60 protein-coding genes and 2 pseudogenes (2 of these 62 only partly in view) are annotated in these 54,209 nt (G+C 63.1%); 43 read left to right on the top strand and 19 right to left on the bottom strand.

Features of this window, described 5'->3' with window-relative positions:
- The 3 genes in view from EHO51_RS01560 to EHO51_RS01550 are tightly spaced (at most 8 nt apart) and all read left to right on the top strand, a layout consistent with a single transcriptional unit that may run on beyond the window.
- Nucleotides 1-50 carry the end of a methyltransferase gene (locus tag EHO51_RS01560; RefSeq protein WP_124737414.1) on the top strand. Its footprint begins 958 nt before the window's first position, so 50 of the gene's 1,008 nt are visible here — the last part of the coding sequence; its start codon lies off the left edge, out of view; the stop codon is at nucleotides 48-50.
- A gap of 3 nt (nucleotides 51-53) precedes the next feature.
- Nucleotides 54-977 carry an iron-containing redox enzyme family protein gene (locus tag EHO51_RS01555; RefSeq protein ID WP_124737413.1) on the top strand — a complete coding sequence of 308 codons (924 nt, stop codon included), beginning with the start codon at nucleotides 54-56 and terminating at the stop codon, nucleotides 975-977.
- An 8-nt stretch (nucleotides 978-985) separates the two neighbouring features.
- Nucleotides 986-2,344 carry a phosphoribosylglycinamide synthetase C domain-containing protein gene (locus EHO51_RS01550; RefSeq protein WP_124737412.1) on the top strand — a complete coding sequence of 453 codons (1,359 nt, stop codon included), beginning with the start codon at nucleotides 986-988 and terminating at the stop codon, nucleotides 2,342-2,344.
- Here EHO51_RS01550 and pdeM read toward each other — a convergent pair.
- The 4 genes from pdeM to EHO51_RS01530 are packed head-to-tail and all read right to left on the bottom strand — an operon-like array spanning nucleotide 2,326 to nucleotide 8,259.
- Nucleotides 2,326-3,024 carry a ligase-associated DNA damage response endonuclease PdeM gene (gene pdeM, locus EHO51_RS01545; RefSeq protein WP_245434696.1) on the bottom strand — a complete coding sequence of 233 codons (699 nt, stop codon included), beginning with the start codon at nucleotides 3,022-3,024 and terminating at the stop codon, nucleotides 2,326-2,328. The genes EHO51_RS01550 and pdeM overlap by 19 nt on opposite strands.
- An 8-nt stretch (nucleotides 3,025-3,032) precedes the next feature.
- Entirely contained in the window at nucleotides 3,033-5,513 is a 2,481-nt protein-coding gene (locus EHO51_RS01540) for a ligase-associated DNA damage response DEXH box helicase (RefSeq protein ID WP_124737410.1), read from the bottom strand.
- Nucleotides 5,510-7,240 (bottom strand): ATP-dependent DNA ligase, encoded by a 1,731-nt coding sequence (locus EHO51_RS01535; RefSeq protein WP_124737409.1) that lies wholly within the window; start codon nucleotides 7,238-7,240, stop codon nucleotides 5,510-5,512. The genes EHO51_RS01540 and EHO51_RS01535 overlap by 4 nt, the downstream gene beginning before the upstream one ends.
- Complete coding sequence (locus tag EHO51_RS01530) at nucleotides 7,237-8,259, bottom strand: ligase-associated DNA damage response exonuclease (protein ID WP_124737408.1); 1,023 nt, start codon at nucleotides 8,257-8,259, stop codon at nucleotides 7,237-7,239. Before EHO51_RS01530 ends, EHO51_RS01535 begins: the two co-directional genes overlap by 4 nt.
- 250 nt (nucleotides 8,260-8,509) lie before the next feature.
- On the opposite strand from EHO51_RS01530, the gene EHO51_RS01525 reads away from it, so the two are divergent.
- The 8 genes from EHO51_RS01525 to ligD all read left to right on the top strand — a co-directional run bounded on the left by EHO51_RS01525 (nucleotide 8,510) and on the right by ligD (nucleotide 16,930).
- A complete protein-coding gene (locus EHO51_RS01525; RefSeq protein WP_164479324.1) occupies nucleotides 8,510-10,234 on the top strand; it encodes a thiamine pyrophosphate-binding protein in 1,725 nt (574 codons plus the stop codon).
- Between the two features lie 14 nt (nucleotides 10,235-10,248).
- The gene (locus EHO51_RS01520; protein ID WP_124737406.1) at nucleotides 10,249-10,806 is read left to right on the top strand and encodes a carboxymuconolactone decarboxylase family protein; all 558 of its coding nucleotides are present in this window, start codon (nucleotides 10,249-10,251) and stop codon (nucleotides 10,804-10,806) included.
- A gap of 246 nt (nucleotides 10,807-11,052) precedes the next feature.
- Nucleotides 11,053-11,367 (top strand): hypothetical protein, encoded by a 315-nt coding sequence (locus EHO51_RS01515; protein WP_205788986.1) that lies wholly within the window; start codon nucleotides 11,053-11,055, stop codon nucleotides 11,365-11,367.
- Nucleotides 11,368-11,475: 108 nt separating this feature from the next.
- Complete coding sequence (locus EHO51_RS01510) at nucleotides 11,476-12,531, top strand: AI-2E family transporter (protein ID WP_124737405.1); 1,056 nt, start codon at nucleotides 11,476-11,478, stop codon at nucleotides 12,529-12,531.
- 89 nt (nucleotides 12,532-12,620) lie between these two features.
- Nucleotides 12,621-12,941, top strand: a complete 321-nt coding sequence (locus EHO51_RS01505; protein ID WP_124737404.1) for a hypothetical protein — start codon at nucleotides 12,621-12,623, stop codon at nucleotides 12,939-12,941.
- Nucleotides 12,942-12,960: 19 nt separating this feature from the next.
- Nucleotides 12,961-13,458, top strand: a complete 498-nt coding sequence (locus tag EHO51_RS01500; RefSeq protein ID WP_124737403.1) for a hypothetical protein — start codon at nucleotides 12,961-12,963, stop codon at nucleotides 13,456-13,458.
- Nucleotides 13,459-13,504: 46 nt separating this feature from the next.
- On the top strand, nucleotides 13,505-14,365 hold the full coding sequence (locus tag EHO51_RS01495) for a Ku protein (RefSeq protein WP_124737402.1): 861 nt from the start codon (nucleotides 13,505-13,507) through the stop codon (nucleotides 14,363-14,365).
- A 6-nt stretch (nucleotides 14,366-14,371) separates the two neighbouring features.
- Nucleotides 14,372-16,930 (top strand): DNA ligase D, encoded by a 2,559-nt coding sequence (gene ligD / locus EHO51_RS01490; RefSeq protein WP_124737401.1) that lies wholly within the window; start codon nucleotides 14,372-14,374, stop codon nucleotides 16,928-16,930.
- Here ligD and EHO51_RS01485 read toward each other — a convergent pair.
- On the bottom strand, nucleotides 16,927-17,733 hold the full coding sequence (locus tag EHO51_RS01485; RefSeq protein WP_124737400.1) for a Ku protein: 807 nt from the start codon (nucleotides 17,731-17,733) through the stop codon (nucleotides 16,927-16,929). The two genes, ligD and EHO51_RS01485, sit on opposite strands and share 4 nt — an antisense overlap.
- Nucleotides 17,734-17,892: 159 nt before the next feature.
- On the opposite strand from EHO51_RS01485, the gene EHO51_RS01480 reads away from it, so the two are divergent.
- Both EHO51_RS01480 and EHO51_RS20420 read left to right on the top strand, forming a co-directional pair.
- A complete protein-coding gene (locus EHO51_RS01480) occupies nucleotides 17,893-18,165 on the top strand; it encodes a NepR family anti-sigma factor (protein ID WP_124737399.1) in 273 nt (90 codons plus the stop codon).
- A 201-nt stretch (nucleotides 18,166-18,366) separates the two neighbouring features.
- Nucleotides 18,367-18,651, top strand: coding sequence for a hypothetical protein (locus EHO51_RS20420; RefSeq protein WP_164479323.1), 285 nt, complete (start codon nucleotides 18,367-18,369; stop codon nucleotides 18,649-18,651).
- Between the two features lie 19 nt (nucleotides 18,652-18,670).
- Here the strand turns inward: EHO51_RS20420 and EHO51_RS01475 are convergent, their stop codons facing one another.
- The 8 genes from EHO51_RS01475 to EHO51_RS01440 all read right to left on the bottom strand — a co-directional run bounded on the left by EHO51_RS01475 (nucleotide 18,671) and on the right by EHO51_RS01440 (nucleotide 26,637).
- Nucleotides 18,671-18,874: a CsbD family protein gene (locus tag EHO51_RS01475; protein ID WP_124737398.1), complete on the bottom strand. Its 204-nt coding sequence runs from the start codon at nucleotides 18,872-18,874 to the stop codon at nucleotides 18,671-18,673.
- Between the two features lie 107 nt (nucleotides 18,875-18,981).
- On the bottom strand, nucleotides 18,982-19,497 hold the full coding sequence (locus tag EHO51_RS01470) for a YchJ family protein (protein ID WP_124737397.1): 516 nt from the start codon (nucleotides 19,495-19,497) through the stop codon (nucleotides 18,982-18,984).
- 115 nt (nucleotides 19,498-19,612) lie between these two features.
- Complete coding sequence (locus EHO51_RS01465; RefSeq protein ID WP_124737396.1) at nucleotides 19,613-19,885, bottom strand: formate dehydrogenase subunit delta; 273 nt, start codon at nucleotides 19,883-19,885, stop codon at nucleotides 19,613-19,615.
- On the bottom strand, nucleotides 19,875-20,702 hold the full coding sequence (gene fdhD / locus EHO51_RS01460; RefSeq protein ID WP_124737395.1) for a formate dehydrogenase accessory sulfurtransferase FdhD: 828 nt from the start codon (nucleotides 20,700-20,702) through the stop codon (nucleotides 19,875-19,877). The genes EHO51_RS01465 and fdhD overlap by 11 nt, the downstream gene beginning before the upstream one ends.
- Complete coding sequence (fdhF, locus tag EHO51_RS01455; protein ID WP_124737394.1) at nucleotides 20,699-23,578, bottom strand: formate dehydrogenase subunit alpha; 2,880 nt, start codon at nucleotides 23,576-23,578, stop codon at nucleotides 20,699-20,701. Before fdhF ends, fdhD begins: the two co-directional genes overlap by 4 nt.
- A gap of 10 nt (nucleotides 23,579-23,588) precedes the next feature.
- A complete protein-coding gene (locus tag EHO51_RS01450; RefSeq protein ID WP_124737393.1) occupies nucleotides 23,589-25,139 on the bottom strand; it encodes a formate dehydrogenase beta subunit in 1,551 nt (516 codons plus the stop codon).
- A complete protein-coding gene (locus EHO51_RS01445; RefSeq protein ID WP_029648326.1) occupies nucleotides 25,139-25,612 on the bottom strand; it encodes a formate dehydrogenase subunit gamma in 474 nt (157 codons plus the stop codon). The genes EHO51_RS01450 and EHO51_RS01445 overlap by 1 nt, the downstream gene beginning before the upstream one ends.
- 125 nt (nucleotides 25,613-25,737) lie before the next feature.
- Nucleotides 25,738-26,637, bottom strand: coding sequence for a LysR family transcriptional regulator (locus EHO51_RS01440; protein ID WP_029648327.1), 900 nt, complete (start codon nucleotides 26,635-26,637; stop codon nucleotides 25,738-25,740).
- A gap of 239 nt (nucleotides 26,638-26,876) precedes the next feature.
- Here EHO51_RS01440 and EHO51_RS01435 point away from each other — a divergent pair, with 239 nt between their 5' ends.
- From EHO51_RS01435 to EHO51_RS01415, 5 genes are all read left to right on the top strand, one after another.
- Entirely contained in the window at nucleotides 26,877-28,277 is a 1,401-nt protein-coding gene (locus EHO51_RS01435; RefSeq protein WP_124737392.1) for a HAMP domain-containing sensor histidine kinase, read from the top strand.
- On the top strand, nucleotides 28,274-28,957 hold the full coding sequence (locus EHO51_RS01430; protein WP_124737391.1) for a response regulator: 684 nt from the start codon (nucleotides 28,274-28,276) through the stop codon (nucleotides 28,955-28,957). The genes EHO51_RS01435 and EHO51_RS01430 overlap by 4 nt, the downstream gene beginning before the upstream one ends.
- Nucleotides 28,958-29,131: 174 nt before the next feature.
- Complete coding sequence (locus EHO51_RS01425; protein WP_124737390.1) at nucleotides 29,132-29,692, top strand: DUF3280 domain-containing protein; 561 nt, start codon at nucleotides 29,132-29,134, stop codon at nucleotides 29,690-29,692.
- A 156-nt stretch (nucleotides 29,693-29,848) separates the two neighbouring features.
- Nucleotides 29,849-31,264: a D-alanyl-D-alanine carboxypeptidase family protein gene (locus tag EHO51_RS01420; RefSeq protein WP_124737389.1), complete on the top strand. Its 1,416-nt coding sequence runs from the start codon at nucleotides 29,849-29,851 to the stop codon at nucleotides 31,262-31,264.
- 103 nt (nucleotides 31,265-31,367) lie between these two features.
- Entirely contained in the window at nucleotides 31,368-32,570 is a 1,203-nt protein-coding gene (locus tag EHO51_RS01415) for a CobW family GTP-binding protein (protein WP_124737388.1), read from the top strand.
- Between the two features lie 5 nt (nucleotides 32,571-32,575).
- Here EHO51_RS01415 and EHO51_RS01410 read toward each other — a convergent pair whose 3' ends face one another.
- Nucleotides 32,576-33,892: a cation:proton antiporter gene (locus EHO51_RS01410; protein ID WP_124737387.1), complete on the bottom strand. Its 1,317-nt coding sequence runs from the start codon at nucleotides 33,890-33,892 to the stop codon at nucleotides 32,576-32,578.
- 237 nt (nucleotides 33,893-34,129) lie between these two features.
- Here EHO51_RS01410 and EHO51_RS01405 point away from each other — a divergent pair, with 237 nt between their 5' ends.
- The 3 genes from EHO51_RS01405 to EHO51_RS01395 are packed head-to-tail and all read left to right on the top strand — an operon-like array spanning nucleotide 34,130 to nucleotide 35,586.
- Nucleotides 34,130-34,897, top strand: a complete 768-nt coding sequence (locus tag EHO51_RS01405; protein WP_124737386.1) for a ComF family protein — start codon at nucleotides 34,130-34,132, stop codon at nucleotides 34,895-34,897.
- Between the two features lie 21 nt (nucleotides 34,898-34,918).
- On the top strand, nucleotides 34,919-35,191 hold the full coding sequence (gene grxC / locus EHO51_RS01400; RefSeq protein WP_124737385.1) for a glutaredoxin 3: 273 nt from the start codon (nucleotides 34,919-34,921) through the stop codon (nucleotides 35,189-35,191).
- Nucleotides 35,188-35,586, top strand: coding sequence for a DUF1178 family protein (locus tag EHO51_RS01395; RefSeq protein WP_029648334.1), 399 nt, complete (start codon nucleotides 35,188-35,190; stop codon nucleotides 35,584-35,586). Before grxC ends, EHO51_RS01395 begins: the two co-directional genes overlap by 4 nt.
- Before the next feature lie 120 nt (nucleotides 35,587-35,706).
- Here EHO51_RS01395 and EHO51_RS20415 read toward each other — a convergent pair whose 3' ends face one another.
- Nucleotides 35,707-35,862, bottom strand: a complete 156-nt coding sequence (locus EHO51_RS20415) for a hypothetical protein (protein ID WP_164479322.1) — start codon at nucleotides 35,860-35,862, stop codon at nucleotides 35,707-35,709.
- A 55-nt stretch (nucleotides 35,863-35,917) separates the two neighbouring features.
- Between EHO51_RS20415 and EHO51_RS01390 the strand changes: the two genes are divergently transcribed.
- Both EHO51_RS01390 and EHO51_RS01385 read left to right on the top strand, forming a co-directional pair.
- Entirely contained in the window at nucleotides 35,918-36,283 is a 366-nt protein-coding gene (locus EHO51_RS01390; protein ID WP_124737384.1) for an ArsR/SmtB family transcription factor, read from the top strand.
- Nucleotides 36,280-36,813, top strand: a complete 534-nt coding sequence (locus tag EHO51_RS01385) for an SRPBCC family protein (protein ID WP_124737383.1) — start codon at nucleotides 36,280-36,282, stop codon at nucleotides 36,811-36,813. Before EHO51_RS01390 ends, EHO51_RS01385 begins: the two co-directional genes overlap by 4 nt.
- Before the next feature lie 64 nt (nucleotides 36,814-36,877).
- Here the strand turns inward: EHO51_RS01385 and EHO51_RS01380 are convergent, their stop codons facing one another.
- From EHO51_RS01380 to EHO51_RS01370, 3 genes are read right to left on the bottom strand one after another with little or no spacing between them, the layout of a single operon-like run.
- Nucleotides 36,878-37,480 (bottom strand): DUF1254 domain-containing protein, encoded by a 603-nt coding sequence (locus EHO51_RS01380; protein WP_029648341.1) that lies wholly within the window; start codon nucleotides 37,478-37,480, stop codon nucleotides 36,878-36,880.
- Nucleotides 37,471-38,061, bottom strand: a complete 591-nt coding sequence (locus EHO51_RS01375; protein ID WP_124737382.1) for a DUF1214 domain-containing protein — start codon at nucleotides 38,059-38,061, stop codon at nucleotides 37,471-37,473. Before EHO51_RS01375 ends, EHO51_RS01380 begins: the two co-directional genes overlap by 10 nt.
- A gap of 17 nt (nucleotides 38,062-38,078) precedes the next feature.
- Nucleotides 38,079-40,313, bottom strand: coding sequence for a transglycosylase domain-containing protein (locus EHO51_RS01370; RefSeq protein WP_124737381.1), 2,235 nt, complete (start codon nucleotides 40,311-40,313; stop codon nucleotides 38,079-38,081).
- Between the two features lie 141 nt (nucleotides 40,314-40,454).
- On the opposite strand from EHO51_RS01370, the gene EHO51_RS01365 reads away from it, so the two are divergent.
- Nucleotides 40,455-41,072 carry a YcgN family cysteine cluster protein gene (locus tag EHO51_RS01365; RefSeq protein ID WP_124737380.1) on the top strand — a complete coding sequence of 206 codons (618 nt, stop codon included), beginning with the start codon at nucleotides 40,455-40,457 and terminating at the stop codon, nucleotides 41,070-41,072.
- A gap of 108 nt (nucleotides 41,073-41,180) precedes the next feature.
- On the opposite strand, the gene EHO51_RS01360 is transcribed toward EHO51_RS01365, so the two are convergent.
- Entirely contained in the window at nucleotides 41,181-41,570 is a 390-nt protein-coding gene (locus EHO51_RS01360) for a hypothetical protein (protein ID WP_205788985.1), read from the bottom strand.
- Nucleotides 41,571-42,393: 823 nt separating this feature from the next.
- Between EHO51_RS01360 and EHO51_RS01355 the strand changes: the two genes are divergently transcribed.
- The 19 genes and pseudogenes from EHO51_RS01355 to EHO51_RS01270 all read left to right on the top strand — a co-directional run.
- Nucleotides 42,394-42,936 (top strand): hypothetical protein, encoded by a 543-nt coding sequence (locus tag EHO51_RS01355; protein WP_124737379.1) that lies wholly within the window; start codon nucleotides 42,394-42,396, stop codon nucleotides 42,934-42,936.
- Nucleotides 42,890-44,221, top strand: a complete 1,332-nt coding sequence (locus EHO51_RS01350; RefSeq protein WP_124737378.1) for a DNA-packaging protein — start codon at nucleotides 42,890-42,892, stop codon at nucleotides 44,219-44,221. Before EHO51_RS01355 ends, EHO51_RS01350 begins: the two co-directional genes overlap by 47 nt.
- Nucleotides 44,222-44,403: 182 nt before the next feature.
- Nucleotides 44,404-46,515 carry a phage portal protein gene (locus tag EHO51_RS21370; RefSeq protein WP_164479321.1) on the top strand — a complete coding sequence of 704 codons (2,112 nt, stop codon included), beginning with the start codon at nucleotides 44,404-44,406 and terminating at the stop codon, nucleotides 46,513-46,515.
- A complete protein-coding gene (locus EHO51_RS01340; protein WP_124737377.1) occupies nucleotides 46,515-46,826 on the top strand; it encodes a hypothetical protein in 312 nt (103 codons plus the stop codon). The genes EHO51_RS21370 and EHO51_RS01340 overlap by 1 nt, the downstream gene beginning before the upstream one ends.
- 31 nt (nucleotides 46,827-46,857) lie before the next feature.
- Nucleotides 46,858-47,265 carry a hypothetical protein gene (locus EHO51_RS01335; RefSeq protein WP_124737376.1) on the top strand — a complete coding sequence of 136 codons (408 nt, stop codon included), beginning with the start codon at nucleotides 46,858-46,860 and terminating at the stop codon, nucleotides 47,263-47,265.
- A gap of 54 nt (nucleotides 47,266-47,319) precedes the next feature.
- Entirely contained in the window at nucleotides 47,320-47,631 is a 312-nt protein-coding gene (locus EHO51_RS01330) for a hypothetical protein (RefSeq protein ID WP_124737375.1), read from the top strand.
- A gap of 49 nt (nucleotides 47,632-47,680) precedes the next feature.
- Nucleotides 47,681-47,992, top strand: a pseudogene (locus EHO51_RS01325) (phage portal protein); the annotation flags it as partial.
- Nucleotides 47,993-48,064: 72 nt separating this feature from the next.
- Nucleotides 48,065-48,649: an RNase A-like domain-containing protein gene (locus EHO51_RS20785; protein WP_245434921.1), complete on the top strand. Its 585-nt coding sequence runs from the start codon at nucleotides 48,065-48,067 to the stop codon at nucleotides 48,647-48,649.
- A gap of 19 nt (nucleotides 48,650-48,668) precedes the next feature.
- Nucleotides 48,669-48,971 (top strand): hypothetical protein, encoded by a 303-nt coding sequence (locus EHO51_RS01320; RefSeq protein WP_124737374.1) that lies wholly within the window; start codon nucleotides 48,669-48,671, stop codon nucleotides 48,969-48,971.
- A gap of 19 nt (nucleotides 48,972-48,990) precedes the next feature.
- A pseudogene (locus EHO51_RS01315) lies at nucleotides 48,991-49,419 on the top strand (phage portal protein); the annotation flags it as partial.
- A 230-nt stretch (nucleotides 49,420-49,649) separates the two neighbouring features.
- Nucleotides 49,650-49,826, top strand: a complete 177-nt coding sequence (locus tag EHO51_RS01310; RefSeq protein ID WP_124737373.1) for a histidine kinase — start codon at nucleotides 49,650-49,652, stop codon at nucleotides 49,824-49,826.
- Nucleotides 49,826-50,428: an HK97 family phage prohead protease gene (locus tag EHO51_RS01305; protein ID WP_124737372.1), complete on the top strand. Its 603-nt coding sequence runs from the start codon at nucleotides 49,826-49,828 to the stop codon at nucleotides 50,426-50,428. Before EHO51_RS01310 ends, EHO51_RS01305 begins: the two co-directional genes overlap by 1 nt.
- A 153-nt stretch (nucleotides 50,429-50,581) precedes the next feature.
- Nucleotides 50,582-51,808, top strand: coding sequence for a phage major capsid protein (locus tag EHO51_RS01300; protein ID WP_124737371.1), 1,227 nt, complete (start codon nucleotides 50,582-50,584; stop codon nucleotides 51,806-51,808).
- A 70-nt stretch (nucleotides 51,809-51,878) separates the two neighbouring features.
- Complete coding sequence (locus tag EHO51_RS01295; protein WP_124737370.1) at nucleotides 51,879-52,454, top strand: head-tail connector protein; 576 nt, start codon at nucleotides 51,879-51,881, stop codon at nucleotides 52,452-52,454.
- Nucleotides 52,451-52,777: a phage head closure protein gene (locus EHO51_RS01290; RefSeq protein ID WP_124737369.1), complete on the top strand. Its 327-nt coding sequence runs from the start codon at nucleotides 52,451-52,453 to the stop codon at nucleotides 52,775-52,777. Before EHO51_RS01295 ends, EHO51_RS01290 begins: the two co-directional genes overlap by 4 nt.
- Nucleotides 52,778-52,787: 10 nt before the next feature.
- Nucleotides 52,788-53,195, top strand: a complete 408-nt coding sequence (locus tag EHO51_RS01285) for a DUF3168 domain-containing protein (RefSeq protein ID WP_124737368.1) — start codon at nucleotides 52,788-52,790, stop codon at nucleotides 53,193-53,195.
- Nucleotides 53,196-53,207: 12 nt separating this feature from the next.
- The gene (locus EHO51_RS01280) at nucleotides 53,208-53,615 is read left to right on the top strand and encodes a phage major tail protein, TP901-1 family (protein WP_124739990.1); all 408 of its coding nucleotides are present in this window, start codon (nucleotides 53,208-53,210) and stop codon (nucleotides 53,613-53,615) included.
- A gap of 160 nt (nucleotides 53,616-53,775) precedes the next feature.
- On the top strand, nucleotides 53,776-54,132 hold the full coding sequence (locus EHO51_RS01275; RefSeq protein WP_124737367.1) for a gene transfer agent family protein: 357 nt from the start codon (nucleotides 53,776-53,778) through the stop codon (nucleotides 54,130-54,132).
- A protein-coding gene (locus tag EHO51_RS01270; RefSeq protein WP_432431918.1) for a rcc01693 family protein crosses the window boundary here: on the top strand, nucleotides 54,129-54,209 show its start. It continues 159 nt past the right edge of the window; 81 of the gene's 240 nt are visible here — the first part of the coding sequence; it begins with the start codon at nucleotides 54,129-54,131; its stop codon lies beyond the right edge, outside the window. Before EHO51_RS01275 ends, EHO51_RS01270 begins: the two co-directional genes overlap by 4 nt.

Raw genomic sequence — 54,209 nt, 5'->3', positions numbered from 1 at the left:
ATGTTGACCGTATCGCCGCGGTCTTCCTCAACATCAAGAAAGACGGCTGACATATGCGTGACCCCGATTGGATCTCCCTGGCTCCGGCGCTCAACGGCGCGGCCTTTGAGCGCTTCCAGAGAGACCTTTGCCGACGCAACGGCGCACGACTCGAGCCTCTCACGCCCTCGGGCGACTGGCGCGCCGATGTGCATGCGCGCGCCGCGCTCGCCGAAGCGGAAATCGCCTATGTGGAGAGCGTTCGCGAGGCGATCGCCCCGTTCGTCGCCGATATTCCAAGCGACGCCGACGCCTTCCTGGCCTGGTATGAGCGCCTTGCCGAGAGTGGACCAGGCCAGAACGATCCGCTGTTCCCCTGGCTCGAGCGACTGGCGAGCTTCGAGGACATGAAATGGTTTCTTGAGCAGGAAGTGTCCGGCGAAGCCGGGTTCGACGATCTCGTCGCCCTCACGCAAATCAAGATGCCGCCGACGCCCAAGCTCGAAATGGCGCGGAATTATTGGGACGAAATGGGCCGAGGCAACGCGCAGGGGATGCACGGTCCGATGCTGGCGCGGCTCGCCGCCTATTTTTGTGTCGACGCGCGGCCGGAGCGCGTCTGCCCCGAGTCGCTCGCGCTCGGCAATATGATGGTGGCGCTCGCCAGCAATCGTCGCTACGCCTTCCATTCGATCGGCGCGCTTGGCGCGATCGAGATGACGGCGCCCGGACGCGCGATCCATGTCGAACGCGGGCTGCGGCGGCTCAAGATTCCCGGCAAGCAGCGGCAGTATTTTTCGCTCCATGCGATTCTCGACGTCAAACACTCCGAGGCGTGGAATCGCGAGGTTCTGCGCCCTCTCGTTGCGGAAGATCCGCGACGCGCGCAGGCGATCGGCGAGGGCGCGGTTCTTCGGCTTTGGCATGGCGCGCGATGCTTTGAGCGCTACCGTCGTCATTTCCAGCTGCAGATGGAATCGCCGCGGGAAGCGGCGTAGGAGCATCCATGCGGGTTCTGGGGATTGGGAACTACTGCGACCTCGCCGCGCTCTATCTTCGACTTTCGGCGGAAGGACATGAGGTCAAAGTCTTCATCGACGCGCCGCTTTGCCAGAACATTCTGAACGGAATGATCGCCAAGACAAATGATTGGCGTTCGGAACTGCAATGGGTGAAGAGCGCCGGCGGCGAGGGTATCATCCTATTCGAAAACGTCTCGTTGGGCGGCGTGCAGGACGAGTTGCGCAAAGAAGGATTTAATGTCATCGGCGGAAGCGCCTTCGGCGACCGGCTCGAAATCGACCGCGCCTATGCGCAGAGCCTTCTCGCTGAACTCGGCCTCTCAACCGCGGCGACCCGCCATTTTTCGAAGAGGCAGGAGGGGTTGCGCTTCCTTCGCGAGCGCCCCGGACGCTATGTCCTCAAATTCAATGCGCCCGAATTGGCGCATCGCAACTTCGTCGGCGGTCTCGCCGACGGACGCGACATTTCCGCGCTACTGCAAAATCTGCCAGACACTCCAGCTGACGAAGCCGGCTTCGTCCTGATGGATTTCATAGATGGCGTCGAGATGGGCGTCGGCGCTTACTTCGACGGCGAGAAGTTTTTGCGGCCCGCCTGTCTCGACTGGGAGCACAAGCGCTTTTTTCCGGGCGACCTTGGCGAGCTGACAGGAGAGATGGGCACCGTCGCTACATACGAGAACTCGACCCTTTTCTTTGAAAGCACTTTGGCGAGGATCGAGCCATTGCTCAGGCGTCACGGCCACTGCGGCTATGTGAACCTCAACACTATCGTCAATGAGCAAGGTATCTGGCCGCTCGAATTCACCTGCAGATTTGGCTACCCCGGCTTCGCCATTCTGTCCGCGTTACAGCGAACGTCCTGGGCGGAATTGTTTGGGGCGATGGTCCGCCGCGACAGGGATCATCTGGACGTCGATGACGGGTTCTCGGTCGGAGTGGTCCTAACGGTCCCGCCTTTCCCCTATTCGCGACGGCAGGCGGAAGAGCCGATCGGCATGCCGATTCTCTTTGAAGGCGCATTGTCCCGAAAGGACCAAGACAATCTGCACTATTGCGAAGTGGCTCTCGACAACGGCCAGCTGGTCACCGAAGGCGCCTATGGCTGGACGATGGTGGCGACGGGGTGTGGGCGAACGATCCATAGCGCGCGCCGCGACGCTTATCGGCTGATTGAGCGCGTGCATATCCCCAACATGCGTTACCGACGCGACATTGGAGAGCGGCTGATCGCGGCGCATTACGCCAAAGTGAAAGCGCTTGGCTTGCTGGGAGGCGAAATCGAATTACCGCCTCGGCCGCCGCTACCTCGGGCCGCCGTGCTTCATTCTCCCCGCATCTGATTTGTGACCAGCCATCGTTCGTCGACGACCGCGCAGGTTTTGACACCCCGCCCACGCGCCAGCGCGCCGCCCGTGAAGGCGCCGAAGGCGGGCAGCACGATCTGTCGCTCCTGCAGCACAAAGCAGGGAAGACGAACGCTGTCGCGCGCCGCCCCGCTCAGCCGGACACATGGGTGAAGATGCCCCGCAAGAATGGTCGCCCCCTGCCCTTCGCATTCGTCGGACGCAAGCGGGTGGTGACGCGCGACAATCCCTTCCGCATCATAGGGCTCGTCAACAAGCTCGATTCCGAACTGTTCGGACGGATCGCCCGCGCGCCGATCATGATTGCCGCGCACGAGGGTAAGGCGCAACGAAGCGTGACGCCTGCGCCAATCGAGAAATGCGGCCGCCACCCCCGGCGCATGCGCCTGCCGCGCGTGAAAAAGATCGCCGAGAAAGACAAGCCGGGTGGGATTGAATCGATCTATGAGCGCGTCGAGCCGGTCGAGATTGTTGCGCGTCGTTCCCTTGGGCGCCGGCTGGCCGAGCGTACGAAATGTCGCCGCCTTGCCAAGGTGCGCGTCGGCGACAAACAGCGTGCGCGTCTCACCGCGCCAGACGGCGCGCTGCGGCAGCAAGACCAGGCCGCGATGCTCGTGAGAGGAGACGAGGCCGGCGCCTTCGCTCCGCAACGTCATTTCAGGCTCTAACATTTGTCCGCGGCGCGCTCCAGCTGCGAAATCATGCGCTCAATGCGCGCCGCGAGCGTTTCATTGCTGAGGCGCTCGCGCATTCTCTCGACCATCAGCGGAAAGGCGAGCGGCGAGCAGCGCTGTAGCGCGACATGGACGATCTCTCTATTTTGCAGCCGCTCGAAGCTGTCGGCAAGACGCGCGATGTCGAGCGCGTCTTCCAAGACTTCGCGCTCCGCCTGACGCAACAAGCCATTTTCCGGGTCGAATTTGCGAAACACCTCATAGAATAGACTCGACGACGCCTGCAACTGGCGCATGCTCTTATGTTGTCCGGGATAGGTCGTCACGACGAGACCGGCGATCTGCGCGATGTCGCGAAAACGTCGGCGCGCCAGCTCCGCAGCGTTCAAGCTCGCGAGCGTTTCATGCGTCAGATCATGAATTGCGCGCGGCGCAATCAGTTCCGGCAGCGTGACGGCCCAGTCGCGCTCATCGGCGCTCAACAGCTCGAAGCCGTAATCATTCACCGCGATCGAGAACGTGCTCGCGGATTTCTGCGCTGCGCGCCATGCGATGAGGCTCGCCATGCCGATATGCGCGTTACGGCCCGCAAAGGGATAGAGAAACAAATGCCAGCCGTCGCGGCTTTTCAATGTTTCGGCAAGCAGCGTCGTCGGCGTCGGCAGATGCGACCAGCGCGCCTGCAATCTCAGCATTTTCTCGGCCGCCCGCAGCTCCGGCGTGTCATAACGCCCCTCGGCCGCGCGCTGCAATTGCTCCACCATGGCGTCCGCCAAAGTCGTCGAAAGCGGCATTCGCCCGCCGTCCCAGCGCGGAACGGCGCCGCTGCGCGCCTTCGCCGGACGCACATAGGCGACAAGGTCGCGCAAGCGCACGAACTCCAACAGCCGTCCTGAAAACCAGAAGCTGTCGCCGGGCTTGAGCCGCGCGATAAAGCTTTCCTCCACGACGCCGAGCTTTTGACCCGGCGGCGCGGGGCCGTATTGAACGAGCACGCTCGCGTCCGCCGTGATGGTCCCGATGTTGAGTCGATGGCGCAGAGCGATCTGCTTGCTCGCGACCCGCCACACGCCGTCGGCGCCTGGGCCGCATCGTCGATATTCGGGATAGGCCGAAAGGCTCGGTCCGCCGCCGCTCACGAAGTCGAGACACCAGCGCCAATTCTCTTCGGAAAGATGTTCATAGGCCGCCGTCGAACGAATTTCCTCAAGCAATTCGTCAGGCCTGAAGCCGCCGCCCAGTCCGATGGTGACGAGATGTTGCACCAGCACGTCGAGCGGCGCGTTCGGCGTGCGGCGGCTTTCGATGCGGCCCTCCCGCACCGCCTGCTGCACGGCCGACGATTCGACAAGCTCGAGCGCATGGCTCGGCACAAGCGTGATGCGCGACGTGCGCCCGGGAGCATGGCCGCTGCGGCCCGCGCGCTGCAGAAGGCGCGCGACGCCCTTGGGCGAGCCAACCTGTAGAATGCGTTCGACGGGAAGAAAATCGACGCCAAGATCGAGGCTGGACGTGCAGACGACCGCTTTTAGCTTGCCGGCTTTAAGTCCATCCTCAACCCAATCGCGCGACTCGCGCGCCAGCGAGCCGTGATGAACTGCGATGAGTCCCGCCCAGTCCGGCCGGGCGCGCAGTAGATTGTGATACCAGATTTCCGCCTGCGAACGCGTGTTGGTGAAAACGAGCGACGTCGCAGATTGTTCGATCTCCGCGACCACCTGCGGCGCCATTCTGGTGCCAAGATGCCCGGCCCAGGGAAAGCGCGCGGAATCTTTCGGTAACAGCGTGTCAATGACGATATCTTTTCGCAAGCCGCCCGCGACGATCGCGCCGCACGGCGCATCGGTTGGACCGAGCAGGACACGCTTTGCTTCTTCAAGATCGCCAAGCGTCGCCGACATTCCCCAAATCAGCAGATCTTGGCGCCAGCGCTTCAATCGCGCCAGCGCGAGCTGCGTCTGGACGCCGCGTTTATTGCCGAGGAGTTCGTGCCACTCGTCGACGACAACGCATCTGATCGCGCCGAGATAGTCGCGAGCGTCGGCGCGCGAGAGCATGAGCGATAGGCTCTCCGGCGTCGTGATCAACACGCTGGGCGGACGGCGCGCCTGCCGGGCGCGTTCGGCGGAGGCCGTATCCCCGCTGCGAACGCCGACCGTCCAGCGCTGGCCATGCGCGGAGAGACCGTCGAACGCCTCGTTGAGCGCCTTGGCGGTGTCCGCGGCCAGCGCCCGCATCGGCGTGATCCAGAGAACACAGAGTCCTGGCGGCGCTTCCGCGTCATCCGCGAGCGCCTTCCAGGCGCCGAGCGCGACGGCCAAAGTTTTGCCGGCGCCTGTCGTCGCATGCAGCAGGCCGCTGCGTCCCTCCGCCATTTCCCGCCACACGTCCCGCTGGAAGCGAAACGGCTTCCAGCGGCGCTCCGCGAATACGGTCTTTACGGCGGACTGTTTCCCGCGTCGTCCGCTCATGCGCCGCCGCCCGGCAAGAGCGCGCGTAGCGTCTCGATCGTATCGGCGTCCTCCACGGGCTTGTCCTGTCGCCAGCGCAACATGCGGGGAAAACGAACCGCAATGCCGCTTTTGTGGCGGTTGCTGGCGCCGATTCCCTCAAAGCCGAGTTCGAAAACCATGGTTGGGCGCACGCTGCGCACCGGCCCGAAATTCTCGATCGTCGTCCTTCTGATCGCCGCGTCGACCTTGCGCATCTCCTCGTCGGAAAGTCCGGAATAGGCCTTGGCGAAGGGCAGCAGCGTGCGGTCCGTCTGCTCCGGCGGGCCGCTCCACACCCCGAATGTATAGTCGCTGTAAACGCCCGAACGGCGCCCATGGCCCCGCGCGGCGTAGATCAGCACCGCGTCGACGCTCATCGGATCAAGCTTCCATTTCCACCACAGATTGGCGCCGCTCTTCTGGCGGCCGACGCCATAAGGCGCGTTCATCGCCTTCAGCATCATGCCTTCGGCGCCGCGCGCCCGCGCCTCTTCGCGCTGTCGCGCGAAGGCATCCCAATCGGGTTGCGTCAGCGCTGGGCTGAGCCGCAGGGGCAAATCGGCGCCGACCTGCATCGCGCAGGAATGCGCGCGCGACACGACCTCCTCGAGGAGCGCGCGTCGCTCCCGCTGCGGCCTTTCGCGCAGATCGCGGCCATCTTTCTCGAGCAGGTCATAAGCGATCAGCGCCACTGGCCTGTCGCGCAGCATTTTTGGCGTGAGAACCTTGCGTCCGAGACGCTGCTGCAATTCAGAAAAGGGTCGCAGATCGCTAAGATCGTCCACGGCGGAATGCGCGTCCGAACGAGGCGCGACGACGATGAGCTCGCCATCGAGGACAATATCGTCGGGGAGAAAATCGACGAGCGCGGCAAGCTCCGGAAAGCTGTCGCTGACGAGTTCTTCGCCGCGCGACCAGAGCCACCACTCGCCGGCGCGATGAATGAACTGCGCGCGTATGCCGTCGAATTTCCATTCAACGAGCCAGTCGTCGACGGGGCCGAGCAGTTCTGGAAACGCCGTAAGCGGCGCCTGAAGCGGGTGCGCGAGAAAGAACGGATAAGGCTGGCCACGCAGAGGCCGCCCGTCTTCGCCCGCTTCGGCTGGCGCGACGAGCGCGATAAAATCTTGCGCCTGAGGCGCCCGGTTCGCCTGCGTGTAGCCCATCATCCGCTGCGCGACGAGCTTGGCGTCAAGCTCCGTCGCCTGGGCGATCGCTTGGGTCATCTGCAGCTTCGAGACACCGATGCGCATTTCGCCGGTGACCAGCTTAAAGAACGGCAAGCGGTCGTCGGAGGGCATGGCGTCGAGCCAATCGCGAAGCGCCGCGAGCCGCTCATCATCATCACGCTCGCGCAAGGGGAGTAGCCGTTCGTTCATCCAAAGATCGAGCGGCGCGTCTTCCACACGCGTCGGCGGCGGCAGCAAAAGCGCCAGAGTCTCGGCGAGATCGCCGACGCTGTGATAGCACTCGTCAATGAGCCATTCGGGCAGATCCGTCGCCTCCAAGGCGAACTGGCGCAGGAGCTTGGTCGAGATCATCTGGCGCGGCTTGCCGCCGGCGAGAAAATAGACCGTCCAGGCGGCGCTGGCGTATTGCTCCGGATCGCCGACCGCAAGGCGTAGATAGTCGATCAGCGCCTGTCTCTTATGCTGCGTCGACGTCGCGGCGTCGATGCGCCGGTAGAGCGTGGCGAAGGTTTTCATGCGCCGTCGGCGTGGACGCTCGGCTCCGCCTCGCCCTCTTCGTCGCCATATTCGGTCGCCATCGGCCGCGCGTCATATCCTTTTTCGCGCAGATAGCGCGAAAGCGCCTCCCCGCTTCCATGCGTGACAAGGATACGCTCCGCGCCGGTCGCGGCGATCGCCTGCAATAGACCCGGCCAATCGGCATGATCCGAAAGCGCGAAGCCTTGATCGACGCCGCGTCGTCGCCGATTGCCGCGCAGCCGCATCCAACCGCTGGCGAAGGCGTCTGAGTGATCGCCAAAGCGTCGAATCCACCCGCTTTGCACGGCGTGGGGCGGGGCCAGCGCAAAGCAGCGCGAAAGCCCCGCCTTGTCGAGCGCGCCGACGTTGAACGTCGGCGGCAGCGCTATGCCGAGATCGCTATGAATTTGATTGAGCGGTTCGATCGCGCCATGGCAAACGATCGGGCCGATATTCGCGTCGAGATGTTTGAGCAGGCGCTGCGCTTTGCCGAGCCCGTAGGCTTGCATGACGCTGGCGCGTCCCGCGCGCGCATTTTCCGCCCACCATGAATTGATGTCGGCCATCACTTCGGCTTGCGGGCGCCAGCGATAGATCGGCAGACCGAAGGTCGATTCGGTGATGAAGTCGTCGCACCTAACAGGCTCAAAGGGCGCGCTGACGCCGTCCGCTTCGAGCTTGTAGTCGCCGGAGGCGACCCAGACCTCGCCGCGGTGCTCGATGCGCACCTGCGCCGAGCCGATGACATGGCCGGCGGGATGCAGCGAGAGCCGCACCTCGCCGATGTCTCGGCTCTCGCCATAACGCAGCGTCTCGATGCGAACGTCGCCGAGTCGTCTGCGCAGGATCGGCGCGCAATCCTCGTGACAGAGATAGGCGCCGCTGCCCCATCGCGCGTGATCAGAATGGCCGTGCGTAATCACCGCCAGAGCCGCCGGGCGCCAGGGATCAATGTGGAAATTTCCAGGCGGGCAGTAGAGGCCCTCCGCGGCGGGAACGATCAGATCCTTGGTCATTTAGCCGAAGTTGTGAAAAGCGCATCGGCGCGGCCCTTGGAGCAGCGCCGACAGCATAAATAGGAACTCGGTCGCACGGATTCACTTCCGGCGACGGCCGAGTTCGTGATTTACCGCAAGACGGCGCTTGCTCCCGCCGCGCCTGTCGCGGTCAAAATCCTCCATTGATCCTCGAGCTTGCGCTCGACTATATGAAGTGCTGGCGAATGCGCTTTTTTCATGCGCGCCTGACGCGTCAATGGAGCTGGGAATGCACCTAGGGGTCGACTTCATCCTCGAAGCGCTGGCGCGCGAAGGACTCGACCATGTGTTCATGGTCCCGGGCGGCCTCGTTGATCCCTTTCTTCCCGCCTTGGGAAGACAGAAGGCGCTGACGCCGATCGTGGCGGCGCAAGAGGGCGGCGCCGCCTATATGGCGGACGGCTACGCACGCGCGAGCGGAAATTTCGGCGCCGCGCTTTGCATCGGCGGGCCCGGCCTCACCAATACGGTCACCGCGGTGGCGACCGCGCAGTCCGACGGCTCGCCGCTTCTTCTGATGAGCGGCGAAGTGGCGACTGTCCTCGAGGGCTTGGGCGTATTTCAGGACGCAAGCCCCCAGACTCTGGATGACGTCGCGATCATGAAGCCGCTGACGCGCTATTCTTCTTCCGTCGACAATCCGAAGAATATGCCGCATCTGTTTGAGCACGCCCTGCTACATCTTCGTACCCGTCCCGCTGCGCCCGTACATCTGTCATTGCCAGGCGACTGCCTGGCCGCCGAGATTTTCGTCAGCCATACGCCGATTGATCGGGCCTTGGTCGATTACAACGCGCTGTCGATGGCGGCCGCCGAGTCGTCGCTCGAACATTTCTTTGGCGGCTCTGGCCGCAAGCCGCCCGTCAAGATCGCCATATTGGCCGGCGCGGGCGTCGAACACTCGAACGCCGCCCATGCGCTGAAGGAATTCGCCGAGACCTGGCGCATTCCCGTCGCGACGACACTGCGCGGAAAGGGCGTCTTCCCGGAGGACCACCCGCTTTCGCTCGGCGTGTTCGGCTATGCGGGGACGCACCACTCCCGCGCCGCCTTGATGGACCCCTCGCTCGATCTGCTGATCATTCTGGGGTCGGGACTGAATGAGCGCGACACGATGCATTGGGCGCTGCAAGTCAAACCCAACAAAACGATCTGCGTGAATTTGCTGCCCTCCGCAATCGGGACGCATGTCCAGGACGGCGGGATCGTTGGCAGCTGCGGCGCCTATCTTCGCTATCTGCTCGATCAAAGCGATAAGTTACGCGCGGCTCTCGAACCGACGCTCTCCGCACGCGCGGCTTGGATGTCCGAGATCCGCTCCCAACCCCGCCTGCAGGATCCGGAAAACTGCGAGAGCGATGCGGCTCCGATTCATCCGGCGCGCGTCATCCGCGAACTCAGAAAGGCATTCCCGCGCGACGGCGTTCTAGTGGTGGATTCCGGCGCGCATCGCGCTTTCGCCGGCCATTACTGGGAGGCCTACGAACCCAAGACCTACGTATCCGCCACCAATCTCGGCCCGATGGGCTGGGCGATCAGCGCTGCGATCGGCGTCCAATGCGCGCAGCCGCACCGCCGCGTGGCGGTCGTCACGGGCGATGGATGCATGCGCATGGGCGGCATGGAAATCGCGACCGCGGCGCGCTATCAGCTGCCGGTGATCTATGTCGTCATCAACAATGCCGCGCTTGGCAATGTTTGGTTGCGCGCGCATGGACTCGGTCCAACGCCCGACGAATTGACGCGATTGCCGGATCACGATTGGGCAGGTTTTGCGCAGGCCCTGGGCTCTCGCGCCGAAACCGTGCGCTCTCCGGGCGATCTTGCCGGCGCATTCGAGAGAGCGTTGCAGGGAGAAGGCCCCTGCCTCATCGACGTCAAGGCCGACAAGGCCTTCACGACGCCGGTCAAGGACTGGGCCGAGGCCATTGCGGCCTATTCCTACCACGAGTGACCGGGGAGGCGCCGATGGCTCAGTTGCCTTTTGATCCTTCAACGCTGTCGCCGGCCGATCGTGCGCGCTACGACCGCATGGTCGAACGGCGGAAGGCGCAAGGCGCGGGCTTCGGCGGTCCCTACGCCGCCCTGATGAACCATCCGCAGCTTTGCGAAAAGATCGAGGACCTCGGCTATTATTTGAAGTTCCAGGGCCATCTTCCCCGTGAGGTCTATCAATTCGTTGTGCTGTTCGTCGCGCGTCGGACCGGGGCCGACTTCGAATGGGCTGATCATGTTCAGCACGCCGAAGCGGCGGGCGTTCCAGCCTCGCTGATCAGCGCCCTGGAAAGAGACGAAGACTTAAGCGCCGTCGCTTCATCGCCCTATGATCTCGTCACTGCGGTGCTGGCGTCGACCTTGTCCTGGCGAAACATTCCGCAGAGCGTTCAGGACGAAGCCATCAAGGCGTTCGGCGTCGAAGGGTTTGTTGAACTGGTCGCCCTGTCCGGTTTTTATCAGATGTTTTCGGCGATCAATCAGGGGTTCGACGTCGCATTGCCGCCAGGCGTCGAGAAGCCGTTCAAGTAAATTGCGCATCGCCATTTTCGTTACGCCGCTTTTTATTTAGCAGCCGCTCCGAGCCTCAAGCTGCGCAATACGCGACTGCGCGAACCCTCGGAACATAGAACCCTGCAAATCAGTTTTCATCCTGGCGGGCGGCAGGGCCGAACCCAGGAATTGAGATTTAGGAGCATGGGATCGATGGATGCGTTAACTAAAGATGGCGGGGACCCCATTATCTGTGCCGATGAAGAATGCCGTTCTGGCGATGCATTGAATCCAACGGCGAGCGCAGAGGGAAACTCTGTCGATCTTGAGCGCTCAACTCGGGCGCGCTACTCGGTCGCCCAAGTGAAGGGTTCGATGTGGGAGGCGCTCGACAACATTGTGCAGTCGGGCGCAACTGATCAGATGCGCGGCTATGCCAACGAGGCCATGGGCAAGACCAAGTTGACCCTTGGACTCGCCACGCAGTCGACTCATCTCACGCTCACCGGACTCGCGCAGATCGTCGTTGGAGAATTTCAAAAGTCGATCGGCGAAGCGAAACTTGCCGAAGACGGCAAGGACATCTTTCCGGGATTGTAAAAGCGGTTGCCCTCCGGCAGCTGGCGAGTGGGCGCGCGGCGGTGGAACATTGGCTAGCGCCGTTGAGTTACGTCTCCGCCGAATTGTCGCGCTTTCCCGGGGCTCAACTTGTCGACGCAGACGGTCCAAGACCAGACGCTGGAACCCTCGCTCGGTCTCCAGAAAATTTCATCATGGGCGCTCATCGGCATGTTCGTGCTGATGCTCGCCGTGGCGATGAGCCTGGCTCAAACCCTGTTGGTGCCGCTCGTTTCAGCAGGCGTGCTCGCTTTCATGCTCGGGCCGTGGGTGACCACCCTGCGAAAATGGGGCCTGCCGCCCAGCATTTTTGCAGCTGCGGTCGTCTTTGGCGCCTTATTGATTATTCATGCAGCGATTGTTCAGGGCTCGACGATCGCCGTCGACTGGGTTGGTCGCGCGCCCGAACTGTTGACCTCATTCAGCGATAAGCTGCGATCCGCGTTTGGCCCGGCGTTTTCGCTGGAGCGGCTGCAAAGCACATTCGCACGAACCGGGGGCGGCTCCCTTGACGCAGCGGCAATCCTGCAGTCAACGATGAATTTTCTTACCCCGACCATCGGCGAGCTGATTGTATTTCTCGCGGCCTTGTTCTTCTCCTTGGCCGGACGAGAGGAGCTGCGCCGCTACCTTGTCTTCATCTTCGATGACAAGGAAACGCGGTTGCGCACGCTGCGGCTTCTCAACAACATCGAACGAGATCTCAAGAGCTATATGGCTGTGGTGGCCGCCATCAACCTCGTTCTGGCGGTCATCGTCGCCGTGACCGCTTTTGCTGTCGGCCTTCCAAATCCGCTGTTATGGGGCATCGTCGCCTTCGCTCTCGAATTTATCCCTTATGTCGGCCCGATCGCGATCTACGTCGCATTGTTTCTGGTCGGCTTCGCTACGTTCGGATCACTTTCGCAGGCGCTCGTCGCCCCGCTCATTCTTCTCGTCGCAGATACGTTAGAGGCCAATGTCGTATCGCCGAGCGTCATCGGCCGCCGACTGACTTTGAATCCCGGACTAGTCTTCCTGGGACTCGTGTTCTGGACATGGCTCTGGGGCCCAGTCGGCGCAATTCTCGCGACGCCTCTGCTCATCGCCGGAACAGTGACCTTCAGCCACGTGTTCCCTCAGCACGAGATCAATCTTCCAGAGTAGCGTGCGTCAGTGGGACGCGGCGAGGAACAATCAACCGATCTGGAAGTTCAGTCTTCGCCCAGCGGGGCAGTAACAGCGGAGAAGAGGGCATGAGCATAACATCGCAAGTCACGAACAAGGTCCAGGAGGCCCAAGACGCCGTGACCAAGGCGTCGGCGAACGCCGCCGCGAAGGCGTCCTCGATGGCTGACGACGTCAGCGCAAAGGTCGATGAAACCATGGAGAGGGCTGACGCCGCTTTAACGACAGTGGGCGAGCAGTCCCGGGAAATCGCGGAGAAGGCCAGGTCGGCAGGCGAAGGGCTCAAGACAACGGTCGAAGGCGCGGTGCGCGAACAGCCGGTGACGGCGCTGCTGCTTGCCGTCGCGGGAGGATTTCTCATCGGGGCCATGTGGAAGGGCCGCAGCTAATCTCTGGCGGGGCAAGATCATGATGCTGGATCCGCTATTCCATCGGGTTGACGAGAGTATCGCGAACGCGACGCGAGGCGCGTCGCGTCTCGCCATCGTCGCGACCCTCGCGCTGCTCGCGCTCGGCTTCGCAACGGCCGCCGCCCACGCTTACGCCATGAGGACTTGGGGAGAAATTGCCGGCAACCTCGTCATCGCCGGAGCCTTTCTCTTTGCGGCGCTCGTTGTCTATCTCGCGACTAAGGAATCAGCCTCGCTGGAAACTCAAGCTCCAGCACCAGAAGTCGAGCAGAGCATTTTTTCGCAGCTCCCCTTCCTTGATCAGATGCTGAAGCCCGATGGAAATTTGGTGCGCTCGATCGGCTCCTCCATCGGCTCGATGGCGCCTGTCGCGGCGAAAGCCGTGGCCGAACGCGTAGCGCCAAACCTCCATCTGATCATCGGCGCCGCCGTCGGACTGATGCTTGCGTCAAAACTCTCCGAAAAGCTTGACAGTATGAAGTCTCCGGAAGCGTAATCAGCGGGCGAGCGTTCAGCTCGCCCGCGAGCGTAAGAGGTATGCGTTGGCGCCAAGAGCGAACTGGAAGGGCTCTCTGAAGATAGCGGAGCTTACCTGTCCGGTGGCGCTCTACTCCGCGACTTCAACGTCTGACAGGATCGCGTTCCACACGATCAACCGATCCACCGGTCACCGCGTGCGACGGACCTTTGTCGATAGCGACACCGGCGAACCTGTAGAATCCGGCGATCAAGTCAAAGGCTATGAGGTCGGTAAGAACGAATATGTCGTTCTCGAACCGGAGGAAGTCGCTCAGGCGACGCCAAAGAGCGACAAAACTCTGGCCATCGAGACATTCTTGGATTGCGGCGAAATCGACGCCGTCTATTTCGACAAGCCCTACTATCTCTCCCCCTCCCAAAGCGACGCGAACGAACTTTTCGTTCTGATACGCGAGGGTATGCGCAAGAACAAAGTCGCAGCCCTCGCGAAGACAGTGCTCTTCAGGCGCGCGCGCACCGTTCTGATCAGCGCTTATGGCGACGGGCTCCTCGCGACGACTCTGAACTTCGATTATGAGGTGCGCTCGGCGCAACAGGCGTTCGACGAAGTGCCCGAGGTTAAAGTTCAGGGCGAAATGCTTCAGCTGGCCAAGCACATTATCGACACCAAGCGGGGCGCCTTCGACCCATCTACGTTCGAAGACCGGTATGAGGCCGTCCTCGCCGAGTTTGTAAAAGCGAAGCTCGAAGGCACGCCAGTCGCGCCGCCGCGTAAGGCTCGCGAAGCCAAGGTCGTCAATCTGCTCGAGGCGCTGCGCGAGAGCGCGGCTCTTTCCGAGCAGAGCGACAAAGCTGCACCCAAGAAACGCACGGCGCAGCCTCGCAAGACCAGGACAGCCGCGACACGCCGGAAAGCGAGCTGACCTCGCATGTCGCTCGCCGACTACCGCAGGAAGCGCGATTTTGGGGCGACGGGCGAGCCGAAGGGGCGAGGCGCGCGAAAGACCGGCAGCCGCTTCGTCATACAGAAACATGCCGCGAGGCGGCTGCATTACGATCTTCGCCTAGAGATGGACGGCGTTCTGAAAAGCTGGGCCATCACCAGAGGTCCAAGCCTTGTGCCCGGCGAAAAGCGGCTTGCTGTTCACGTCGAGGACCACCCTCTCGACTATCGCGACTTCGAAGGCGTCATTCCGGAAGGCCAATATGGCGCCGGCGAAGTGATCGTATGGGACAAGGGCGTGTGGATTCCCGAAGGCGATCCGCACAAGGGCTATGCCAAGGGCCACCTCGATTTCGAATTGCGCGGCGAAAAGCTCGGCGGCCGTTGGCATCTCGTGCGCATGGCGCGAAAACCGCGCGAGAAGCACGACAACTGGCTTCTCATCAAAAGCGAGGACGAATTTGCGCGTGCGCCTGAAGACGAGGACATACTTGAGGAGATGCCGCGTTCGGTAGACACCGGGCGCACGATCGGTGATGTGGCAGACGGCAAGCCGGCGCGGCGCTCGAAAAAAGCCGCCGCGCCAAAGCAGGCCGCCGCGCCCCGGTCAATCAGGACAAGCGCCGTCGCGCCAACGCAAGCGCCTGCGGTGGACATCGACCCGTCGCGTCTCAAGGGCGCAAAGAAGGCGCCGCTGCCGAATTTCGTTGCGCCGATGCAGGCCAGTTCCGGCGCCGCGCCGGCGAGTAAGGAATGGATTCACGAAATCAAATTCGACGGCTATCGCGTGCAGGCGCGCATCGAGGCGGGACGCGTACGGTTGCTCTCACGCAGCGGTCTCGATTGGACGAAGAAATTCGGCGATGAGGTCGCGTCAGCGCTGCGCGCCCTGCCTCTCGGCGCCGCGCTCATCGACGGCGAAATCGTCGTCGAGACGAGTTCAGGCGCGTCGGATTTCTCTGGGCTGCAGGCCGATCTGAGCGCAGGGCGGACCGATCGCTTCGTCTATTGGGTCTTCGATCTTCTTTGCCTCGACGGATACGATCTGCGCGGCGCGACCTTGCTGGAACGCAAAAGGTTGCTGGAAGCGCTCTTGGGCGCTGAGAACGGCGACAGGGTTCGTCTGAGCCTTCACTTTGAGGACAGTGGCGCGGTCGTGCTGTCGCACGCGTGTCGGCTCGGTCTCGAAGGCGTGGTGTCGAAGCTGCGGGATTCGCCCTATCGCTCTGGCCGCGTGAAGAGCTGGATAAAGGCCAAATGCTTCGCGCGGCAGGAATTCGTCGTCGCAGGCTATACGCCGTCGACGGTGTCGCGTCGGGCGATCGGCGCCCTCGTGCTTGGCGTCTACCAGAATGGCGTGCTTTGCCATGTTGGCCGCGTTGGCACAGGATTTACGGCCGATATGGCGCAGGAGCTTTTCACGAGACTCGATCCCATGCGCACCTCCTCGAGCCCTTTCGGCGCGCGCCTCAGTACGGAGGCCGCGCGCAATGTACGCTACGTGCGGCCCGAACTGGTCGCTGAGGTGGAATTTCGCGGCTGGACGGGCGATCAAAATCTTCGGCACGCCTCCTTTCGCGGTCTGCGCGAAGATAAGGACGCGCGCGACGTCGTTCGCGAAAAGGCGCCGCCCGTTGAGCGGGCGACAGCGGCGAGAGTGGAGCAAAGCGCCGTGAGGCTCACCCATCCCGATCGGCTCTATTGGCCGGATCAAGGCGTCACCAAACAGGGCCTCGCCGATTACTACGCCGAAATCTGGCGCTATATCGCGCCCTTCATCGTCAATCGCCCGCTGGCGCTGCTGCGTTGCCCCAACGGCGTCGAGGGAGAGAAGTTCTTCCAGAAGCATGCCTGGAAGGGCATCGATCCGAACATCGTGCTCATCGACGACCCGAAAGGCGAAGAAGACCCCTTGCTCAGCATCAAGGATCTCAACGGCCTGATCGCGCTCGTTCAATCCGGGACCCTGGAAATTCATCCCTGGGGCTCGACGGCGTCGGACTGGGAGCGTCCTGACGTCATCATCATGGATCTCGATCCCGGCGAAGAGGTTGCGTGGGAGTCCGTCATTGCGGCAGCGGAAGAAACGCGGGACCGACTCCAAGACCTTGGGCTCGCCGCCTTCGTGAAAACATCCGGCGGAAAGGGCCTTCATGTGGTGGCGCCCGTGAAGCCCAAAGCGGAATGGCCAGAGGTGAAGGCTTTCACCAAAGGCATCGCCGATGCGATGACACATGACAGCCCGAGCAAATATGTTGCAACGATCACGAAATCGAAGCGCCGCGGAAAGATACTCGTCGACTATCTGCGCAATCAGCGCGGCGCGACGGCTGTCGCGCCCTACTCCACGCGCGCTCGTCCGGGAGCCGCCGTCTCGGTCCCGCTCTCCTGGGACGAACTTAGTCCGGCGATCGGACCTGACTATTTCACGATCGCGAAAACCCTCGCGCGCCTCGAGTCGCTGCAGAGCGATCCGTGGGAAGGCTTTCGTCAAGCGGCGGCGCCGATCGAAACGCCGAAGACGCGGAAAAAGAGAAAAGTCTAGCGACGCTTGGAGCCGCGTTTTTCCGCATCGATGCTCTTGCGGAGCGCATCCATGATATTGACGACATTGCTCGGAGCCGCCGGCGCTTGTTTTTTGCCCCGAGCGGGTGTGTGCTCCTTCTTCTTTCCGGAAATGATGTCCAGCAACTGCGCTTGCACGGGATCATGGGTCATCGCCGGGTCCCAGTGACTCTTGCGCTCATCGATCAATTTGGAGATCAGGGTGAGAGCTTTCGCGTTCGGCGGTTCGGCGCCGATCTTGTCGAGGTAGTCCTTCGGATCGCGCACCTCGTCGGCGAAGCGCAATGTCCAGAGCACAAGCCCCTTGTCGCGCGGCTCGACCATCACGGCGCGCTCGCGTCGATACATCACGAGCCGCGACAGGCCGACTGTGCCCGTCGCATTCATCGCATCTCGAATCACGGAGAAGGCCTCGACGCCGATGGGATCATCCGGAACGAGATAGTGCGGCTTGTCGAACCAGATCCAGTCGACGCTCGCGGCCGGAGCAAAGGTCTCGATATCGATCGTTCGCGTGCTTTCGAGACTTAAGGCGTCAAGCTCTTCATCTTCGAGCAACACGTAATCGTCTTCGCTGCGCGGATAACCTTTCGCCGCGTCGTCTTCGCCAATCGGCGCGCCGGAGACCGCGTCGACATATTGACTGACGACCCGGTTGCCCGTGTTCCGATTAAGGATGTGGAAGCGAACTTTGTCGCCTTCAGTCGTGGCCGGCGTCATCGCGACCGGACAGGTCACAAGCGAAAGCTTCAGATAGCCCTTCCAGAATGACCGCGGCGCCAATCTAAACCCTCCGAGGGGCGGGAACTCTCCAACTCCCCAATAACGTTCCGTCGAATGCATCGTTCCGCTTGCGCCCTAATCGCCACGAAAAAAGACAGTTAGCGCTCCTAAGGGAACTTTGCCCTTCGAATATTGTTGAATTCAATCATGACTCTTCACATGCCCGTTGTCATTGGAGTCGACGGCTCCGATATCCAGAGCGCCGCCCAAGGGCTCTTCGAAATGAATAAGAAGGCCGAAATGCAAACCTCGAAGGGCCGCCGACGCGCGCCTGGGGGCCCGCGCGACGTGGCGCAGCAGCTCTCCTTCCTTGGGATCGATGGGGAGTTGACCTCCCGGCTACGCGACGTATACGCGAAGAGCCTCTTAGAGCCGATGCCGGATAAGTTTCTCGACTTACTCGTGCGACTTTCAACGTCAGTCGCCAAATAGCCTGTAGCGTTGTTGCTCACGCTCTCTTGGAAGGCGTGACGGGCGCCTTGAGCTGAGACGCGCTAAGTGACGATAGATAAGCAATGAGCAAAAAAATGATTGCCTGTCGTTCAACAGGCAATCATCAAGGGTCTAGGGTCGAGGGAATCATTTTTGACTGCGCAACCACTGCTCGATCTCCGCTTGTCGCGGTTCCCGAACATGGATGAAACGCTTTCGCGGCGCTTCGACTTGCGGCAAAAGCAGCATCTTGCGGACAATTTCCACAGTGCGCCGCCAGTCTACACCCAGTTTTGGCTTCAAACTCATTTCGGCTCTCCTTTCAAGGGAGACGGATATGAAAACAACTCTCCCTTTTTAAGAATGTTCCAAGATGTCGGCAAAGCTCCGTTCTCACCTCTCTTCGCCTGCGAAGAGATCGCCTCGATAAAAAAGCCCGAACCTGAGGTTCGGGCCGAGAAGCGCCAGGTGCGGGCGTCACGCTAAGCCCGCGACGCGCAAAAATTCACGAGTTTAGAGTCTTCAGCCAAGCGTCAACCTCTTCGCGAATGCGGTCCCGCCCTTCGCCGTAGCGTTCTTGAAGAACGCCCTCAAACTGTTCGCGCTTGCCGTCCATGCGCGCGAGATCGTCGTCAGTGAGTTCCGCCCACTTCTCTCTTACCTTGCCCTTGAACTGCTTCCAGTTGCCTTCGACACGATTCCAATCCATCGCCGTTCTCCCAAGGTTAAGGAGTTCCACGCCGACGCAACGCGGGCGGAACCGCTTTGTTCCAGGATTTGGCGGCAGGTGAATCGCAGCGTAGGGCGAATTGCCGCTCAGGCGGCTGCGCCGCAGCACTTCTTGAATTTCTTGCCGGAGCCGCAGGGACATGGATCGTTACGGCCCGCCTGCTTGCCCTTCACGACGGGCGCGCTCTTGCGATTGGCCTCTTCGAGGAAATACCATCGGCCATCCTGCGCGTCATGTCGAAACAGCGATCGCTCCCGATGCGCATAACGTTCGCCTTCGCTGGAGAAATGCGCGACGAATTCGACGTAGCCGGTTTCATCGCCCTGCAGCCCCTGTTCCGTCGACAGGATTTCAAGCCCGAGCCATTGCGAGCTGCGCGACCAATGCGTGATGGCCTTGCGATCAAAATCGTACCGCGACTCCGGCGCTAAGGAGTCGACAAGGTAGTCGATGTCACCCAATGCGAAGGCGGTGTACCGCGAACGCATGAGCGCTTCAGCGCTTGGCGCCGGCAGTTTCTCTTCGATGTAACGGGCGCAGCAGGCCGCATAGGAAAGCTGTTGCGCGTCCATCGCGCGGCAGGGACATGTCTGGTCGTTCATCGCTCAGTCGGAGTAAGAATGATCGCGCGGCTGCGCCAGGGTCTCAGACCTAGGCGACGAACGCGCCGACGTCCAATGTTTTGCGACATGGAGAGTGCGAGCAATCGAGCGTTCGTCAGCCGTCCGAACCGCCTTCGCCGGGACGCAATTCCGAAGCAGCGGCGCCCGCTGGGTGTTTGAGGCGTTTCACCGCCTCGATCGCGATCGGATCGAGGCCGGCGCCGCCATGTTCGACATGCGCGACGATAGCGTTCCGCATACGCGGGTCCCAGAACTTCTTCAAATGATCCGTCATGCTCGCGACGCCTTCAGGATGCTTCTGAGCCACGAAGAACGTGCCGATCTGGTTAGCCATTCTGACGAGCTTATCGACCGAATCATGCGACATGTGCGGAAACCTGTTCGAGGATGCGTCCTGGATGGGTGAAGACTTCGAAGTCCCGGCCGCGCATGACGGCGACGAGAGTCATGCCGCAGTGTTGCGCGTTGCGCACCGCGAGCGCGGTCGGCGCCGAGACGGCAGCGATGATCGGCGCGCCCAGGCGCGCGGCCTTCTGCACGAGTTCGACGGAAACCCGGCTCGTCATCAGCACCACGCCCTGCCCCGCGGCGATGGCCTGGCGCGTCAGCGCGCCGGCGAGCTTGTCGAGCGCGTTATGGCGGCCGACGTCCTCGCGCGCAATCAGCGCCCCGGAGACGGGATTCCAGAAGGCCGCGGCGTGAATGGCGCGGGTCTCCTGATTATATTTCTGAGCCGCGGGCAGACGCTCCATCGCCTCGATCAAGGCGTCGGCGCGCACCGACAGCGCATTGTCGAGAATCGGCAGAATGCGCGTCGCCGCCTCCAGACTCTCAATGCCGCAAAGACCGCAGCCTGTCGGTCCCGCCATCGACCGGCGCCGCTCGACATAGGCTTCCTGCCGTCCGCCCTTGAGCCAGGCGCGCAGTTCAATGCCGGCGTCGGAGACGACGATCTCGACGTCGCCCGCCTGCTCCGGCGAATCGATCAGCCCCTCCGTCAGCGCGAAGCCGATCGCGAAATCCTCGAGATCCGCTGGCGTCGCCATCATCACCGCATGGGTGGAGCCGCCAAAGGTGAAGGCGACCGGCGTCTCTTCGGGGATCACGCGAGAAGAACGCGCCGTCACATCGTGACGGCGCGCCAGGCATTCCACCCGTAGTGTCGGCGGCGGCCTCTCCGTCATTCCGCCGCGTCGATCGTGCTCGCGATGCGACGGCTCTGCTCCGTCAGCTCGCGATACTGATGCTGCCAGTCCGTCGGTCCGTTGGTGGTCGAGACCTGAACCGCCGTGACCTTGTATTCGGGACAATTGGTGGCCCAGTCGGAATTGTCGGTCGTGACCACATTGGCCTGGGTGTTCGGATGATGGAACGTCGTATAGACGACGCCCGGTGCCACGCGATCCGTGATCTTGGCGCGCAGCGTCGTCTCGCCGGCGCGGCTCGCCACCTTCACCCAGTCGCCCTCGCGTACGCCGCGATCTTCTGCGTCATGCGGGTGGATCTCGAGGACGTCCTCGGGATGCCACTGGCTGTTTTCGGTGCGTCGCGTCTGCGCGCCGACATTGTACTGTGACAGGATGCGGCCGGTGGTGAGCAGCAAGGGGAAGCGCGGCCCCACCTTCTCATCGGTCGGCACATATTCGGTGATGACGAATTTGCCTTTGCCGCGCGCGAAGCCGTCGGTGTGCATGATCGGCATGCCTTCCGGCGACTGATCGTTGCACGGCCACTGCACGGAGCCGACCTCGGCGAGACGTTTGAACGACACGCCCGCGAAGGACGGCGTCAGCCGCGCGATCTCGTCCATGATCTCGCTGGCGTTGGCGTAATTCCAATTGAGTCCCAGCTTGTTGGCGAGCAGCTGGGTGACTTCCCAGTCGGCGTAGCCATTCTTCGGCGACATCACCTCGGTGACGCGTTGGATGCGGCGCTCGGCGTTGGTGAAGGTGCCGTCCTTCTCAAGGAAGGTCGCGCCCGGCAGGAAGACATGCGCGTAGTTCGCCGTCTCGACCAGGAAGAGATCCTGCACGATGACGATGTCCATATTCGCCAGCGCGCGCGACACATGGCGCGTATCGGGGTCGGACTGCAGAATGTCCTCGCCCTGGACATAAAGTCCCTTGAAGGTGCCTTCGATCGCCGCGTCGAACATGTTGGGAATGCGCAGACCGGGCTCCGGATCAAGCGAGACGCCCCAATCCTTTTCGAACGCCTGGCGCGCCGCATCGTTGGAGATGTGGCGATAGCCCGGCAGCTCGTGCGGGAACGAGCCCATGTCGCAGGAGCCCTGCACATTGTTCTGACCGCGCAGCGGATTCACGCCGACGCCGCGACGGCCGAGATTGCCGGTCGCCATGGCGAGATTGGCGATGCCCATGACGGTGGTGGAACCTTGGCTATGCTCCGTCACGCCGAGGCCGTAGTAGATCGCCCCATTGCCGCCGGTGGCGTAAAGACGCGCCGCGCCGCGAATGTCGGCGGCCGGCACGCCCAGCACGCTTTCAAGCGCCTCGGGGCTGTAGCGGTCGTCGGCGACGAAGGCGGCCCAGTCCTGATATTCGTCCCAGTCGCAGCGCGCTTTGACGAAGTCGAGATTGACGAGGTTTTCCTTCACGATCACATGCGCCAGCGCCGTGACCATCGCGACATTGGTGCCCGGCTTCAGCGGAAGATGATAGTCCGCCTCGACATGAGGCGAGCGCACGAGGTCGATGCGGCGCGGATCGATGACGATCAGCTTGGCGCCCTCGCGCAGGCGCTTCTTCATGCGCGAACCGAACACCGGATGCGCGTCGGTCGGATTGGCGCCGATGACCAGAATGACGTCGGCGTCGTCGACCGAGTCGAAATCCTGCGTGCCGGCGGAGGTGCCGAAGGCCTGCGCCAGTCCGTAACCCGTCGGCGAATGGCAGACGCGCGCGCAGGTGTCGGTGTTGTTGTTGCGGAAGCCTTGACGCGCGAGCTTCTGAACGAGGTAGCTTTCCTCATTGGTGCAGCGCGACGAGGTGATCACGCCGACGGCGTTCTTTCCGTATTTCTCCTGCGCCGCCTTCAGCCGGTCGGCGGCGAAGCCGACCGCTTCGTCCCACGAGACGACGCGCCAGGGCTGGTCGATCGATTCGCGGATCATCGGCTCGAGGATGCGGTCGCCGTGGTGGGCGTAGCCATAGGCGAAGCGGCCCTTGACGCAGCTATGGCCATGGTTGGCCTTGCCGTCCTTCCAGGGAACCATGCGGACGACTTCCTCGCCGCGCATCTCAGCCTTGAAGGTGCAGCCGACGCCGCAATAGGCGCAGGTCGTGACCTCGGAATGCTCCGGCTGACCGACGGCGACCACCGACTTCTCGATCAGCGTCGCGGTCGGGCAGGCCTGAACGCAGGCGCCGCAGGACACGCATTCCGACTCCATGAAAGCTTCGTCCATGCCGGCGGAAACGCGCGATTCGAAACCGCGGCCCGATATCGTCAGCGCGAAGGTGCCCTGCACTTCCTCGCAGGCGCGCACGCAGCGGTTACAGACGATGCATTTCGACGAGTCGAAGGTGAAGTAGGGGTTCGATTCGTCCTTCGGCTTCCAGTCGAAATTCACTTCGCCATTGTTGCGGGCGAAGACGTGATTGGCGCCGTCATAGCCATAGCGGACGTCGCGCAGGCCTACCGCGCCCGCCATGTCCTGAAGCTCGCAGTCGCCATTGGCCGCGCAGGTCAGACAATCGAGCGGATGGTCGGAAATATAAAGCTCCATCACGCCGCGGCGGATCGCGGCGAGGCGTGGGGTCTGCGTCTTGACGGAGATGCCGGGCGCAACCGGCGTCGTGCAGGAGGCCGGCGTGCCGTTGCGGCCTTCGACCTCGATGACGCAGAGCCGGCAGGAGCCGAACGCCTTGATGCTGTCGGTGGCGCAGAGCTTCGGGATCTCGGTGCCGACCTCCATAGCCGCGCGCATGATCGACGTGCCCTCGGGCACGGTGACGCTCTTACCGTCAATGGTCAGCGTGACCGATTTTACGGATGGCGATTCGGGCGTGCCGTAATCGATTTCTTTGATAAGCGTCATGGCGGCTACCTCACTCGGCGGCTTCAAGGGCCGGCTTGCGGAAGTCCTCGGGAAAATGTCGAAGCGCGCTCTCGACCGGATACGGCGCAAAGCCGCCCAATGCACAGAGCGAGCCAAACTTCATCGTGTGGCAGAGATCCTTGAGGAGCTCGATATTCGCATCGACGTCCATGCCGCTGCGTATCTTGTCGATGGTCTCGACGCCGCGCGTCGATCCGAGCCGGCACGGCGTGCATTTGCCGCAGCTTTCGATGGCGCAGAACTCCATGCCGAAGCGCGCCATCCAGGCCATGTCGACGGTGTCGTCGAAAACCACAAGTCCGCCATGGCCGATGAGACTGTCCTTGGCGGCAAAGGCTTCATAGTCGATCGGAAGGTCGAAAAGCGACACGGGCACATAGGCGCCGAGCGGACCGCCGACCTGAACCGCCCGGACGGGACGACCAGAGCGGGTGCCGCCGCCAATCTCGTTGACGACTACGCCGAGCGGAATCCCGAAGTCCGTCTCAAAGAGGCCGCCATATTTGACGTTGCCGGCGATCTGCAGCGGCATCGTGCCGCGCGAGCGGCCGACGCCGAGATCGGCGTAATGCTTCGCGCCCTTCTCCATGATCATCGGGATCGTGGCCATGGACAGCACATTGTTGATGACCGTCGGCTTGCCGAAAAGCCCGACATGGGCCGGGAGCGGCGGCTTGGCGCGCACGATGCCGCGCTTGCCCTCGAGAGATTCGAGCAGCGAGGTCTCCTCGCCGCAAACATAAGCGCCGGCGCCGATGCGCAGCTCGACGTCGAAGTCGAAACCCGAGCCCTTGATGTTCTTGCCGAGCCAGCCCGCCTCAAGCGCCGTCTCAATCGCCGCCTGAAAGACCTTGGCGACGATCGGATATTCGGAACGCAGATAGATATAGCCCTTGGAGGCGCCGACGGCGTATCCGCAAATGAGCATGCCTTCGATCAGCGAGAGCGGATCGCCCTCCATGATCATGCGGTCGGCGAAAGTGCCGGAATCGCCCTCGTCGGCGTTGACGACCACATATTTTTGGCCCGGCGGACAGTCCGCCACCGTCTTCCATTTGATGCCCGTCGGAAAGCCCGCGCCGCCGCGGCCGCGCAGGCCCGACTTCGTGACCTCTTCGACGACGGCCACGGGCCCGATCTCGAAGGCGCGCTTGAGGCCCTTGAAGCCGTCATGCGCCTCATATTCGGCGACCGACAGCGGATCGATGACGCCGCAACGCACGAAGGTGACGCGGTTCTGCTTCTTCATCCAGGGATGTTCGTCGACGATCCCGATGTTCAGCAGATGCGCGCCGCCGGTCAGGAACCCGGCGTCAAACAGCGACGCGACGTCCTTGACCTTGGCCGGCCCGTAACCGACACGGCCCGCGGGAGTCTCCACCTCGATCAGGGGCTCGAGCCAGAGCATTCCACGCGAGCCGTTTCTCACGATCTCGATTGTTTCGCCGCGGGCTGCGGCCTCTTGTGCGACGGCGGCGGCCAGTCTGTCGGCGCCCATCGCGACGGCGGCCATGTCCAGCGGGATGTAAAGCTTCACCATCAGTCGCGCGCCTCCGCGGCGATTTCGTCAAGCATTTCAGCGTCGACGCGGCCGATCGGCTCGCCGTCGTAAAGCGCTGAAGGGCTGTGGGCGCACAGTCCCAAACAATACACCGCCTCGACCGAGAGGGCGCCGTCCGGCGTCGTTCCACCCCAGTCAAGCTTCAACTTGTCGAGAAACGCCCGCGCCTGTCGCTCCGCCCCCATCGACTGGCAGGATTCGGCCCGGCAGATCTTCAGCGTATGGCGGCCGTGCGGGGCGCGGTGAAAGTCGTGATAAAAGGTGACGACGCCATGCATTTCGGCGCGCGAGATATTGAGCGCCTCGGCCATTTCCTTGACGGCGGCGTCGGGCACATAGCCGAATTCTTTTTGAAGCGCGTGCAGAATGGGCATCGCGGGTCCCTCGAGACCCATATGGGCGGCGATGATCTCCCGCGCGCGCTCGTCGCTATACTGAGCAGCGCCAGACATTTCTTCCCTTTCAGCCTGGACGTTGCGCATATGCGGTCGTCCTATTTAGACTAATTCCGAGAACAGTGCCGGAAATCCAAGGCGCGATCAATAGCGACCATCCGTTGTGCGATAGGGCGATCCTATCAACCGTCCAGCGTGTGGCTTTCCGCCAGCTTTTTGGCCTCCGAGACCAAGGCGGCGACCAGCGGGATCACCGGTTCGCGCTGCGGCGCCACAAGGCCGATTTCATGCACAGCCTCCGGCTCAACGATGGGAATCGAGCGCAGCGGCGCCGCCACGTTTAGGGTCTTCGCGAGCTTCTCCGGCAGCACCGTCGCCCAGCGGCCGGATCGCACATGGTCGAACAGCAAGATGACATCGTTCGACTCGAGGATCGGCACGGGCTCGGACCCGCCCTTGCGAATGAGCTGCTCGACGATGCGACGGTTCTGCATGTCTGGCGTGAGCAGACAGAGATCGATGCGCCCGACGTCAGCCCATGTCACCCGGTCGCGGTTCCCAAGCGGGTTGTCGGCGAAGGTCAGCAGCCGGTAGCGTTCGGAGCAGAGCGGCACGGTGCGCACGCGGCCAAGCGGCTCATTGTCGAGATAAGTAATGCCGGCGTCGATCTCAAGATTGTCGAGCATGGTGAGCACCTCGCTCGACGACGCCGAGATCACGGAAAAGCGCACCGCCGGATGCTTCTCGCGATAGGGCGTCGTCAGCGCCGAGACGATGCCAAGCGCGGTCGGGATGACGGCGATCTTCAGCTGGCCGGTGAGGCCTTCCTTGAGCGTGCGAACTTCCTGGCGCATCGCTCGCGCATCGCCGACGATGCGCTTCGCCCATTCGAGCACCCGCTCGCCCTCGGCGGTCAGCCCGTGGAAGCGCGAGGAACGATTGACGAGCAACACGCCGAGCGAATCTTCGAGCTGCTTGACGCCGGCCGAGAGCGTGGGCTGCGTAACGCCGCAAATCTCCGCCGCGCGCGAAAAGCTCTTCTCTTTGGCGACGGCGATGAGGAATTCAAGCTTGTCGATCACGACCGAGTCCACAAACGGGTCGCCAAGACGCAGCGTCCAGGCCGTCACTGGCGCTTTCCGTCAGCCCGCACGGCGTCACATTAGCATATCCGCCCAGGCCGCGCCGAAATTTTGAAACGAATCCAAATCCCTCGCGCCCAGGCAATTTGCCCGATCAGAGCCTAAGCGCATGATGCGCGCTGGACCTCGTTTCGATTCCTGCTCTACTGAGCAATGGGTTTTTCGTCGAGGAATGCGCCATGCGGTTGATCGTTGGGCTCGTCTTGCAGCTTGTCGGCATCACCCTCATCTGCCTTACGCTGACCGCGGGCTGGGTGATGGTCGACGCGCACCGCGCAATCGAAACGGAAGCGGCGACGTCCGCCGAGCGCGTGGCGCACCACCTCGAAAATCTCTACTGGCAGGCCATCCTCTGGCGGGGCAGCATGCGGCGCGACAAGATTCTGCCCGTCCCCGACTGGGAGTCGCTTTCGACCTTGAAGCTCGTTTCGCCGGGCGTCTGCATCAGCTATGCGCCGGGCGACGAAGCGCCGCGGACCCTTTGCAGTCAGCTCGAGGGCGTCGGCTCCGCCGCGCCGACATGGTTTGCGGCGGCCTATGAGCGCATATTCGGCGCCCATGCGCCGATCGTTCGGCCCTTGACCGTACGGCAACCGGAGACCGGCGCAATCCTCGTCAGGGCGGACGCCGACGCGGCCATCCGACAAGCCTGGCGGCAGATATCGATCATCGTCGGCGTTGCGGCCTCGATGGCGATCTGCATTTGCCTTCTGGCGGCAGCCGCCATCGTCCATGCTCTGGCGCCGACCCGAGCCATCGTCCGCGGGCTGCGCCAGCTGGAGCAAGGCAACTACGCCAGCCGGCTTAAGGCGCTGACGAAGGGGGAGTTCGGCCTGATCGCGCGCGCGGTCAACGACCTTGCCGAGCGGCTGGCGCGGACGACGGCGGAACGCGCCGCGCTCACGAAGCGGCTGTTCGAAGTCCAGGAGGAGGAGCGCCGCGCCCTCGCCCGCGACCTCCACGACGAATTCGGCCAGTGCCTGACGGCGACCCTCGCCTTCGCCGGCTCGATCGAGACGGCGGCGGCCCGGATTGATCCCGGCGTCGCCGAGGACGCGCGTTCGATCGCGCGCGTCGCCAAGCGCATGATGACCACCCTGCGCGACGCGCTTGCCAGGCTGCGCTCGCAAGACCTCGACGAACTTGGGCTCGAAGCCTGTCTCGTTCAGCTCGCGGCGAGTTGGAACGCCAAAGCGGAACGAAAGGCGCTCATCCACCTGCGGCTCACGGGCGACCTCGCCAACCTTCCTCAGACGATTTCAACGAGCCTCTATCGGATCGCGCAAGAGTGCCTGACCAACGCCATGCGGCACGGCGACTCGAAAAATGTCTATCTGCGCGTCGAGCGCGTGGCGCCAGACGACGGGCTCGTCGCGCTGACAGTCGAAGATGACGGCGGCGGCGACGCCTCCCGCCTCGCCGCAGCCTCCGGCCACGGCATTCTCGGAATTCGCGAGCGCATCGCGGCTTTTGGCGGAAGTCTGTCGATCAGCGACGCCACAAAAGGCGTACGCGTCGTCGCGCGCATTCCGCTTGTCGCCTTCGACAGCGCGCCGATGAAAGGTCTGGCGCCCGCATGACCGCAATTCTTCTCGTTGACGACCACCCGATCGTTCGGGAGGGATATCGGCGGCTCCTGGAGCGCCAGCCGGATTACAGAATCGTCGCCGAAGCCGCCAACGCCGCGGAGGCCTATCAGGCCTATCGGAAGGTTTCGCCCGACATCGTCATCATGGACCTTTCTCTCCCCGGCGCGAGCGGCGTCGAAGCGGTCCGCCACATCAGGCAGTGGGACAAGGGCGCGCGCATTCTGATCTTCACCATGCACAGCGGCGCGGCCTTTGCGCTGAAAGCCTTCGAAGCCGGCGCGTCCGGCTATGTCACCAAAAGCAGCGACGCCGCCGAGCTGCTCCGCGCCGTGACGATCGTCGCCAAAGGCGGCCGGGCGCTCAGCGACGACGTCGCGCGCGAGATCGCCGCGGAGCGATTGGGCGAGGGCCGCGCGCTCGTCGATGAGCTTGGCCCCAGAGAGACGGAGATCTTGCGGCTCGTGGCGTCTGGCCGAACGACCGAGGACATCGCCGGCATCTTAAATCTCAGTCCGAAAACCGTTCAGAACTACCATTATCAGATCAAATCCAAGATCGGCGCGCGCACCGACGCCCATCTCGTCTGGCTCGCCATCGGCGCAGGACTTGTCGGCGACGCGTCGGCGACCTCATCGGCTCCGAGCGCTTCCCGACCACATGGAATCATGTGATCGACAAGGAATCGCTCAAAATCAAAATGTTGGAGCAGGTTCTCATCGAAAAAGTCTGTCAACTTTTTCGGAACCTGCTCCAAAGGAAATTTGCCCAGACCGCCGCAGGCGAAAGGCCGAAGCTTCCACCGCTTCGCGCAGCTACGCCTTCAACTGCAACAGCGGAGCCTGGCGATGGTTAAGAAGACGCTCACTCACCTTTTGTTATCGGCGCTCGTCACAATCGCGACCGGAGCCGTCGTGACCGGCGCAGGCGCGCAATCCTCGCCGCCGATGAAACTCGCGGTCTTCGACATCGAGCTCGACGACTTCACCGCCGGGGGGCCGATCGCCGGGGAAAGCCCGGAAGAAACCGCGCGCCTCCAACGAATGACCGCGCTGGCGCGCGAACTCCTGGCTCAATCCGGACTGTTCGAAATCGTCGACGGAAGCGCGGCGACGGATCAGAGGGTCAAGGACCATTGGCTGCGAAAGTGCAACGGCTGCGACGCCGACATCGCGCGCACGCTCGGCGCAGACCTGTCCTTCGTCTGCTTCTTTCGAAAAGTCAGCGTGATGGAGCAATATCTCGAACTGCGCATTCGCGACGTGCGCACGGGAGAACTGGCGCATATCTCGCAGACGGATCTGCGCGGGGAAACCGACCAGTCTTGGACCCGTGCGCTGAAATTCCTGATGAGATATCATCTTGTCGGGCCAGAACTCGCGCGTCGAAATCACCCGCTTCAGCCGTGACGGCGGCGCGCCCTTACTCATGGTTAACAGGTTATCAACAACCGCCCCCGAATCGCCCAATTCCACGCCTATTCCGGCTATGCGCCTCAGGCGCTATTATATAGATGGCGTTTCATGCGATCCCGCGCGTTCAGCGCCGGGTAACGGGGCTAGGCGATGAACTTCTCGAAGTCCACATTGATTGCGGCGGCCAGCGCATTGCTGATCCTGTTTGGCGCCGCGGCGCCCAGCCGCGCGACCCCGTCGATCGTCGTCGACGTCGCGTCGGGGGCCGTGCTCTCGCATGAGCAGGCGACCGCCTCCTGGTATCCCGCCTCCGTGACGAAGCTGATGACGGCCTATGTCGCGCTCGAAGCGGTGCGCCAGGGACGCATCTCGCTCGAGACGCCGGTGATGATGTCGCCGCGCGCATGCAGCATGGCGCCTTCCAAGATGGGCTTCAGACCCGGCTCGGAAGTCACCCTGCACAATGCGCTCGTCATGCTGATGGTGAAATCCGCCAATGACATCGCCGTCGCCATCGCCGAAGGCGTGTCCGGCTCGGTCGAGGCCTTCGCCGATGAGATGAACCGCCACTCCGCCGCCCTCGGCATGACGCAGTCGATATGGGTCAATCCCAACGGCTTGCCCGATTCGCGGCAGGTCACGTCGGCCCGCGACCTCGCCATTCTCGGCCGCGCGCTTTACCTGCAGTTTCCCGAGCACGCCAATCTGTTCAACATCGGCGCGATGCAGCTCGGCAAGCAGATCATCCCCACGCATAACCATCTTCTCGGCCGCTACGCCGGCGCCGACGGCATGAAGACGGGTTTCACGTGTTCGGCCGGGTTTAATCTTGTGGCCTCCGCCACGCGCGGCGGCCGGCGATTGATCGCCGTCGTTCTCGGCGCGCCCAATCCGATTCTGCGCACGGCGAAGACGGCGGCGCTGCTCGATCGCGGGTTCCAGAGCGGCGCGGCCGTCGCCTCTTTGGCGTCCCTCCCCAGCTCCGGCCCAACGGCGGCGCCCGACTTGCGCGAGTCGGTGTGCCATCACCGCGGCCCCGCGGCGGCTGAATTCATGGCGGAGATCGAGGACGCCTCGGTCCCGGTCGGCTCAGGCGTTCCGCTGCTCGACACCCTCGGGGGCGCTCCGCAGCAGCAGATGAACGCCAAGGAGATCGCGCATCTGCCGCGCCCGCGTTTTGAGCCCGTGTCGGTCTATGTGGGACGCGCGCCGGGCTATGCCGGACCAGTGGCGCGGGCGCGCGCGCCCGGAGCGCCGGTCGGCGAGCAGCCCGATCTTGCCGCCTATGCGGCGCAGCCTGACGCCGGCGACGCCAGCGCCTCGCCGATCAGCAAGCCGGCGCCCGACGCGGTGTCGCTGCGACGCGCCAAACACGCCAAGGCCGTGAAAGCGGCGCGCGCCGCCAAGGCGGCGAAGGCGGACGCTGCAAAGGTTGACGACATCGTCGCCGACGAACCAGCCGCGAAGCCCAAGGCGGCGAGGAGCGCGACGAAGCCGAAAGCGGCCGCGGCGCAAAAGCCGGCCACCTCGAAGGCGCACTCCGCCGCCGAACCGGGCAAGAGCTGAGAACCCAAAGATCGTTCGTTCTGGAAACGCGCGGCGTTTTCGGCGAAGATGCGCGCCTTCCGCGAGCAGGAAATTCCTTCTGCTCCGGCGCGAGTTCCGCTGAATGAACGATCTGACCATGGCCGCCGCGAGTCGCGCGACGCGCGCGGCGCCGCCGCCAATTCCGCTGACCGTCATCACCGGCTTCCTGGGCGCCGGCAAGACCACGCTGCTCAACCGCCTGCTCGCCTCACCGGCGCTCGCCGAGACGCTCGTCCTCATCAATGAGTTCGGCGAGATCGGCCTCGATCATCTCTTCATCGAGAAGATCGACGGCGACATGGTGATGATGAGTTCGGGCTGCGTATGCTGCTCAATCCGCGGCGATCTGGTGAACACGCTCGAAGATCTGCTGAAGCGGCTCGACAACGGCCGGATCAAACCGTTTAAGCGCGTCGTGCTGGAAACCACTGGCCTCGCCGATCCGGCGCCGATCCTGCACACGATCATGTCCCACCCCTATCTGATGATGCGCTATCGGCTCGACGGCGTCGTGACGCTCATTGATGCGGTGAACGGCGAAGCGACGCTCGACGCGCATGAGGAAGCCGTCAAACAGGTCGCCGTCGCGGATCGGCTCGTCATCGCCAAGACGGATCTGCCGCAAGGCGCCGAGCGTGCGGATGCGCTGAAGGCGCGGCTCGCGCGGCTCAACCCGGGCGCGCTACAGCTTGACGCCGCCAAGGGCGAAGCGACGCCCGAAGCGCTGATCAATTGCGGCCTCTACGATCCCGAGACCAAGACGCCGCGCGTGAAGGAATGGCTCAACGCCGAAGCGGTGGAAGAGGCGCAGGCGCATGATCACGCGGACCATGAGCATGATCATGAGCATCACCATGAGCATGAGCACGAAACGCATGGCCATCGTCAGGACGTGAATCGGCATGACGCGCATATCCGCGCCTTCTGCTTTTCCTCCGAGACGCCGCTGACGCCAGCCTCCTTCGACATTTTCATCGACCTTTTGCGCCACACGCATGGACCGCGCATGTTGCGCGTGAAGGGAATCGTGGCGCTCGCCGATGATCCGTCGCGCCCCGTGGCGATCCATGGCGTGCAGCATGTCTTTCACCCGCCGTACCGCCTCGACGCTTGGCCGGGCGCGGACAGGCGCACGCGCATCGTCTTCATCGTCAAGGATCTCGACGAAGGCTTCGTCCGCGGACTCTACGGCGCGCTCGTCAATCACCCCGCGCCCGACCGTCCGGACGCGCAGGCGCTCACCGACAATCCGCTTACGCCCAGGCCGGGCGGCCTGTTCGGCTAAGCGCTCTATGCGCGGTTGAACAGATCGGCGACGCGGCGCTCGGCGTCCTGGAGCATCTCGATCCATCGAGGCGGCAGTTTGGCGAATGCGCCTGACGCTTGCGAAGAGAACCAATCGGCGACGGCGTGAGCGATGGACGATATGCTGCTCTCAAGGCGCGACGGCTGACGCGTTCCACGCAGCCAGAAGGCCAGCGTCGGGAACGCCGTGACGGTCACCATCGCGGCGCCCACAAGCGCGGACGCCGTCTCTGGCGCCATCTGCCCCCTCCCAACGCCGAGATAGGTGAGCGCGACGACAAGCGGCAGGGTGGTCGACGACAACAGCCCCAACGCCGGAATGTCCCGCTCGGGCAGCGTCCCGCGAAAAAGATTCAGCGGCGCGAGACGAATGAGCAGGAAGGCGGCGCAAAAAAACGCGAAGAGCGCGACGGTCGCGGGGCTCCTGACGAGCGCCATAAAGTCAAATGACGCGCCGCTCTCGATAAAAAACAGCGGAATCAAAAAGCCGGAGCCGATGGCGGTCAAACGATCCTTGAGGACTTCGGCCTTGGTGCCCCGCACCAGGACCGCGACGGCCATGCCCGCCATATAGGAGCCGACCACAAGCTCCATCCCCAACCTGTCGGCGAATGAGACGAAGCCAAGCAAGACGACGAGCGCGATTCGAATAGGCAGAAGCTCGCCGTCGCCAAGCCAATACACAATGCTTTCGGCGAGTCGGTCCGAACGCACCGTCTTGAGAAAAAAGATCGCGGCCAGTCCGAGCACGATGAAAAGCGCGCTTAACAGCGTCTGGTGCAGATGATGATTGTGCTGGGCCAGAACGATCGAGGCGAGAATGAGCGGTCCAAGTTCGCTGACAGCCGCGACGCCAAGGACGTAGCGTCCGAAGTCGTTATCGAGATCCCCCGACTGCCGCAAAACGGGGATCAATATGCCGAACGCCGTGGTCGGCAAGATCAGCGCGACGAGAAGCGGCGCTTCCACGAGGCCAACAAGATAAAGCAGTCCGGAAATGATGACCGAGAGGCTCAATGAAACGAGCCAAGCGAAAAGTCCCAGGCGAAGCGGCTTTCCGCTTATTTCCTTTTGGTTGAACTCGAAGCCCGCCTGAAAAAACAAATAGACCAGGCCAAACTCCATCAAAAAATTGACGGCGCCATCCCCCGCCACCAGCCCCGCCCCGCTTGGGCCGACGAGCATGCCCAGCAACAGTTCGATGGCGACGATCGGCGCGCGCGCAAAAGCCGGAACTCTGTTGAGCAGCGGCGCGAGCACGGCGATGCAGGAGATGACGAAGATCGTGTGGAATTCGCTCATGGCGGCGTCAATCTCCTAAGGGCTTCGCTTGGCGCAGTAACGGCGGCCTTGCCGCGCGGCCGGACAATGATTCTTTTGCTGACCCCTACGATGCGTTAGGGTCCCGCCTGTGCTCAAGTCCTGTTTTGTGATCAAGGGATCGTGGGTTCTTGGGTTCCTGGCGCCGCGCATTGCGCGCATCAGGTCGCAAAGCGCGGCCTGCCAAGCTTCTTGCAACGCTTGTTGAGTGGGTTGCCGATGATGCGGAGCCGAGCGACTGGCCTGCTTCGACCCCTGGCGCGGGCGGGACATGCGCTCCTCGACCTCATTTATCCGCCATCCTGCCTCGTCTGCCGAAGGGCGGTCGCCGCCCATGGCGCGATCTGCCCCGAGTGCTGGCGCGATATCGCCTTCATCGAGCGTCCCTATTGCGAGCGGCTCGGCACGCCGTTCGAACGCGACCTGGCGCAGCCGGGGCTGATCTCGCTGGAAGCGGCCGCCAACCCGCCCGCCTTCGGTCGCGCCAGGGCCGTGGCGCGCTACGACAGCGACAAGGCTCGCGCTTTGGCGCACCGGCTGAAATATTACGACCGGCTGGAGCTCGCCGAGCCGATGGGCCGCTGGATGGCGCGGGCCGGCGCCGAACTCCTCGCCGACGCCGATGTGATCGTGCCCATCCCCTTGCACCGGCTGCGGATTCTCGCGCGGCGGTTCAACCAGTCGGCGGCCCTGGCGCAGGCGATCGCGCGCGAGAGCGCCGTGCCGGTGGAGACCATGGCGCTGCAGCGCGTCAAGCCGACGGCGCCGCAGGTGGGGCTGACGCGGGCGCAGCGCGCCGCCAATCTCTCCGGCGCCTTTCGCGTCGACCCGGAGCGGATGGACGCCATCCACGGGCGCAATGTGGTGCTCATCGACGACGTGCTGACGACCGGGGCGACCGCCAACGCCGCGACTCGCGCTTTGCTCAAGGCGGGCGCGCCGCGCGTCGATCTCCTCGTCTTTGCGCGGGCCGTGACAAGCGCCTAGGCGCAGGCGTATAAGCGCGCCATGGCCCCCCGCATCGAAATCTACACCACGCCGACCTGCCCCTATTGCCTCGCCGCGAAGCGGCTGCTGACGCAAAAGGGAGCCGCCTTTGAAGAAATCTCAGTGGCGTGGGACCCGCTGGGACGCCGCCGCATGAGCCAGCGCGCCAATGGCCGCTCGACCGTTCCGCAGATCTTCATCGACGACAAGCACATCGGCGGCTGCGACGAGCTTCACGCGCTCGAAGGCGAGGGAAAGCTCGACGCGCTTCTCGCCAGCGGAGCGACGCCATGATCCGTTACTCCCTCATCTGCGACGCCGGCCACAGCTTCGACAGCTGGTTTCGCGACAGCGCAGGATTTGAAAAACAGGCGGCCGAAGGGCAGATCGCCTGCCCCTTCTGCGACTCGACGAAGATTACGCGCGACGTCATGGCGCCCCATATCGCCAAGCCGCGCGACGACGCGGCGCATGATCTGCGCGTGAAGCTGCGCGAACTGCACGACACGGTGGTCGCGCATACCGAAGACGTCGGCGACCGCTTCCCCGAGGAGGCGCGCGCCATGGAGGACGGCGAGACCGAGCGACGCGCCATCCGCGGTCGCGCCACCTTCGAAGAAGCGAAGGCGCTGCTCGAAGAGGGAATCGAGATTCTGCCGATCCCGGGTCTGCCCAGCGACAGCAATTAGCGCGCGCCTCTATCGCGCCGCCAAATGCAGGCCTCGCCCGATGTCATGCCCGACGCGCTAAGCGCGATCGGAAATCCAGAAAAAAACCAATCGTGCATGGCGTTGCCCCTGGATTACCGATCAGGCCATCGGCCTGTCGAGAAGTCGTCGTTGCGCGCCGCAGGCGCAGCAATCCATCGTCGCGCCGTCCATCTGAAGCGCTTCGTCGCCGCGCGCCTCGCAACGGCGCCCGCCATCATCGAAAATCGACCAAAGCAATTGAAAAAGCGCCGACAACCACTCATTCAACCAATTGGTTGACATTTGCGGGACGGCCGATATATTCAACCATATGGTTGAATTAGAAGCCCCCCAACTTGACGCCGTCTTTCACGCGCTCGGCGACGCCACGCGCCGGCGCATGCTTCGCGAACTCGCCAAGAGCGAACGAACCGTCGGCCAGCTTGCGGCGCCTTTCGCGATCTCGCTGGCTGCCGCCTCGAAGCACGTCAAGGCGCTTGAGAATGCAGGGCTGATCCGGCGCGAAGTGCGCGGCCGCGCCCATATCTGCCGCCTCGCTCCCGGTCCGCTCGCCAGCGCCCACGCGTGGCTGAGTTTCTACGCGCGCTTTTGGACAGACCGTCTGGATGCGCTCGAAGGCCTCCTCCTGACGGAGGACACAGGCCGTTCCAACGCCTGCAAAGGAGACGACTCATGACCGATCTTGCAACGCCAAATGCTTATGGCGCGCTTACCGAACCCGCCACCTTGACGATCGAGCGCCTTCTCCCCGGCCCCATAGAGCGCGTCTGGGCCTATCTCACGGAGAGCGAACTGCGCCGCAAATGGCTGGCGGCGGGGCCTATGGAGATGAAGGTCGGCGCGCCCTTCGAATTCGTCTGGCGCAACGACGAACTGACCGATCCGCCTGGTCAGCGGCCGACCGGCTTTGGCGACGAGCACCGGATGCAAAGCCGCATCACCGAGGTCGATCCGCCCCGCAAGCTTGCCTTCGCATGGCAAGGCAGCGGCGACGTTTCTTTCGAACTCGAGCCAAGGGGAGATCATGTGCTGCTGACCGTGATCCATCGACGTCTGCCCGACCGCGCAACCCTCTTGAAGGTCGGAGCCGGCTGGCACATGCACCTCGACATCTTGGTCGCCCGGGCGACAGGCAAGAAGCCGGCGCCATTCTGGGAAGGCTGGAGCCAGCTGCAAAAGGAGTACGACAAGCGGATGCCCGCCTGACGGCGCGTCTTAGGGTTGGCGACCGAAAGCCGGTCGCCAATAACCGCTACGGCGGGAAACCACGCTACCCCTGCGGCAGGTCGAAACGCTGGCAGCTGATCGCGCTCAAACGGCTGCGCGCGCGCTCCTGATCGGACGGGCGCTTGGCCAAGGAGCGGATCAGAATAAAGCCGCGCTTCGCCGGCGCCGTGAGGCGCACTTCCTGCGGCGGCGGCGCGTCGCCCTCATCGGCGCTCGTCAGCGCGTCGATCTGGCGCGCGTCGCCGACGACGATGTCGATCTTGCCCTTGATCGCCGAACGATCGGTCATGGAATGATAGATGCGGCCGGCGACGCCGTGAAATGAGAGCCCGAGAAAATCCTCGCCGTCGACGCTCGTCTTGACCCGCAGCGGACCCTTGGCGAGATCATAGACGCAGACCGCCTCGGCGAAGGCCGGGTCCTCGAAGGGCAGCGTCTCGGCGCCGGGCGCCATCTGCGGCAGCATCACCAAGCCTTCCGCCGGCGCGGCGCTCTTCACATAGGACGCGAGTCGCGCGAGCGCGTCGTTCGGCGCCAGGGTCGGCATCAGCAGCACCGAAACAATATGCACGATCCCCGCGACAAGCAGCGTCGCGAACAGCCACGGCAAAAGGTCGAGATAGCGATCGGGAATGTTCAGGCGCATCCGAGCTTCACGATTTTTGGAAAGGAATTTGGATCCGGAGTCGACTCGATGTCGAGCGGCGTATCATAGAGCCGCAGCATGACGACGAAGTCCTTCGCCTCGCCCGGCGACAGCCAATTGCCGGGCCGCGCCTCGCGCGCGACGTCGATCTCAAAGGCGCCGCCCTCCTTGCGCAGAACGTCGACCGAGGAATAGCCGTAGCGCTCGGTGGGATTGGCGAGGAGCCGGCCGTGGGGGTTCGCCAGCGCGATCGTCCAGAAGCGCGCGGCGGGCAAGGGATCGATAATCCGATATTCGCATTCGGCGCTCAGCGGCGCGCCATTGGAGTCGGCGCGCGCGATGAAGGCCAGTCCCTGATCGCGGCCGAGCGGCGCTTCTCCAGAACGCGAGATGACCGCCCGCGCATAAGGGTCGATATCGGCGCCGCCGATATGCGGCCAGGCGGTCCACGGCCCGGCGCGCAGAGAATTGAACCCATAGCCGGCGTTGAGCGACAGGATGGTCGCAAACAGGCCGATGCCGACGCCGGCGATCATCGCCGAGGCGGCGCGCAGATAATTTGCGTAAGGCTTGAGGTCCAAGGGTGCGCTCCCGCCGCTTAACGGATGACGCCGTCGGCGCCGCTCGCGCGCTGCGCCTCGCGCCGCACAGCGTCGGATGCGGCGGGGTCAGGCGCTTCGAGCGCGCTCTGCTTGTCGCCGCCGACCGCTTTGATTTTCGTTTGAAGCGATTCCAGCGCCTGTATCGCGCCCTTTGACAAGGTCGCGGGACGCTGCGGCGCGCCAAGTTCGAGCGGCTTGACGACATTGGCGTTCACGGCGGCTGTCGCGCCCTTGGGATCCGGCTTCAAGCCGACAATGGGCTTCAGGATCGCGCCCTGATGCGCATAGGCCATGATGTCGTGCCAAGTGCCTGCCGGCAGCGTGCCGCCGGTCATGTTGTTCATAGGGGCGTTGTCGTCATTGCCGTACCAAACGCAGCCGCCCATCGTTCCGGAATAGCCGCAGAACCAGGCGTCCTTATAGCCATTCGTCGTTCCGGTCTTGCCGATCACGTCGATGCCCTCGCCGAGCTGCGCGCGCTTGCCGGTGCCTTCCTCGACGACCTTCTTCATCATGCCGGCGAGTTCGACGACCTTGTCGAGCGGCACCGCCTGCGTTTGCGGCGGCGCGTCGCGGTCGTGGCGATAGAGCAGATCGCCCTGCCGGTTGCGGATTTCGACGGCGGCGTAAGGCGTGACCTTTTTGCCGCCGTTGACGAATGCCCCGTAGCCCGCCGAATGTTCGAGCAGGATCACGTCGCTCTGTCCGACCGGAAGCGAGGGCGTGTCTTCGAGCGGCGTGGTGATGCCGAGCCGCCGGCAGGTTTCGATGATCTTGGCGCGGCCGATGCGCGAATCGCCCTTGCCGATCGCCTGCGACAGTTGAATGGCGACCGTGTTCAAGGATTTCGCCAGCGCCATGGCGAGCGGCATCGAGCCGGCATAGCCGCCGCTGTAATTATGGACGCAGTAATTGCCGATGCAGGTCGGCCGGTCGGTGACGATGGTCGTCGGCTTGAAACGGCCGGTCATCAGCGCGGTGAGATAGACGTAGGGCTTGAAGGAGGAGCCCGGTTGGCGCGCGGCGTCGGTCGCGCGATTGAACTGGCTTGCGCCATAATCCCGTCCGCCGACGATGGCGCGCACGGCGCCGTCCGGCTCCATGACGACCGCGGCGCTCTGCTTGACATGGAAGCTGCGGCCCTGCTCGCGCAAATTGGTTTCGATGACGTCTTCGGCGCGCTTCTGGACGTTGGAGTCGAGCGTGGTGCGCACGCTGAGCACGCGATTGTCGCCGAGCTTACCTTCCTGCGCGAACTTGCGGATTTCGCCATAGGCGTAATCGAGATACCAGTCGGGGCTCGTCTCGCGGGCGCGGTCGATCGGCGTCGCCGGACTGCGCTGCGCCGCGATGATCTGGCTATCGGTCATGAAGCCGGAGTCGACGAGATTGTTCAAGACGTCATTGGCGCGCGCGCGCGCCGCCGGCAGATTGACGTGCGGCGCATATTTCGTCGGCGCCTTGAAGAGGCCGGCGAGCATCGCCGCCTCGGAGAGCGTGACGTCTTTGACCGACTTGCCGAAATAGAATTCGGCCGCCGCCTGAATGCCGAAGGCGCCGCCGCCCATATAGACGCGATCGAGATAGAGCTTGAGGATTTCGCGCTTGGTCAGATGGTGCTCGAGCCACAGCGCCAGAAAGGCCTCGTTGATCTTGCGGGTGATCGTGCGCTCATTCGACAGGAAAAGATTCTTGGCGAGCTGCTGGCTGATGGAGGAGCCGCCCTGCACCACGCCTGACGACCGGGCGTTGACGGTGAGCGCCCGCAGCGTGCCGATCACGTCGATGCCGAAATGTTCGTAGAAGCGGCGGTCTTCCGTCGCCAACACCGCCTTGATCAGATAGTCGGGATATTGATCGAGCGGCACGGCGTCGTCATGCTTGATGCCGCGCTGGCCGACTTCCGCGCCGTAGCGATCAAGGAAGGTGACCGCGAGGTCGGTCTGCTTGAGCCAGTTCTCGTCACTGGTCATCTGGAAGGCCGAGGACGCGAGCGCCATGGCGACGATGCCGGCGCCTAGACCAAGAGTCAGCGCCTCGCAGGAGAGCTCCACGCCGACCCGGGCAAGGCCGGAGACATGGAACCGCTCCATGAAGGTCGAAAAATCCTCATAGAGTTCGCGGGCGCGCCGCCCGCTCTGGTACATGGCGGAATCGATGCGCGCATCGATCGCGAGCAGGATGCGCCTCAAGCGCTTGGCGAAAGCAGAAGCCTGGAAACGCTCCAACACAGCTCAAATGCCTCCCGCGGCCGGCAAAACTTACCGGCGCTGCTTGGACTTTAACACTTTTTAAACCATCTTGACGACAGTCCGCGCGACTCACACTGCGTTATGGTTTCTGTCGCGCAAAGCGCAAGCCGAAAGAGAAGGATGGCGTTAAAAAAAGGCGAAAATGCCCCAGATCACGCTGCAGGCGGCTGGAGCCGCGGGACTCCGGAGAACGGGACGGGGTCCAAAAGTATGGAGCGCGCCGAAAAACCTCTCTCCAGTTTTTCGCAGCGTCCCCAGGAAGGGACCGCGCAGACCGAGGCGCCGTTCTGGGAACAGCCGCTTTCGGACCTCACCCGCGCCGAATGGGAACAGCTCTGCGACGGCTGCGGCCGCTGCTGTCTGGTGAAGCTCGAAGACGAGGACACGGGCGCGATTCACCACACGAGCGTCGCCTGCAAATTGCTCGACCAGCAGAGCTGCCGCTGCGGCGACTATCCGCGGCGGCGGCGCTACGTGCCGGACTGCGTGCGGCTGACGCTGGAGAAGCTTGCGGATATTCCCTGGCTGCCGCCGACCTGCGCCTATGTCCTGCGGCATCAGGGCAAGCCGCTGCCGCCCTGGCATCCGCTGATCTCCGGCGATCCCGAGAGCGTCTCTCGCGCCGGCGTGTCGGCGCGCGGCCGGATCGAGGCCGGCGAAGACGACGTCGAAACCGACGATCTGCCGGACTTCATCAGGCTGTGGCCAAAGCGCTGGCCGAAGAAGGCGCGGTGGTGAAATGGCTTCACCGACTCTTAAATGCGGGACTGATTCGGATATCGCCCTACGCGCAGCCGACCGAGAATCGCCGGAAATTTTGCGCGGGCATCCATCAGTTGGATCTGGCTATCTCTTCAGCGCGACCACTTCGTCGATTCGGTCGTCCTTGTCGTATCTCACTCGGAAGACCATCTCGTCGCCGGTGAAAAATACGCCTTCCGTCGGAGTCCCCACGACTTCCCATAACCCCAGCGTCACGACGTCGGCGGCGCCGTGAAAAACGGCGCGTCCCGCTTTCGTCCCCGCTGAATAGCCGTTCACGAATTTAAAAATTTCATATGTTCGGCCGTTCTTGGTTTCGGTTGCGGCGGGCATGCCGAATTCCGCCAGCATCAGCGTCCTGGAGGTCCCGACCGTGAACAAATCGACATTCTTTGCGTCGGGCTGCTTCGTCGCCATATAGACGCTGCATCCCGCCAGCGCCCAACAGAGCGCCGCGCCAATCAATATCCGCATGAAACCCCCAGCCGTCAGAATAAATTTTATTTAACGCCGCGCTATTCGAGAGTCGACTGTCGCTCGGCGCTCCCCTGTTGATTCCGCCGAGCGCGCGGCGAGCAAAGACCAGCGCCGTCAAGCAAACCGCGACCGCGCGCTGAAACAATCGCTGATAGCGTCAGTTCGCCGCGCCCGGTCTTGCAACGGCTCGATGAAGCTCTGTTGACAAGGGCGCTCATTCGTATCGAGTTCGCATCGAGCAGGCTTTTCAGCAGGGACAGCCGTGGCGTCGGAGACGGATTTCTAAACACTCTTTCGTTAACTATTCGCTCAACACAAACTCATTCGCCGGCGCAGACCAGCCACGGCCTCAAATCCTGTCGGGCATTTCCGGCTTCGCGCGTCGGCGCTTCGCTGGCCTCCCACTCTAATAGCCGCGCCGCTGCTTGCCCGGCTTTTATGATTTTATTCCTTGACAGCAGGACGATGGTCCTATAAAAAAGCGCCATGCTCCAAAATTGCGCTTGAGCGGCGCGAATGAGTTTACCGGCGCGGCGTCCTCTCCTCCCGTTCCCCCGCGCCCGCCTGATCCCCTCGCGCATCGAGACGCTTGTGTCTTGGGCCGAGGGGATCTTTTTTGGAGCGTTGCTGAAAACCAACTCGTCAGGCTCACGGCTTGTCATTCCCGACGCGCGAAGCGCGATCGGGAATCCAGGGGCGACATCAAACACGCTTGTTGTGACTCGGGATTCCCGATCAGGCCTGCGGCCTGTCGGCAATGACACCCGAGTCACTTGAGTAAATCAAACTCAGAACCAACAGCTCTTCCGGAGACTCGCAGATGCGAGCCAAATCCGTCCCGCCCTGCGACGAAAAGATCGCGCAGGCGAAGCTTCTCTATGACTCGGGCGTCACGCCCATCGGCGAAATTCTCGAACTGCTCGGCATGAGCGTCGGACAGTTCCGCCGCTTTCGCGAAACTCACGGCTGGCCGCTACGCGCCTCCGCCTGCGCGCCGAAAAAGCCGCAAGAGGCTGCGAACGCCGCAAAGAAACCGCGCGACGCGGGCCGGCTCATCGCGCGGCTCGAAGACGCGGTCGAGCAGGAATTCGCCCGCGCCGAAGCGGCGCTCGCCAAACATGCGCCCAAGACCATCGAGGCGAGCGCACGCACGCTCGCAAGCCTCGTCAAAACGCTCGCCGAATTGAAGCGCATGCGGCGCGAGAGCGAGGATAAGAAGAACGACGCAGACGATGACAGCGACCAATCCGTCGGAGACGCGAGCGAAGGAGGCGGCGACGCGCCGCCCCGCGAATTGGCCGAACTCCGCGCGGAGCTTGCTCGACGGCTTGATCGGCTGCGCGGCGCAGGGCCGACTGAATGAGGCGCTCGAAGGTTTGAGCGCGAGAGAACTGGCGCGGCTTCTCGACGAGTGGGAATTCATCGCGCGCCGCGATCAATGGCCGCCGCTGCTCGCCGCCAATGGCGCGCCGTGGCGCACATGGCTGATCCTCGGCGGACGCGGCGCGGGCAAGACTCGCGCCGGCGCCGAATGGGTGAAAGCGCTGGCGCTCGGACGCGCACAATTTTCGCTCCGCCCGCTCGGGCGCATCGCGCTTGTCGGCGAGACGGCGGCCGACGTTCGCGAAGTGATGGTCGAAGGCGTCTCCGGCCTGCTCGCCGTGCATTCGCCGCGCGAACGGCCGCGCTGGGAGACGACGCGCCGGCGGCTCGTCTGGGAGTCCGGCGCCGTCGCGCAGGCGTTTTCGGCGGAAGATCCGGAAAGCCTGCGCGGGCCACAGTTTCACGCCGCCTGGTGCGACGAACTCGCCAAATGGCGCTATGCCAGGGAAACATGGGACATGCTGCAATTTGGCCTGCGTCTCGGCGACTGGCCGCGTCAGCTGGTGACGACGACGCCGCGCCCGCTGCCGCTGTTGAAAGAGCTGATCGCCCATCCGGCGAGCGTCGTGACGCGCGCCTTGACGCGCGAGAACGCCGCCAATCTTGCGCCGTCGTTTCTGGAAAGCGTCGTCGCGCAATATGCCGGCACGCGATTGGGCCGCCAGGAGCTCGACGGCGAGATCCTCGACGAGCGCAAGGACGCGCTATGGACGCGCGACATGTTGGAGCGCGCCCGCGTCCCTGAGGCGCCGCCGTTGAGGCGCATCGTCGTCGCGGTCGATCCGCCGGCGAGTTCGGGCAAGCGCGCCGACAATTGCGGGATTGTGGCGGCAGGGATTGAACAGGCAGGCATGCTCTATGTTCTCGCCGATGCGACATTGTCGGCGGCGCGGCCGGCGCAATGGGCGCGCGCAGCGATTGCGCTCTATCACAAGCTTTCCGCCGATGCGCTTGTCGCCGAAGTCAATCAGGGCGGCGAAATGGTGCGCGCCGTGCTCAACGAAGCCGATCCGTCGGCGCCGGTGACGATGGCGCGCGCGACGCGCGGCAAATATTTGCGCGCCGCGCCGGTCGCGCAGCTTTACGAACAGGGCCGCGTCAAACATGTCGGCGCCTTTCCGGCGCTCGAAGACGAGATGTGCGATTTCGGCGCCGACGGACTTTCATCCGGGCGTAGTCCCGATCGGCTCGACGCGCTGGTCTGGGCGATCACCGCGCTGGCTTTGACGCCGAAAGCGCCCGAGCCGCGCATGCGGAGAGTGTGAAAGGGCGCATCCCCACCCTCCCCTCGACGGGGAGGGTCGCGACGAAGTCGCGGGGTGGGGTGGGTTCCTTATCGTTTCCATTGGTCACCCCACCCCGAACCGCTTCGCGGTTCGACCCTCCCCATCAAGGGGAGGGTGTGGCGCCTCTTTACGCTTCTTACGCTTCTCTCAAGGGATCATCGATGCCCTCTCTGCTCACGCGTCTCATCGGCGCGGTCGCGCCGGCGCGCGAAACCAAATATTCGCGCGCGGCGAAACTCCTCGCCATGCATGCGCTCGGACAGCCGCATTGGAGCGCGCGCAATTCGACGGTGCTGACCCGCGAAGGCTATGAGCGCAACGCCGTCTGCCATCGCTGCGTGCGCATGGTGGCGGAAGCCGCCGCCTCCGTTCCCTGGCTCATCTATGAAGGCCGCGAGGAGGCGATCGACCATCCGCTCCTCTCTCTCATCGAGCGGCCCAATCCGCTCGACACCAGCGCCTCCTTCATCGAGACGATCTGCGCCAATCTGCTGCTTTACGGAAACGCCTATATCGAATCCGTGCTGATCGACGAGGAGCTGCGCGAACTCTACACGCTGCGGCCCGACCGCATGAGCATTGAGGCGGGACGCAACGGCTGGCCCGCGGCCTTCATCTATCGCGCGCTGGGACAGGAAGCGCGCTACGAGATGCGCGGCGAAGGGATCGAGCCGATCCTTCACATCAAATTCTTCAATCCGCTCGACGATTACTACGGCTTTCCGCCGCTCGCCGCCGCGCAGGTGGCGCTCGACACGCATAACGCCGCGAGTTTCTGGAACAAGGCGCTGCTCGACAATTCCGCGCGTCCATCGGGCGCCCTCGTCTATGCGGGGCCCGAAGGCGCGCATCTCACCGACGAGCAATTCTCGCGGCTGAAGGAAGAGCTGGAGGAAAATTTCTCCGGCGCGACCAACGCCGGAAGGCCGCTGCTGCTCGAAGGCGGGCTCGACTGGAAGGCGCTGTCGCTTTCGCCGAAGGACATGGATTTTACCGAGTCGAAGGCGGGCGCGGCGCGCGAGATCGCGCTCGCCTTCGGCGTGCCGCCGCTGCTTCTGGGTCTGCCCGGCGACAACACTTTCAGCAATTACGCCGAGGCCAATCGCGCTTTCTGGCGCCAGACCGTGTTGCCGCTCGTCGCGCGCGTGCAGAAGAGCTTTCAGGCCTGGCTGCAACCGGGCTTTGGTCCCTTTCGTCTCGACTATAACGCCGACCGTCTCGAAGCCTTGGCGAGCGAACGCGCGGCCGAATGGGAGCGCGTCAGCAAGGCGGCGTTCCTGACGCTCGACGAACAGCGCGAAGCGCTGGGCTACGGCCCGGCGCCGAAAGAAGCGCTCTTCGCCAAACGCGATCTTGCGCTGGAACGCCGCTACAGCCCCGATCAGCCGCGCGTGCCTGCGGGAATTTTCGGCGCTGGGCGATGGACGGACGGCGGGGGCGGAGGTTTGGGAGGAGGAAGTTTCGGCAGCGCCCGAGATGATCGCGCGCGGCGGCGTGATGTGGAGGGCCGAGTCCAGACTGCGCAGAACACAGATCCGAGAGTGGCGAGCGACGTCGAAGGGTCCATCACACTGGCCCAGGCGCGCGGCCGAGGCAGAGGCGGACGTTTCAGCGGACCCGGCGAAGCGACTCTCTCGCAACTCGATCGACTGGAAGATACGGCGCGCCTGGCGAGGGAAGCCGAGACGCGCGTGCGCGAAATCGATCCAAGCTGGAAGCCAGAATCCACGCTCATCGATCCAAACAACATTGAAGCGCGCATCGCTCGCAACGAAAGCGCAACGCGACAGGCGAACGAACTCTATTCGGAACACTTGCGAGAGCTTTATGGAGACCTCGCTTTGCCCGGTCGGGACAGCGCCCCGAGAGGCGATCTCACGGGACCGCGCGCGCTGGTGCGGCGACAAGACGATCCTGAAACGAGGCGCGGCGCCGAGCGAGAAAATCAGTCGGCTGACATCCTCTGGCTGAATGGCCACAACGTCGAACAAAAGCCGGATGTTCCTGGTCCGAAACGACCCGATTATCGGATCGACGGCGAGGTGTTTGACAATTACGCTCCAGTAACGGGCAGCGTGCGGAACGTGTGGGACAATGTCGCGGGAAAGGTTGCGCGCAAGCAGGCTTCAAGCATAATTATCAACCTACGCGACAGTTCCATTTCAACTGCGGAAGTGGAAGCGCAATTTCGAAGGTATCAGATAGACGGCTTGAATCGGCTCTGGGTTATCGATCGCGACGGTAAGCTATTTTACTTAAAGGGGGGATGGTGATGTCAATTTTTGTAACATGTTCGAGCGCTTATTCCCCTGAAGAAGCTCGTCAGAAAATTGCCCAAGCGGACGATCGCTATCACGACATTCTAAAGCACTTCTGGATTTCGGAAGTCGGCGAGCCCTTGGAGCACGAACGGGAGCGAGCAGCGGAACACGGCGTCACAGCCAAAAGCGGCTTTCTCATTCAGTGGAATAAGGAAGGCGGAGCTGAATACATTCCAGAAATCCCCCGCGTCATGTATGAGTCCTTCGGACGCGATAAGGTATTGGTGTTCGATCTCAACTACGAACTCATTCCGCCTTCTTGAATGCGCCACGATGGAGCGCGCGAGGTGACATATGTCCTCTCTCGTCACATTCGATGCTATCGACAAGGAATGGGTGCCGCTGTCCAGAGGCCAGTTCGAGACGGTAATGGGAGGAGCCTACGAGCTCTACCTCGATCATAGCAAGGCGCCGCGAATCGCGGAAGATTTGGCGCCACAAGTGCTCGACTTTCTTCACGACGGCTGGCCGAGCAAATATGAGTTGCCCAATGGGAAAGCTCTCGACTTCTTCGAGTTCAGCGACCACCCGCGCGAGGAGCGGCTTGAATTGCTGCGCGCGATGGAGGCCTATTACGCCGACTTTCAGCGCGATCAACTCGGCCCGGAGTTGAACTGGATGCGTGGCCGCCGTCCAAATTTCATCGCCGCTTTCGAACAGGTGATCGCACTGATGCGCGAGGAACTCGCGGCGACGTCGTAGGCGGCGTCGGAATACCTCTGAGCAAGCCTAACTTGCGCTCAACGGGGGATGCTGATGTCAATTTTTGTAACATGTTCGAGCGCTTATTCCCCTGAAGAAGCTCGTCAGAAAATTGCCCAAGCGGACGATCGTTACCACGACATCCTGAAACACTTCTGGATTTCGGAAGTCGGCGAGCCCTTGCCGCACGAGCGCGAGCGAGCTGCAGAATATGGCGTCACCGCCAACAGCGGCTTCCTTGTTCAGTGGAACAAGGAGGGCGGAGCGGAATACATCCCGGCAATCCCGCGCATCATTTACGAGGTCTTCGGCCGGGACAACGTATTGGTGTTCGACCTAGACTACGAACTCATTCCGCCTTCCTGAAGTGATTCGTACATGAGAGGACGCCGTAGGCGCGACGCGCGCATAAGCGGGCGCCGCGCGCGAAATCGCGCTCGCCTTCGGCGTGCCGCCGCTGCTCCTGGGCCTGCCCGGCGACAACACCTTCAGCAATTATACTGAGGCCAATCGCGCCTTCTGGCGCCAGACCGTGCTGCCGCTCGTCGCGCGTGTGCAGAAGAGCTTTCAGAACTGGCTGCAACCGGGCTTCGGTCCTTTTCGCCTCGACTATAACGCCGACCGTCTGGAGGCGCTGGCGAGCGAGCGCGCAAGCGAATGGGAGCGCGTCGGCAAGGCTGCCTTCCTCACGCTCGACGAACAGCGCGAGGCGCTGGGCTACGGCCCGGCGCCGAAAGAAGCGCTCTTCGCTAAAGGCGATCTCGCGCTGGAGCGCCGCTACAGCCCGGATCAGCCACGCGTGCCGGCGGGCAATTCCGGCGGCGGACAATGGACGAGCGGCGGAGGCGGCGGCGAGAGCGACTGGAATGCAAGCGATGATTCGACCGATGCTTCAACCGTTGCGCCAAGGCTTAGAACCGCACAAAATGAGAATCGTGATCGCTACGTCGTCAAACTGAACGATGAAGAAGACTACGGACATACAATTGAGAGACACGTTGGCAAAAGCGATGATGAGTTGCTCGCAAGAATCGAAAATGAACGGCACCGGACGACATTAGGGCCACTTGGAAGTATCGTGGAATATCAGCCAACTGTGGGATCGTTCGATTCCAAAGAATCGGCAAATGATTTTGTCAATCGCGTTCTGGAAGCCAACAAGGAATTGGTGGATGCGGTCGCTGAGGGAAAAGTGCCGGTTGCAACGATCGATCGCCTATTCGGATATCGGACCGGCAGGGAAGCTTATTTAGCGTCTGGAATTTCCACTCCTGTCATCCGACCGACATTTGCTGTGCGGGTTGTCATACACAGGGATTCAAAGGCTGAGTATGGCTACAGGGTCCGAACCGCATTTCCGATAAACCCGCGGTCGCGCAACTAGTCGAATGAAGGACGTTGCGATGATTGTTCCTCAATCATTCTGGAATATGTGCGTCTGGTTCAACAGAGAGTTGGAAGCGGACATCCCAGAAGGCTCAGACGACATTGATTACGCTATCAGCAATATAGATCAGCGGGAAAAGCAAGAAGTCCGAGATTTTCTGGCCAAGGCCTTGACGAGCGACCTAAGCGACGAGGAGCTAGAAGACATCTGGTTTCGCGGTGGCGCACTCGTTGGTTTTGTCGATCGACGACACTATCGAGTCTATCTTGAAGAGATATGGCGACGGCTGAAAGCTGAAGGCTCTTCGCAAGGGGAGTGAAGAGCCGCTCGGTTGACAGGACGCCGCGAGCTTCTGGAACAAGGCGCTCTTGGACAATTCCGCGCGGCCTTCCGGCGCCCTCGTCTATGCGGGACCTGAAGGCGCGCATCTGACCGACGAGCAGTTCTCGCGCTTAAAGGAAGAGCTGGAGGAGAATTTCTCCGGCGCGACCAACGCCGGAAGGCCGCTGCTGCTCGAAGGCGGGCTCGACTGGAAGGCGCTGTCGCTTTCGCCCAAGGACATGGATTTTGCCGAGTCGAAGGCGGGCGCCGCGCGCGAGATTGCGCTCGCCTTCGGCGTGCCACCGCTGCTGTTGGGCCTTCCCGGCGACAACACCTTCAGCAATTACGCCGAGGCCAATCGCGCCTTCTGGCGCCAAACCGTTCTGCCGCTCGTCGCGCGCGTGCAGAAGAGTTTTCTGGCCTGGCTGCAGCCGGGGTTCGCGTCGGGAATGACTGACAACGCGCCGCCGACAGGAAATACGAAGCCGCCCATGTCCGACATTCTGAACGCCATCTTGGAGCGCGGCGATCTCGCGCATCTTGCGCTGTTTCTGTGGGCGTGCGCCGCCACCGCGCAAGCCTATCTCGCCTTGCGCGAACTCGGCGAAGCGACGCGCCGCCTTGACGCCTTCGTGCGCGAACTCGCGCGCTTCAACCGCCGTTGCAGGAGCGATCAATGAGTCAGAACAATTGGCTGCCGCATTACTTCAAGCGTCCGCGCGCGCGCCAAGCGCGAATGCGGGACGATCCTTCCGCCGTGTTCAAGACCTTTGTCGAATTGCTGGCACAATTGCGCGCCGACGCCCGCGCGGCGAGCCATACGCCAATTAATGCTCAGGCGGAGAAAAGCTGATGGCGGCGTTGCAAAGAACTATGCCCGCCCCCGAGATAAAGCGCGCCGAGTCGCCGTTGCTGCAGGCCAACGAGGCCGGCGACTTCTCGGGCTACGCCAGCCTCTTCGGCGTGGTTGATTCAGGCGGCGACATGGTGATGGCCGGCGCCTTCGCGCGCTCGCTCGTCAAGCGCGGCGCGCAGGGCGTGAAAATGCTGTGGCAGCACCAGGCGGCCGAACCGATCGGGATGTGGTCCTCGATCGTCGAAGATGCGCGCGGCCTCAAAGTCGAAGGCCGCCTCGATCTTTCGGTGGCGCGGGCGCGCGAAGCCCTGTCGCTGATGCGCAAGGGCGCCATCGACGGACTCTCCATCGGCTTTCGCACGCGGCGCGCCACGACCGAAAAATCGAGCGGCGTGCGCCGCCTGCACGAAATCGATCTGTGGGAGATCTCCATCGTCACCTTTCCGATGCTGCCGCAGGCGCGTATCGGCGCGGTTAAGCAAAGTCGCAGTGGCCCAGCACGTTTGGAGGCGCTCGGCGCGAAGCTCTCGCGCCTGAGAGCGCAGCGGGCCGCGCTTGAATTTTCCAACGCGCTGCGCCGGCTGTCTGGGTCATTCTGACCAGGCGGATCGATCTATTGCATTGACCCGCGCTCTTGCCGTCGAGCGCGAACGCAAATTTCGAGACGGTCTTTCCTAAGCGCGCGGACTTCCCGGCGACTCCAGCCGCGGGGCGCTTTTCCGCGCGCCGCGCTCAAACACGAGGCTCTATACATGTCAGCAGTTGAAAACAAATCCGCCGGCGACGACATTCTCGCCGATCTCAATCGCGCTTTCAGCGCCTTCAAGGAGACGAACGACGAGCGTTTGACCCAGCTCGAAAACCGCCTCGGCGCCGACGTCGTGACCGAAGAGAAGCTCGCGCGCATCGACCACGCGCTCGACGACACGAAGAGCCGGCTCGATCGCCTGGCGCTCGAAATGTCTCGGCCACGTATGGGCGGCAAGCTCGTCGACGACCACAGCTGGCGCGAGCACAAAAGCGCCTTCAATCACTACATGCGCTCCGGCGAAGCCAGCGGCCTCAAGGCGCTCGAAGCCAAGGCGCTGTCGCGCGGCTCGGGCGCTGACGGCGGCTATCTTGTGCCGCTTCCAACCGAGCGGGACGTTCTGCGAAGACTCGCGAAGTTCTCGCCGATCCGCGCCATCTCCAGCGTGCGCGAAATTTCCGGCGCGTCGCTGCGCCGCGCTTTTTCAACGACAGGTCCCGCCGCCGGATGGGTGGCGGAAGCCGATCCGCGCCCGCAGACCAACAATCAGCAGCTCGCCGACATGACCTTCCCGGCGATGGAGCTTTACGCGATGCCGGCGGCGACACAGGCGCTGCTCGACGACGCCGTCGTCGACATCGAACAATGGATCGCCGAGGAGGTGCAGACCGCCTTCGCCGAACAGGAAGGCGCCGCCTTCGTCAGCGGCGACGGCGTGAATAAGCCGAAGGGCTTTCTTTCCTATACGACGGTTGCGGATGCGAGTTGGACCTGGGGCAATATCGGCTATGTGGCGACGGGCGCCGCCGGCGCTTTCGCCGCGAGCGATCCGTCAGACGCGCTCGTCAATCTCGTCTATGCGCTGCGCGCCGGCTTTCGCCAGAACGGCAAATTCGTCATGGGGCGGCGCGCGCAGTCGCTCGTGCGACAGTTCAAGACGACGACGGGCGACTACATCTGGGCGCCGCCCGCAACCGCCGACGCCGGCGCCTCGCTGATGAACTTCCCCGTCATCGAAGCCGAGGACATGCCGGACCCCGCCGCGAATTCTCTCTCCATCGCCTTCGGCGATTTCGAGCGCGGCTATGTGGTGGTGGACCGCGTCGGCATTCGCGTGCTGCGCGATCCCTACTCCGCCAAGCCCTATGTGCTCTTCTACACGACGAAGCGGGTCGGCGGCGGCGTGCAGAATTTCGAGGCGATCAAGCTGCTGAAATTCGCCGCGTCTTAATCATTCCGCCCCCGTTGAGGCCGCGACGAGAAACGTCGCGGCCATCTACTCACTAGACCTAGGATGTGCAATGCGACCGATGCTCATCGGCGCGCCGGCGGTCGAGCCCGTCTCGCTCGCCGACGCAAAATCATGGCTGCGTGAAGACGGCGTCGAAGAGGATGAATTGATCCAGGCGCTGATCGTCGCCGCGCGCATGACGCTCGAAGCCTATACGCGGCGCTTGTTCGTCACGCAAAGCTGGCGCCTGGTGTTCGACTGCTGGCCCCCTTCGGTTGGCTCGAACGCGACGCTCCGCATTCCCTTCGCGCCCTTTCAGTCGGTGACGGCGATCCGCGTGTTCGACGCAAGCGACGCGCCGCAGCCGCTCAATGCCGCGACCTATCGCGCGCCCAACTCGACCGAGGGCGGCCGCATCAACTTTACATCGGCGCCTCCGGCGCCTGGACGCGCGAGCGATGGAATCGAGATTGACTTTTCCGTCGGCTATGGCTCCGTCGCGAGCGACGCGCCGCAGCCGCTGCGCAAGGCGATCTTGACGCTCGTCGCGCATTGGCGCGAACACCGCGGCGATAGCGGCGACGACGCTTTGCCGAAAACGGTCGCGCAACTTGCGGCGCCGTTTCGGCGGGGGCGGCTGCTGTGAGCGGCCTCCCCATCGGCGCGCTTCGCCATCGCGTGACGCTCGAGGCGCCCATCGACGCGCCCGATGGCGCCGGCGGCTTTTCGCGCAGCTTTACGCCCGTCGCGGCTCTTTGGGCGCGTATCGCGCCTTCCGGAGCCCGCGAAGATTTCGTCGAGCAACGCGCCGAGCAGGCGACAACTCTCGTCGTGACGATCCGCTGGCGTGACGATGTCTCAAAGGACATGCGCTTCGTCTATCGCGGTCGCAAGCTTCGCATTCAATCGGTTGTAGATCCCGATGAGCGTCGGCGATTTTTAGTCTGCGCGTGCGAAGAGATCACTTAGAGGACTCGCCATGAGCGTTTCTCCCGTCGTCGCGCTGCGCAAGGCGATCCGCGCCTATCTTCTCGCGGATGCAGGCTTCGCCGCCGCGTTCGGCCAAAAGCTTTACGACGAGGCGCCGCACGGAACCGAACCGCCCTATGCACTTTTCGGCGAAGCGCAGCTGCGCGATTGGTCCGCCGATCTCTCGCCGGGCGCGGAGCAGCTGTTCACGATTGGCGTTACGTCGACGATGCGGGGGCTAAGCGAGGCGCTCCAACTGGCCCAGCGCATCGCCGATCTTCTCGATGAGGCGCCGCTTAATCTGCAGGACCATCGGCTGATCGACTTGCGCTTCCTCTCTTTGGAGACGCGTCGTGAACAGAACGGCCGTTTCGCGCGGGTCAATCTGCGCTTTCGCGCCACGACAGAATATCTTTAACGGAGCTCAATGATGGCCGCCCAGAAAGGCAAGGATCTGCTCTTGAAAATTCATGACGGCGCGAGCTTCGTCACGGTCGCTGGCTTGCGCACGCGACGCCTCGCGCTGAACGCCGATACGGTCGATGTGACCGACGCTGAGTCGAGCGGCCGCTGGCGCGAATTGCTGGACGGCGGCGGACTGAGGCGCGCGAGCGTCTCCGGAACAGGCGTGTTCAAGGACCAGCCGTCGGATGCGCTCCTGCGCCAGACCTTCTTCGACGGGGTGCTGCGCGAATGGCAGATCATCATTCCCGACTTCGGCGCGCTCTCGGGCCTGTTTCAGATCGCCAATCTCGATTACCGCGGCGAATATTCCGCCGAGGTGACCTTCGATATTTCGCTTGAATCGGCAGGCGTGCTCGCCTTCGCAGCGCTGTGAGGTTTGAACGGCTCAACTGACATTCCCGACGCGCGAAGCGCGATCGGGAATCCAGGGCAAAATCAAACATGCTTGTTGCGACTCTGGATTCCCGGTCAGGCCTTCGGCCTGCCGGGAATGACAATTCCAGATGGACCAGCGCATTTCACGTGAGGACGCAATGGCGAACAGCAGGCGCGGCGAAATCGACGCGGTAATCGACGGCAAGAGTTACACGCTCTGCCTGACGCTCGGCGCGCTCGCCGAACTCGAAAGCGGCTTTGGCGCAAGCGACCTTGTCGCGCTCGCGAGCCGCTTCGAGGAACGACGGCTTTCCGCACGCGACATACTGCGCATCATCGGCTGCGGGTTGCGGGGCGCAGGGAACGACGTCAGCGATGAAGACGTCGCCAGAATGAAAGTTTCGGAGAGTCTTGCGGGCTATGTGCGCATCGCGGCCGAACTCCTCGCCGCGACCTTCGGCGATGCGCCGGAGCGGAGCGCCGACGCAAACCCTCCGACGCCGCAGGACGCTTGAGGCAAACGGCAGAAGCGGCGCGCGACGCCTCCCATCGCGCGCCGTTTCCGTTCGCGCGCGCCATGGCCTTCGGGCTC

Source organism: Methylocystis rosea, from assembly GCF_003855495.1.
In the GTDB taxonomy this organism is placed as follows: domain Bacteria; phylum Pseudomonadota; class Alphaproteobacteria; order Rhizobiales; family Beijerinckiaceae; genus Methylocystis; species Methylocystis rosea_A.
This window is presented reverse-complemented; position numbering and strand designations above follow the sequence as displayed.

Excerpts from the sequence above, each read along its gene's own strand:
- EHO51_RS01555 (WP_124737413.1), top strand. The coding sequence starts at position 54 with ATGCGTGACCCCGATTGGATCTCCCTGGCTCCGGCGCTCAACGGCGCG.
- EHO51_RS01550 (WP_124737412.1), top strand. The coding sequence starts at position 986 with ATGCGGGTTCTGGGGATTGGGAACTACTGCGACCTCGCCGCGCTCTAT.
- pdeM (WP_245434696.1), bottom strand. The coding sequence starts at position 3,024 with ATGACGTTGCGGAGCGAAGGCGCCGGCCTCGTCTCCTCTCACGAGCAT.
- EHO51_RS01540 (WP_124737410.1), bottom strand. The coding sequence starts at position 5,513 with ATGAGCGGACGACGCGGGAAACAGTCCGCCGTAAAGACCGTATTCGCG.
- EHO51_RS01535 (WP_124737409.1), bottom strand. The coding sequence starts at position 7,240 with ATGAAAACCTTCGCCACGCTCTACCGGCGCATCGACGCCGCGACGTCG.
- EHO51_RS01530 (WP_124737408.1), bottom strand. The coding sequence starts at position 8,259 with ATGACCAAGGATCTGATCGTTCCCGCCGCGGAGGGCCTCTACTGCCCG.
- EHO51_RS01525 (WP_164479324.1), top strand. The coding sequence starts at position 8,510 with ATGCACCTAGGGGTCGACTTCATCCTCGAAGCGCTGGCGCGCGAAGGA.
- EHO51_RS01520 (WP_124737406.1), top strand. The coding sequence starts at position 10,249 with ATGGCTCAGTTGCCTTTTGATCCTTCAACGCTGTCGCCGGCCGATCGT.
- EHO51_RS01505 (WP_124737404.1), top strand. The coding sequence starts at position 12,621 with ATGAGCATAACATCGCAAGTCACGAACAAGGTCCAGGAGGCCCAAGAC.
- EHO51_RS01500 (WP_124737403.1), top strand. The coding sequence starts at position 12,961 with ATGATGCTGGATCCGCTATTCCATCGGGTTGACGAGAGTATCGCGAAC.
- ligD (WP_124737401.1), top strand. The coding sequence starts at position 14,372 with ATGTCGCTCGCCGACTACCGCAGGAAGCGCGATTTTGGGGCGACGGGC.
- EHO51_RS01480 (WP_124737399.1), top strand. The coding sequence starts at position 17,893 with ATGCCCGTTGTCATTGGAGTCGACGGCTCCGATATCCAGAGCGCCGCC.
- EHO51_RS20420 (WP_164479323.1), top strand. The coding sequence starts at position 18,367 with ATGGATGAAACGCTTTCGCGGCGCTTCGACTTGCGGCAAAAGCAGCAT.
- EHO51_RS01475 (WP_124737398.1), bottom strand. The coding sequence starts at position 18,874 with ATGGATTGGAATCGTGTCGAAGGCAACTGGAAGCAGTTCAAGGGCAAG.
- EHO51_RS01470 (WP_124737397.1), bottom strand. The coding sequence starts at position 19,497 with ATGAACGACCAGACATGTCCCTGCCGCGCGATGGACGCGCAACAGCTT.
- EHO51_RS01465 (WP_124737396.1), bottom strand. The coding sequence starts at position 19,885 with ATGTCGCATGATTCGGTCGATAAGCTCGTCAGAATGGCTAACCAGATC.
- fdhD (WP_124737395.1), bottom strand. The coding sequence starts at position 20,702 with ATGACGGAGAGGCCGCCGCCGACACTACGGGTGGAATGCCTGGCGCGC.
- fdhF (WP_124737394.1), bottom strand. The coding sequence starts at position 23,578 with ATGACGCTTATCAAAGAAATCGATTACGGCACGCCCGAATCGCCATCC.
- EHO51_RS01450 (WP_124737393.1), bottom strand. The coding sequence starts at position 25,139 with ATGGTGAAGCTTTACATCCCGCTGGACATGGCCGCCGTCGCGATGGGC.
- EHO51_RS01445 (WP_029648326.1), bottom strand. The coding sequence starts at position 25,612 with ATGTCTGGCGCTGCTCAGTATAGCGACGAGCGCGCGCGGGAGATCATC.
- EHO51_RS01435 (WP_124737392.1), top strand. The coding sequence starts at position 26,877 with ATGCGGTTGATCGTTGGGCTCGTCTTGCAGCTTGTCGGCATCACCCTC.
- EHO51_RS01430 (WP_124737391.1), top strand. The coding sequence starts at position 28,274 with ATGACCGCAATTCTTCTCGTTGACGACCACCCGATCGTTCGGGAGGGA.
- EHO51_RS01425 (WP_124737390.1), top strand. The coding sequence starts at position 29,132 with ATGGTTAAGAAGACGCTCACTCACCTTTTGTTATCGGCGCTCGTCACA.
- EHO51_RS01420 (WP_124737389.1), top strand. The coding sequence starts at position 29,849 with ATGAACTTCTCGAAGTCCACATTGATTGCGGCGGCCAGCGCATTGCTG.
- EHO51_RS01415 (WP_124737388.1), top strand. The coding sequence starts at position 31,368 with ATGAACGATCTGACCATGGCCGCCGCGAGTCGCGCGACGCGCGCGGCG.
- EHO51_RS01410 (WP_124737387.1), bottom strand. The coding sequence starts at position 33,892 with ATGAGCGAATTCCACACGATCTTCGTCATCTCCTGCATCGCCGTGCTC.
- EHO51_RS01405 (WP_124737386.1), top strand. The coding sequence starts at position 34,130 with ATGATGCGGAGCCGAGCGACTGGCCTGCTTCGACCCCTGGCGCGGGCG.
- grxC (WP_124737385.1), top strand. The coding sequence starts at position 34,919 with ATGGCCCCCCGCATCGAAATCTACACCACGCCGACCTGCCCCTATTGC.
- EHO51_RS01395 (WP_029648334.1), top strand. The coding sequence starts at position 35,188 with ATGATCCGTTACTCCCTCATCTGCGACGCCGGCCACAGCTTCGACAGC.
- EHO51_RS01390 (WP_124737384.1), top strand. The coding sequence starts at position 35,918 with ATGGTTGAATTAGAAGCCCCCCAACTTGACGCCGTCTTTCACGCGCTC.
- EHO51_RS01385 (WP_124737383.1), top strand. The coding sequence starts at position 36,280 with ATGACCGATCTTGCAACGCCAAATGCTTATGGCGCGCTTACCGAACCC.
- EHO51_RS01380 (WP_029648341.1), bottom strand. The coding sequence starts at position 37,480 with ATGCGCCTGAACATTCCCGATCGCTATCTCGACCTTTTGCCGTGGCTG.
- EHO51_RS01365 (WP_124737380.1), top strand. The coding sequence starts at position 40,455 with ATGGCGTTAAAAAAAGGCGAAAATGCCCCAGATCACGCTGCAGGCGGC.
- EHO51_RS01360 (WP_205788985.1), bottom strand. The coding sequence starts at position 41,570 with ATGCGGATATTGATTGGCGCGGCGCTCTGTTGGGCGCTGGCGGGATGC.
- EHO51_RS01355 (WP_124737379.1), top strand. The coding sequence starts at position 42,394 with ATGCGAGCCAAATCCGTCCCGCCCTGCGACGAAAAGATCGCGCAGGCG.
- EHO51_RS21370 (WP_164479321.1), top strand. The coding sequence starts at position 44,404 with ATGCCCTCTCTGCTCACGCGTCTCATCGGCGCGGTCGCGCCGGCGCGC.
- EHO51_RS01340 (WP_124737377.1), top strand. The coding sequence starts at position 46,515 with ATGTCAATTTTTGTAACATGTTCGAGCGCTTATTCCCCTGAAGAAGCT.
- EHO51_RS01335 (WP_124737376.1), top strand. The coding sequence starts at position 46,858 with ATGTCCTCTCTCGTCACATTCGATGCTATCGACAAGGAATGGGTGCCG.
- EHO51_RS01330 (WP_124737375.1), top strand. The coding sequence starts at position 47,320 with ATGTCAATTTTTGTAACATGTTCGAGCGCTTATTCCCCTGAAGAAGCT.
- EHO51_RS01320 (WP_124737374.1), top strand. The coding sequence starts at position 48,669 with ATGATTGTTCCTCAATCATTCTGGAATATGTGCGTCTGGTTCAACAGA.
- EHO51_RS01310 (WP_124737373.1), top strand. The coding sequence starts at position 49,650 with ATGAGTCAGAACAATTGGCTGCCGCATTACTTCAAGCGTCCGCGCGCG.
- EHO51_RS01305 (WP_124737372.1), top strand. The coding sequence starts at position 49,826 with ATGGCGGCGTTGCAAAGAACTATGCCCGCCCCCGAGATAAAGCGCGCC.
- EHO51_RS01300 (WP_124737371.1), top strand. The coding sequence starts at position 50,582 with ATGTCAGCAGTTGAAAACAAATCCGCCGGCGACGACATTCTCGCCGAT.
- EHO51_RS01295 (WP_124737370.1), top strand. The coding sequence starts at position 51,879 with ATGCGACCGATGCTCATCGGCGCGCCGGCGGTCGAGCCCGTCTCGCTC.
- EHO51_RS01285 (WP_124737368.1), top strand. The coding sequence starts at position 52,788 with ATGAGCGTTTCTCCCGTCGTCGCGCTGCGCAAGGCGATCCGCGCCTAT.
- EHO51_RS01280 (WP_124739990.1), top strand. The coding sequence starts at position 53,208 with ATGGCCGCCCAGAAAGGCAAGGATCTGCTCTTGAAAATTCATGACGGC.
- EHO51_RS01275 (WP_124737367.1), top strand. The coding sequence starts at position 53,776 with ATGGCGAACAGCAGGCGCGGCGAAATCGACGCGGTAATCGACGGCAAG.